This is a genomic window from Streptomyces sp. NPDC054047, from assembly GCF_055585065.1.
Map to the genome: position 1 here is coordinate 1 of NZ_JBVJKV010000016.1, position 56625 is coordinate 56625.

Sequence of the window (56625 nt, forward strand, 5' to 3'; positions counted from 1 at the left end):
TACGTGACGTCGTTCAACGTCCGCAACGGCCTGCTGCCCGCGCCCTCCTGGCTGCGTACGTTCTTCGGCGAGTTCACCTGGGTGCTTCCGGTGCTGCACGTCGGCATCATCGGCATGCTGATCCTCACGCGCTGGTGGGAGTTCTGGACCAGCTGACAGCGCCGAGGGCGTTGTCAGTGGGCTGACGTAGGGTTCCGAACGTGGAGCCCGACCTGTTTACCGCAGCTGCCGAGGACCGCCAGGAGAAGGACCCGTCGACGAGTCCCCTGGCCGTCCGGATGCGCCCGCGCACCCTCGAAGAAGTCGTCGGCCAGCAGCATCTGCTGAAGCAGGGCTCGCCCTTGCGCAGGCTGGTCGGCGAGGGCGGGGGAGGACCGGCGGGACCGTCGTCGGTGTTCCTCTGGGGGCCGCCGGGCATCGGCAAGACGACCCTTGCGTACGTGGTCTCGAAGGCCACGAACAAGCGCTTCGTGGAGCTCTCCGCGATCACCGCCGGTGTGAAGGAAGTCCGCGCCGTCATCGAGGGCGCCCGGCGCGCGATGGGCGGCCATGGCAAGGAGACCGTCCTCTTCCTGGACGAGATCCACCGCTTCAGCAAGGCCCAGCAGGACTCCCTGCTTCCGGCCGTCGAGAACCGCTGGGTGACGCTGATCGCGGCGACGACCGAGAACCCGTACTTCTCGATCATCTCCCCGCTCCTGTCCCGCTCCCTCCTCCTCACGCTCGAACCGCTCACGGACGACGACCTGCGCGGCCTGCTGCGCCGGGCGCTCACCGAGGAGCGGGGTCTTGGCGGCGCGGTGGAGCTGCCCGAGGACACCGAGGCGCATCTCCTGCGCATCTCGGGAGGCGACGCCCGGCGCGCGCTCACCGCCCTGGAGGCCGGCGCGGGCTCGGCCCTCGCCAAGGGGGAGAAGGAGATCACCCTCCAGAGCCTGGAGGAGTCGGTCGACCGCGCGGCCGTGAAGTACGACCGGGACGGCGACCAGCACTACGACGTCGCGAGCGCCCTGATCAAGTCCATCCGAGGCTCGGACGTGGACGCGGCCCTGCACTATCTGGCCCGCATGATCGAGGCGGGCGAGGACCCGCGCTTCATCGCGCGGCGCCTGATGATCTCCGCGAGCGAGGACATCGGCCTCGCCGACCCCACCGCGCTGCCCACGGCGGTCGCCGCCGCCCAGGCCGTCGCCATGATCGGCTTCCCGGAGGCCGCGCTCACCCTCAGCCACGCGACGATCGCCCTCGCCCTGGCCCCGAAGTCGAACGCCGCGACCATCGCCATCCAGTCCGCCCAGGCCGACGTCCGCGCGGGCCTCGCCGGCCCCGTCCCGCCCCACCTGCGCGACGGGCACTACAAGGGAGCGGCCAAGCTCGGCCACGCCCAGGGCTATGTGTATCCGCACGACGTGCCGGGCGCGATCGCGGCCCAGCAGTACGCACCGGACGCGGTGGCCGCCAAGCGGTACTACCAACCCACGCGCTATGGAGCCGAGGCGCGGTACGCGGACGTGGTCGAGCGCGTGCGCGAGCGCCTCAAGGGCGAGTAACCGCACGGCCCGGCGGGCGGGCCCCGGCGCTCGCGCCTACGCTCGGCGCCATGGGCACAGCAGCCGGGCCGCGCGCGGGGGCGACCCTGCTGGTCGTCGCCGCCCTCGCCACGGCCTGCGCGCCGCCGCAGCTGGAGCGTGCCGCGTCCCGCCACGCCACCGGCTCCGCGACACCCACCGCCAGGCCCTCTCCGGCGGTACCTCTCGCCAGCCCCGGCTTCCCGCCGACCGCGGGGCAGGCCCGCGACCAGCTCGCCGCCCTCACGGTCGCCCGGGGCAAGAACTGGCAGACGTACCAGCGCTCCGCGTTCGGCGTCGGCTGGTCCGACGACACCGACGCCCCCGGCGGCCGCAACGGCTGCGACACCCGCGACGACGTCCTGCGGCGCGACCTGAAGAACCTGCGCGAGGGCGACCGCAACCCCTGCGTCGTGCTCTCCGGCGTCCTGCACGACCCGTACACCGGCAAGGAACTGCCCTACTCCTACCGCCGCGCCTCGCGGATCCAGACCGACCACGTCGTCGCGCTCGGCGCGGCCTGGCGGGCCGGAGCCTGGGCCTGGACCGCCGAGCGGCGCCTGACGTACGCCAACGACCTGGACGTCCTGCTCGCCACCGACAAGGACACCAACTACACGAAGAGCAGCCAGACCCCCGACAAGTGGAAACCCCCGCGCGAGGAATACTGGTGCGAGTACGGCCGCCGCTGGACCGGGATCAAGGCCAAGTACGGGCTCACGGTCACCGCGCCCGAGAAACTGGCCCTCCAGGAGCTGCTCGCCGCCTGCGGCTGAGGCACCCCCTGTCACCCGGTACACTTGCCCGAAGTGCTGCGTCCCGTGTCCGGTTTCTTACCGGACGCCACCAGAACGGGACATCCAGCCGGAGCCCCGGACCTCACCGTCCAGGGACCTCCAGGAGCGTCGCGCACCGTCGAAGGTGTCGCGGGCAGCCCACCACCATCTCGTACTCCGGGAAGCGGTCGGTGGGCCACTCGCGTGCTGCACGTATGTGCCCAGACCAGGGAGCGGCTGCCCGCCGGATCCAGCACCACCGGATCCGATGGGTTTCCCAGGCTGCGGATTGCGACCTCCCCTAACCCTGGTGAAGCCGATTTCACATGGAACAGAGAGGTTGGTTCATGCCGAACCAGTCCCGCCCCAAGGTCAAGAAGTCGCGTGCCCTCGGCATCGCGCTGACCCCGAAGGCCGTCAAGTACTTCGAGGCCCGCCCCTACCCGCCGGGCGAGCACGGCCGTGGCCGTAAGCAGAACTCGGACTACAAGGTCCGTCTGCTCGAGAAGCAGCGTCTGCGCGCGCAGTACGACATCAGCGAGAAGCAGATGGCCCGTGCCTACGACCGCGCCAAGAAGGCCGAAGGCAAGACCGGCGAGGCCCTGGTCATCGAGCTCGAGCGCCGTCTCGACGCCCTGATCCTTCGTTCGGGCATCGCCCGCACGATCTACCAGGCCCGTCAGATGGTCAGCCACGGCCACATCGAGGTCAACGGCGGCAAGGTCGACAAGCCGTCGTTCCGCGTCCGTCCCGACGACGTCGTGATGGTCCGCGAGCGCAGCCGTGAGAAGCCGCTGTTCGTGGTCTCGCGTGAGGGCGGCTTCGCCCCCGACGGCGAGATCCCGCGTTACCTCCAGGTGAACCTGAAGGCCCTGGCCTTCCGTCTGGACCGTGACCCGAACCGCAAGGAGATCCCCGTGATCTGCGACGAGCAGCTCGTCGTCGAGTACTACGCCCGCTGACCCGGACGTAGCTCTCCCTGCTTCAGCCCGTCGCCCGCCCTGCCCTCGTGGTGGGGCGGGCGGCGGGTTTTCGCGTTGTTCTCGGGGTTCTCGGGGCCCGTGCCCAGGGCCCGGGAGACCGCGGCGTCCGGGGCGAGACGGGTCCCGGCGGCCACGCACTCCTCGTAGCGCGCGTCGCCCAGCTGCTCGCGGGCCCGCGCCTCGCACAATTCGTGCGGCCCGCCGAAGTTCCCGGAGCCGAACAGCGGAAGGCCCACCGACGGCCAGATGCGGGACGCGGCGCCCTGGAGGACCGCGGCCTCGGCCGGATCGCCCTCCACCGCGGTGAACAGGGCGAGCAGCTCGATCGCGAGCACCGTGCCGAGCAGATCGTTGAAGGCGTGGTCCAGGGCCAGGCACCGCATGACCAGCTCACGCGCCGTCGCCGTCTCCCCGCGCGTCCAGGCGGCGAAGCCCAGGACATAGAGGGCGTACGCGAGGGTCCAGCGCTCGCCGTGGTCCTCGCAGACCTGGCGTACGTCCTCGCAGAGCTCCACCGCGTCGGCGAGCTCGCCGCGGAAGGCGAGGGCCATCGCCAGCTCGACCTGGCCCATCAGGACGTTGCTGTTGAGCTCGCCGATCTCGCGGTACTGCTCGAGGGCCGAGCGCAGCAAGGTTTCGGCACGCTCCATGTCGTCGGCGAGGAGCGCGAGGCAGCCGATGCGGTGCACCGCGTACGCGGTCGCGATGGCGCTGCCGGTGCGTTCCGCCTCGTCCTTGCACTCCTGCAGCGCCGCGAGCGCGGCGACCGTGTCGCCCTGGAGGACCGCGACATAGCCGAGCACCCACAGCGCCTTGAGGCGTGAGTCGTCGTGGCCGCCGTCCAGTTCGAGCGCGCGGTCGAGCCAGTGCCGCCCCTCCGCGAGCCGCCCGCAGCCCACCCAGTAGAACCACAGGCTGCCCGCCAGATACTGGCCCAGATGCGTCTCGTCCGGCTCCGTCAGGCAGTACTCGAGGGCGCCGCGCAGATTGGGCAGTTCGCAGTCGACGAGCTCGGCGACCCGCTCCTGGCGCGGCGAGAACCAGTCCAGCTCGCACCAGGTGGCAAGGCCCATGTACCAGTCGCGGTGCCTGCGCCGCATCCGCGCGGCGTCGCCGGACGCCTCCAGCCAGTCGGCGCCGTACGCACGGACCGTGTCGAGCATGCGGTAGCGCACGCCCGTCGGTCCTTCCTCGCGGGTCACGACGGACTGCGCGAGCAGTTCGCCGAGCACGTCCAGGACGTCGTCGGCGTGCAGGCCGTCCCCGCTGCAGATGTACTCGGCCGCCTCCAGGTCGAAGGGCCCGCAGAACACCGAGAGCCGCGACCACAGCAGGCGCTCGCCCGCCGTGCACAGCTCATGGCTCCAGCCGATGGCCGTACGCAGGGTCTGATGCCGCGGCGGCGCGTCGCGCCGGACCCCGGTGAGCAGCGCGAACCGGTCGTCGAGCCGGCACAGCAACTGGGCGGGCGAGAGCGCCCGCAGCCGCCCCGCCGCCAGCTCCACGGCCAGCGGAATCCCGTCCAGGCGGCGGCACAGCTCCGCCACGTCGGCTTCGTTCTCCTCGTCCAGGACGAACCCGGGCAGACCCGCCGCCGCGCGGTCGGCGAAGAGCGCGGCCGCGTCCGGTGTGGGCAGCGGCGCGAGCGGGAAGATCCGCTCGCCCCCGGTCTCCAGCGGCCTGCGCCCCACCGCGAGCACCCGCAGGCCGGGGGAGCGGTGCAGCAGCTCCCCCACCAGCGAGGCACAGGCCTCCACCAGGTGCTCGAACCCGTCGACGACAAGGAGGACTTCCCGCTCCGCGAGGTGGTCGAGCAGCACCTTGCGCGGCGTGCGGTGCGTGTGGTCCGTCAGGCACAGCGCGTCCGCGACCGCGTGCTCCACCAGATCCGGGTCGCGCACCGCCGAGAGCTCCACCAGCCAGGCGCCGTCCCGCGGCCCGGCGCCGGCGGCGGCCCGCACGGCCAGGCGCGACTTCCCGACGCCGCCGACGCCGGTCACCGTGACCAGGCGTCCGGCCTCCAACGCGGCGGCGAGGCAGGCGAGTTCGTCCGTGCGTCCCACGAAGGCGTTGAGTTCCAGGGGGAGGTTGCCGGGCCTCGGCGGCTGTACGGAGGGGCCGTGCCGGTGGTCGCCCGTGCGCTGATCGCGTCGCATGAGATACGGAGCGTACTCATCCGTAAGCAGTCCGTACAATCAGTTCGCCGAACTCCCTTGCCGGTACACGGTAATGCGGTGCGGAGCCTCGGCCCCGGCGCGATAGGGTCGGGGGACGACTTTTCGATGTTCAGGACCGATGTTCAGGGTCGATATTCAAGGAGCGGTGCGCAGTGTCGGGTGGCGAGGTGGCCGGGATCCTGGTGGCCGTCTTCTGGGCGATCCTGGTCTCCTTCCTGGCCGTGGTCCTTGTGAGACTGGCGCAGACGCTCAGGGCGACCACCAAGCTCGTCGCGGAAGTGACCGAGCAGGCCGTCCCGCTCCTGGCGGACGCCTCCACCGCGGTGCGCTCCGCGCAGACCCAGATCGAGCGGGTCGACGCCATCGCCTCGGACGTCCAGGAGGTCACGTCGAACGCGTCGGCGCTGTCCACGACCGTGGCCTCCACCTTCGGCGGGCCCCTCGTCAAGGTCGCGGCGTTCGGCTACGGCGTACGCAGGGCCCTGGGCCGCAAGGCAGGACCCGAATCAACCAATGTGCCCCCGGCACCCGCCCGACGTACCGTGATCGTGGGGCGCACCGTCCCCTCCGCGCGGCGGCGGGGCAAGCGGAAGAAGGACTGACGCAGCGATGTTCCGCCGTACGTTCTGGTTCACCGCGGGCGCGGCTGCCGGTGTGTGGGCCACCACCAAGGTCAACCGCAAGATCAAACAACTGACCCCCGAGAGCCTCGCGGCGCAGGCCGCGAACAAGGCGGTCGAGGCGGGTCACAAGCTCAAGGACTTCGCTCTCGACGTCCGCGACGGCATGGCCCAGCGCGAGGCCGAACTGGGCGAGGCCCTGGGCCTCGAAGCCCCGGTCGACCCCGAACTTCCCGGGCAGCGCCGAGTGGTCGTGGCCATCGAGAACGGCAAGACCAGCAAGACCGACAAGAACAAGCAGGGCAAGTACCTCTCGAAGTCGAAGTACTCGTACAACCGGAATGAGGACCACTGATGGAGTCGGCCGAGATTCGCCGCCGCTGGCTGAGCTTCTTCGAGGAGCGCGGGCACACCGTCGTCCCTTCGGCGTCGCTCATCGCGGACGACCCGACTCTGCTCCTCGTCCCCGCGGGCATGGTGCCCTTCAAGCCCTACTTCCTGGGTGAGGTCAAGCCGCAGTTCTCGCGCGCCACGAGCGTGCAGAAGTGCGTGCGTACGCCCGACATCGAAGAGGTCGGCAAGACCACGCGCCACGGCACGTTCTTCCAGATGTGCGGCAACTTCTCCTTCGGTGACTACTTCAAGGAAGGCGCCATCACCTACGCCTGGGAGCTGCTCACCAGCTCCGTGGCGGACGGTGGCTACGGCCTCGACCCCGAGCGCCTGTGGGTGACGGTCTACCTCGACGACGACGAGGCCGAGACCATCTGGCGCGAGAAGGTGGGCGTCCCCGCCGAGCGCATCCAGCGCCTGGGCAAGAAGGACAACTACTGGTCCATGGGCGTCCCCGGACCCTGCGGCCCCTGCTCCGAGATCAACTACGACCGCGGCCCCGAGTTCGGCGTCGAGGGCGGCCCCGCCGTCAACGACGAGCGGTACGTGGAGATCTGGAACCTGGTCTTCATGCAGTACGAGCGCGGCGAGGGCACCTCGAAGGAGGACTTCGAGATCCTCGGCGAGCTGCCCAGCAAGAACATCGACACCGGCCTCGGTCTCGAGCGCCTCGCCATGATCCTGCAGGGCGTACAGAACATGTACGAGACCGACACCCTGCGCGTCATCATGGACACGGCCACCGAGCTGACCGGCGTGCGCTACGGCGCCGAGCAGGGCTCGGACGTCTCCCTGCGCGTGGTCGCCGACCACATGCGCACCTCCGTGATGCTCATCGGCGACGGCGTCACGCCCGGCAACGAAGGCCGTGGCTACGTATTGCGCCGCATCATGCGCCGCGCCATCCGCAACATGCGTCTGATGGGCGCCACGGGCCCGGTCGTGCACGAGCTCGTCGACACGGTCATCAAGTCGATGGGCGAGCAGTACCCCGAGCTCCAGACCGACCGCAAGCGCATCGAGACCGTCGCCCTCGCCGAAGAGGCCGCCTTCCTCAAGGCCCTCAAGGGCGGCACGAACATCCTCGACACCGCCGTCACCGAGACCAAGGCCGCCGGCGGCCAGGTCCTCTCCGGCGACAAGGCGTTCCTGCTGCACGACACGTGGGGCTTCCCGATCGACCTCACCCTGGAGATGGCCGCCGAACAGGGCCTGACCGTGGACGAGGACGGCTTCCGGCGCCTGATGAAGGAGCAGCGGGAGCGGGCCAAGGCCGACGCGCAGGCCAAGAAGACCGGCCACGCCGATCTGCACGCCTACCGTGAGATCGCCGACGCCTCCGGCGCCACGGACTTCACCGGCTACACCCTCACCGAGAACGAGGCCGTGATCGTCGGCCTCCTGGTCAACGGCGTCTCGTCCCCCGCCGCCCGCGAGGGCGACGAGGTCGAGGTCGTCCTCGACCGCACCCCTTTCTACGCCGAGGGCGGCGGCCAGATCGCCGACTCCGGCCGGATCCGCCTCGACAGCGGCGCCGTCGTCGAGATCCGTGACGTGCAGAAGCCGGTCCCCGGCGTGCACGTCCACAAGGGTGTCGTCCTGGTCGGCGAGATCACCGTCGGCGACCAGGTCTGGGCCTCGATCGACGTGCACCGCCGCCGTGCCATCGCCCGCGCACACTCCGCCACGCACCTCACGCACCAGGCGCTGCGCGACGCGCTGGGCCCGACGGCCGCCCAGGCCGGTTCCGAGAACCAGCCGGGCCGCTTCCGCTTCGACTTCGGCTCCCCGTCGGCCGTGCCCACGGCCGTCATGACGGACGTCGAGCAGAAGATCAACGAAGTCCTCGCCCATGAACTCGATGTGCAGGCCGAGGTCATGTCGATCGACGAGGCCAAGAAGCAGGGCGCCATCGCCGAGTTCGGCGAGAAGTACGGCGAGCGCGTGCGCGTGGTCACCATCGGCGACTTCTCCAAGGAGCTGTGCGGCGGCACGCACGTGCACAACACCGCCCAGCTTGGCCTGGTGAAGCTGCTCGGCGAGTCGTCCATCGGCTCCGGCGTACGCCGCATCGAGGCCCTCGTCGGCGTCGACGCGTACAACTTCCTCGCCAAGGAGCACACGGTCGTCGCCCAGCTCCAGGAGCTGGTCAAGGGCCGTTCCGAGGAGCTGCCCGAGAAGGTCTCCGCCATGCTCGGCAAGCTCAAGGACGCCGAGAAGGAGATCGAGAAGTTCCGCGCGGAGAAGGTCCTGCAGGCCGCCGCCGGTCTCGTCGACCAGGCCAAGGACGTACGTGGCGTCGCTCTGGTCACCGGACAGGTGCCGGACGGCACGGGCGCCGACGACCTGCGCAAGCTGGTCCTCGACGTGCGCCACCGCATCCCGGGCGACCGCCCGGCCGTGGTCGCCCTGTTCACGACGGCCAACGGCCGCCCGCTGACGGTCATCGCCACGAACGAGTCGGCGCGCGAGCGCGGCCTCAAGGCCGGCGACCTCGTCCGTACGGCCGCCAAGACCCTCGGCGGCGGTGGCGGCGGCAAGCCGGACGTCGCCCAGGGCGGCGGGCAGAACGCCGCGGCCATCGGTGACGCCATGGCCGCCGTCGAGCGCCTCGTGGCAGAGACGGTCTGATGGACGACTCCGCGGGGGGCATGCGCAGGGGCCGACGCCTTGCCATCGACGTCGGTGACGCCCGGATCGGGGTCGCCTCGTGCGACCCCGACGGGATCATCGCCACGCCGGTGGAGACGGTGCCGGGGCGCGATGTCCCGGCCGCCCAGCGCCGGTTGAAGCAGCTCGTCGACGAGTACGAACCGATCGAGATCGTCGTCGGTCTCCCTCGCTCCCTCAACGGGGGCGAGGGGCCCGCGGCGGCCAAGGTCCGCGCGTTCACCCAGGACCTCGCCCGCTTGGTCGCCCCCATTCCGGTGAGGCTCGTGGACGAGAGGATGACCACAGTGACGGCCAGTCAGGGGCTGCGCGCCTCGGGCGTGAAGTCCAAAAAGGGCAGGTCTGTCATCGATCAGGCGGCGGCCGTCGTCATCCTCCAGCAGGCACTGGAGTCCGAACGGGCGTCAGGTAAAGCTCCGGGCGAGGGCGTCGAAGTGGTCATCTGATCGCGATACGGTAACGTTCCGCGCGATGCGGCGGTGTTCGAACAGCTGCCGCACAGCATCAAGAGGCGGAACGGTTGCCCTCCCACTCAGACGGCGGCCCCGCCTCGCGGCATGTAGGGGATCGATGACTGAGTATGGCCGGGGCCCAGGCTCCGAACCGTGGCATCCCGAGGACCCGTTGTACGGGGACGGCGGATGGGGAGGACAGCAGGCCGCCGGCGGCCCGTCCCCCTACGGCGGCCAGGGGCAGTACCACCCTCAGCAGCCGCAGCAGGCGCAGTACGAGGACTGGAGCACGGGCCAGCAGCAGGCCTACGGCCAGCAGCAGTACGGCGGGCCCGCCGGTCAGCAGCAGTACGACGGCGGCCAGGGCCAGCAGCACAACGGCGGGCCCGCAGGCCAGCAGCAGTACAACAGCGGCCCGGAGCAGCAGTACAACGGCGGCTGGGACACCGGTCAGCACGGCCACGTGCCGTACGCCGCCGACCCGGCGGACCCCTACGGGAACCAGCCCGGCGGCTACGGCGCGGAGAGCCCGGACTATTACGGCACCCCCGACGCGTACCCCCCGCCGGAGCCGCCGTCCCGCCGCCGCACCCCCGAGCCGGAGCCCGAGCGGGACTGGGACCCGGGCCCCGACCAGGGTGAGCACGCCTTCTTCTCGGGCGCCGACGACGACGAGGACGACGACGAGCCGCCGGGGCGCCGCGGGGACCGCCGAGGCGGTCGTGGCGGCAAGAAACCGAAGAAGCGCAGGAGTGGCTGCGCCTGCCTGGTCGTGACGCTGGTCTTCGCCGGCGGTCTCGGCGGAGTGGGCTATTTCGGCTATCAGTTCTACCAGGACCGATTCGGTACGTCGCCGGACTACGCGGGCGAGGGAACGGGCCTGGCGACCGTCGACATCCCGAAGGGCGCCGGCGGCTATGTGATCGGCCAGAAGCTGAAGGACGCCGGGGTCGTCAAGAGCGTGGACGCTTTTGTCTCGGCGCAGGCGCAGCATCCCAAGGGAAGCACTATTCAGGACGGCGTCTATGTCCTGAAGAAGCAGATGTCGGCCAAGAGCGCGGTCGAACTGATGCTCAGCCCGAAGAGCCGGAACAACCTCATTATTCCTGAGGGCCGACGGAATTCGTGGGTCTACAGCCAGATCGACACCCGCCTGGAGCTCGACAAGGGCACCACCGAAGGTGTCGCCAAGAAGGAATGGAAGAGCCTCGGCCTTCCGGACTGGGCGAACACCAACAAGGACATCAAGGACCCGCTCGAGGGCTTCCTCTATCCCTCCAGCTACGCGGTCGCCAAGGGCCAGAAGCCGGAGGCCGTCCTCAAGAAGATGGTTGCCCACGCGACCGAGAAGTACGACGAGTTGGGCTTGAAGTCCAAGGCCGCCGAGCTGCAGTTGAAGGACCCGCTGCAGGTTCTCACCGTGGCCAGCCTGGTCCAGGCCGAAGGCATGACGCACGACGACTTCAAGAAGATGGCGGCCGTCATCTACAACCGCCTCAAGACGTCCAACACGGTGACCAACCAGAAGCTCGAGTTCGACTCGACGTACAACTACCTCAAGGGTCAGAGCGAAATCGATATCCCGATCTCAAAGATCCGGAACGACCCCGACCCGTACAACACGTACTTCCACAAGGGCCTTCCGCCGGGACCGATCGGAAACCCGGGTGACGAGGCGCTGAAGGCCACACTGGCTCCGGACGGTGGTGGCTGGATGTTCTTCATCTCCGTCGACCAGAAGAAGACCCAGTTCACGAAGACGCTGGCCGAGCACGAAAAGCTGGTCGCTGAATTCAATGATCGGCAGAAGAATGGCGACTGACCAGGGACGCCGAGCCGCAGTCCTCGGCTCACCCATCGCCCATTCCCTCTCCCCTGTGCTGCACCGCGCCGCATACGGGGAGCTGGGGCTGGCCGACTGGACGTATGACCTGTTCGACGTCGACGAGGCTGCTCTGCCCGGCTTCATCGAGGGGCTCGGCCCCGAGTGGGCCGGGCTGTCCCTGACGATGCCGCTCAAGCGCGCGGTGATCCCGCTGCTCGACGAGGTCAGCGAGACCGCCGCCTCCGTCGAGGCGGTCAACACCGTCGTCCTGAAGGACGACGGCCGCCGCGTCGGCGACAACACCGACATCCCCGGCATGGTCGCCGCCCTGCGGGAGCGGGGCATCGAGCAGGTCGAGTCCGCCGCGATCCTCGGCGCGGGCGCCACCGCGTCGTCCGCCCTCGCCGCGCTCGCGCGGATCTGCACGGGCGAGGTCGTCGCGTACGTACGCAGCGAGGCGCGCGCCGCCGAGATGCGGCAGTGGGGCGAGCGGCTCGACGTGGAGGTGCGGACGGCGGACTGGGCGGACGCCGAGCGCGCGCTGAGCGCGCCGCTGGTGATCGCCACGACTCCGGCGGGTACGACCGACGCGCTCTCGGCCGCCGTGCCCGAGCGGCCCGCGACCCTTTTCGATGTCCTGTACGACCCGTGGCCCACCGCGCTGGCGGCCCGCTGGTCGATGTACGGCGGGGCCGTCGTCAGCGGGCTCGACCTGCTCGTGCACCAGGCGGTGCTCCAGGTCGAGCAGATGACCGGGCGTACGCCGGCGCCGCTCGTCGCCATGCGCAAGGCGGGGGAGCACGCGCTGGCCGCGCGCTGAGGGCGTCCGCTCAGAAGTCCGCTTTCTGGACCGGAGGCCAGGTCCCGCCCCCCGGCGTGGGAGGATCAGGGGTGGCGGGCCAGGGCCGCGCACCCGGTCGCGCCATGTAGTTCCAGGCGCGAGCATGAGGAGCACCGTTGAGCAGGTTGCGTTGGCTGACCGCGGGCGAGTCCCACGGACCCGCACTTGTCGCGACGCTGGAGGGTCTTCCCGCCGGCGTGCCGATCACCACGGAGATGGTGGCGGACCACCTGGCCCGGCGGCGCCTCGGCTATGGGCGCGGTGCGCGCATGAAGTTCGAGCGCGACGAGGTCACCTTCCTGGGCGGCGTCCGGCACGGCCTGACCATGGGCTCGCCGATCGCGATCATGGTGGGCAACACCGAGTGGCCCAAGTGGGAACAGGTCATGGCGGCCGATCCGGTCGACCCGGAGATCCTCGCCGACCTGGCCCGCAACGCCCCGCTGACCCGGCCCCGGCCCGGCCACGCGGACCTCGCGGGCATGCAGAAGTACGGCTTCGACGAGGCCCGGCCGATCCTGGAGCGCGCCTCCGCCCGCGAGACCGCGGCCCGCGTCGCGCTCGGCGCGGTCGCCCGCTCGTACCTCAAGGAAACGGCCGGCATCGAGATCGTCAGCCACGTCACGGAGCTGGCGGCGGCCAAGGCGCCCTACGGCGTCTACCCGACCCCCGCCGACGTCGAGAAGCTCGACGCCGACCCGGTGCGCTGCCTCGACGCGGACGCGAGCAAGGCGATGGTCGCCGAGATCGACCAGGCCCACAAGGACGGCGACACCCTCGGGGGCGTCGTCGAGGTGCTCGCGTACGGCGTGCCCGTCGGGCTCGGCTCGCACGTGCACTGGGACCGCCGCCTCGACGCGCGGCTCGCCGCCGCGCTCATGGGCATCCAGGCCATCAAGGGCGTCGAGGTCGGCGACGGCTTCGACCTCGCGCGGGTGCCGGGCTCCAAGGCGCACGACGAGATCGTCTCCACCGACGACGGCATCCGGCGCACCTCCGGCCGCTCCGGCGGCACCGAGGGCGGCCTGACCACCGGTGAACTGCTGCGCGTGCGGGCCGCGATGAAGCCCATCGCGACCGTGCCGCGCGCGCTGGCCACCGTGGACGTCGCCACCGGCGAGGCCACCAAGGCGCACCACCAGCGCTCGGACGTGTGCGCGGTCCCGGCCGCGGGCATCGTCGCCGAGGCGATGGTCGCGCTGACCCTGGCCGACGCCGTCGCCGAGAAGTTCGGCGGCGACAGCGTGCCCGAGACCCGGCGCAACGTGACCTCGTACCTCGACAACCTGCAGATCCGGTGACCGGCCCGCAGATCGTTCTGGTCGGGCCGATGGGCGTGGGCAAGTCGACGGTGGGCGCGCTGCTCGCCGAGCGCCTGGGCACCGTCTACCGCGACACCGACGCCGACATCGTGGCCGCGCAGGGCCGGGAGATCGCGGACATCTTCGTGGACGAGGGTGAGTCGCACTTCCGCGACCTGGAGCGGGAGGCCGTGCGCACGGCGCTCGCCGAGCACGAGGGAATCCTCGCCCTCGGCGGCGGCGCGATCCTCGACGAGTCGACCCGCGCGCTCCTGGCCCCGCACCCCGTCGTCTATCTGTCGATGGATGTCGAGGAGGCGGTCAAGCGCACCGGCCTGAACGTCGCGCGCCCGCTGCTCGCGGTCAACCCGCGCAAGCAGTGGCGCGAACTGATGGACGCCCGCCGCCAGTTCTACGCCGAAGTCGCCCGCGCCGTCGTCGCCACCGACGACCGCACCCCCGAAGAGGTCGCCCAGGCGGTCCTCGACGCACTGGAGTTGAAGGAAGCATGACGGAGATGGCTGAGACGGCGGGGCAGACGCCCACCCGTATCCAGGTCGGCGGCACCGCGGGCACCGAGCCGTACGAGGTCCTCGTCGGCCGGCAGCTCCTCGGCGAGCTGCCCGGCCTGATCGGCGAACGCACCAAGCGCGTCGCGATCATCCACCCCGAGGCGCTCGCCGAGACGGGCGAGGCGCTGCGCGAGGACCTGGCGGGACAGGGCTTCGAGGTCGTCGCCATCCAGGTGCCGAATGCCGAGGAGGCCAAGACCGCCGAGGTCGCCGCGTACTGCTGGAAGGCCCTTGGCCAGTCCGGCTTCACCCGCAGCGACATCATCATCGGTGTCGGCGGCGGAGCCACCACCGACCTCGCCGGGTTCGTGGCCGCGACCTGGCTGCGCGGGGTCCGCTGGATCGCCGTTCCGACCACCGTCCTTGGCATGGTGGACGCCGCGGTCGGCGGCAAGACCGGCATCAACACCGCAGAGGGCAAGAACCTCGTGGGCTCCTTCCACCCGCCCACGGGTGTGCTGTGCGACCTGGCCGCGCTCGACTCGCTGCCGGTCAACGACTTCGTGTCGGGCCTCGCGGAGATCATCAAGGCCGGCTTCATCGCCGACCCGGTGATCCTCGAACTGATCGAGGAGGACCCCGAGGCCGCGCGCAGCCCGCAGGGTCCGCACACCGCCGAGCTGATCGAGCGCTCCATCAAGGTCAAGGCCGAGGTCGTCTCCGGCGACCTCAAGGAGGCGGGCCTGCGCGAGATCCTCAACTACGGCCACACCCTGGCGCACGCCATCGAGAAGAACGAGCGCTACAAGTGGCGGCACGGCGCCGCGGTCTCCGTGGGCATGGCCTTCGCAGCCGAACTCGGCCGCCTCGCAGGCCGCCTGGACGACGCGACCGCCGACCGGCACCGCACCGTCCTGGAGTCGGTCGGCCTGCCCCTGAGCTACCGCTACGACCAGTGGCCCAAGCTCCTGGAGACCATGAAGGTCGACAAGAAGTCCCGCGGTGACCTGCTGCGGTTCATCGTCCTCGACGGCCTGGGCAAGCCCACCGTCCTGGAGGGCCCCGACCCCGCGGTGCTGCTCGCCGCGTACGGCGAAGTGGCGAAGTAGCCCTCCGGCAGCGGAGAAACGGCCCGTCAGAACAAGCCACGGGCACCCTGCGGCCTCCCCGGCCGTTCACACAACGTCGGCCGGGGACGGTACCGTTCGGTAACGGGTGGCCCCGGCCGCCGCCCGACCAGCGTCAGTCGCACGAGACGGAGTGGCACCGGATGCAGCACGCAGTGGGGTCTCCGCTGCCGCCGCCCCATCAGCCGGGGCACGGACCGGCCACCGGCTGGTCCCCGGCCGCACATCACCCGAGCGGTCCGCCGCCGGGTGGAGCGCCGGGCGGCCCACCGCCTCCCGCGCCGGGTTTCGCCGGCGCCCCGCACCCCCCGGGCACGGCCCCCCATCCGCAGGGACCGGCCCCGCAGCCGCACGCCCCGACGCCGCAGCACGTGGCGCCGGGCGCCCCGCAGCACGGCGCGGCCCCCCAGCACAACCACGCCCCCGGCGCCCCCGTGCCCCCGACCCCGGACACCACGGGCCACATCCAGCTCCCGCCCGGCGGCCCCGTCGCCATGCCGAGCCCCCCGCCCGGCACGGCCCAGGCGGACACCGGCGGCACCACGCTTGCCGTCCTCCTGATCGGCCCCGCGGGCGCGGGCAAGACGAGCGTGGCCAAGTACTGGGCGGAGCACCGCCGGGTGCCCACCGCCCACATCAGCCTCGACGACGTCCGGGAATGGGTGCGCTCGGGCTTCGCCGACCCCCAGTCCGGCTGGAACGACCACTCCGAGGCGCAGTACCGCCTGGCCCGCCGCACCTGCGGCTTCGCCGCACGGAACTTCCTGGCCAACGGCATCTCCTGCATCCTGGACGACGCGGTCTTCCCCGACCGCCCCGTCGTCGGCCTCGGCGGCTGGAAGCGGCACGTGGGTCCCGGCCTGCTGCCGGTGGTCCTGCTGCCCGGCCTGGAGATCGTCCTGGAGCGCAACGCCGAGCGCAGCGGGAACCGCCGCCTCACGGACGAGGAAGTGGCCCGCATCCACGGCCGCATGGCGGGCTGGTACGGCTCGGGTCTGCCCATCATCGACAACTCCCAGCTGGACGTTCCCGCCACCGCCCGCGTCCTGGACGACGTCCTCGCCCGCTCCATCGCGAGCCCGCCGCAGTGGTAGGACCGCTCAGTCGGACGCGCTGAACCGGCCGCCCGGCGCCGCCGCTCATAAGCTCGTCCCATGTCAGAGGTGTACGCGGCTCGCCGTGAGCGGTTGAGGGAGCGTTGTGCCGCGGGCGGCAGCGCGTCGGCGCTGGTGTCCCGTCCGGCCAACGTGCGGTATCTCGCGGGAGCGGCGCCGCGTGGTGCCGTGCTCCTGCTGGGCAGGACCGAGGATCTGCTGCTGTGCGGCGGGCCGCTCGGTGACGAGCAGGGCGAGGGGAGGCCCGACGAGGGACTGCGGGTGCAGCTGCTCGACGCCTCCGGCGGTGATCCCGCCGTCGCGGGGGCCGATCTCGCCTCCGCGCAGGGCGCCGATTCGCTCGCCGTGGAGGAGCACGACCTCACGGTCGCCCGGCACCGGGCCCTGACGTCCGTCGCGCCGCGGCTGCGCCTCGCGGATCTCGGGGGAGCGGTCGAACAACTGCGCCTCGTCAAGGACGAGGAGGAGATCTCCTGTCTGCGGATCGGCTCCGAGATCGCCGACCAGGCCCTGGGCGAGCTGCTCGAATCGATTCTGGTGGGGCGTACGGAACGGCATCTGGCCCTTGAGCTGGAGCGCCGGCTCGTCGATCACGGCGCGGACGGGCCCGCGTTCCCGACCTCCGTGGCCACCGGGCCGAACTCCGGCCGGGGCGCTCACCGGCCGTCGGACCGGCGTGTGGAGGAGGGGGATTTCCTCTCCGTGTGCCTGGGCGCCAGCTATCGCGGCTATCGTTGTGAGATCGGGCGTACGTTCGTCATCGGTACGTCTCCCGCGGACTGGCAGATCGAGCTCTACGACCTCGTCTTCGCCGCTCAGCGGGCGGGCAGGGAGGCTCTCGCACCGGGCGCCGCCTACCGCGACATCGACCGTGCGGCACGCCATGTACTGGACTCCGCGGGGTACGCGGACGGACTTGCTCCGCTGATGGGACACGGGCTGGGGCTCGAAATCGACGAGGACCCGCAGTTGGCGCCCGCGGCCATGGGTAAACTGGACGCCTGCGTGCCGGTCACCGTCGAACCGGGGGTTCACATCCCGGGACGGGGTGGTGTCCGGATCGATGACACGCTCGTCGTGCGCCCCGAGGCGGACGGCGGACCCGAGCTACTCACCATTACGACCAAGGAGCTGCTCGCGCTCTAGCCTCGAGCTATGCGCGTGCGCCGGGGTCGTCCACGTCAGTCCAGGAGATTCCGCAACCGTGGCTTCCACGAACGACCTCAAGAACGGCCTGGTGCTCAAGCTCGACGGGGGCCAGCTCTGGTCCGTCGTCGAGTTCCAGCACGTCAAGCCCGGCAAGGGCCCTGCCTTTGTGCGCACCAAGCTCAAGAACGTGATGTCCGGCAAGGTGGTCGACAAGACCTTCAACGCCGGCGTCAAGGTCGACACGGCGACGATCGACAAGCGCGACATGCAGTTCTCCTACATGGACGGCGACTACTTCGTCTTCATGGACATGGAGACGTACGACCAGCTGCACGTCGACCGCAAGTCCGTCGGTGACGCCGCCAACTTCCTGATCGAGGGCTTCACGGCCTCCGTCGCGCAGCACGAGGGCGAAGTCCTCTTCGTCGAGCTGCCGGCCGCCGTCGAGCTGGTCATCCAGGAGACCGAGCCCGGTGTCCAGGGCGACCGCTCCACCGGTGGCACCAAGCCCGCGACGCTGGAGACCGGCCACCAGATCCAGGTGCCGCTCTTCATCACCACCGGCGAGAAGATCAAGGTCGACACCCGTGACAGCGGCTACCTCGGCCGGGTGAACAGCTAACCGTGGCTGCTCGTAATACGGCCCGCAAGCGCGCCTTCCAGATCCTTTTCGAGGCCGACCAGCGTGGCGCAGATGTAGTGACGGTCCTCGCGGACTGGGTGCGCCACTCGCGGACCGATACCCGGCAGCCGCCGGTGAGCGAGTTCACGATGGAACTGGTCGAGGGGTACGCGGAGCACGCGCGCCACATCGACGAGCTGATCTCGCAGTACGCCGTCGGGTGGACCCTGGACAGGATGCCGGTCGTCGACCGCAACATCCTGCGGCTCGGTGCCTACGAGCTGATCTGGGTCGACGCGACGCCGGACGCCGTGGTGATCGACGAGTCGGTGCAGCTCGCCAAGGAGTTCTCCACGGACGACTCGCCCTCCTTCGTGAACGGCATGCTCGGCCGCTTCAAGGACCTGAAGCCGAGCCTGCGCCGCGACGAGGCGTAAGCAAGCCTCCCAACGCCGCTCAGAGGGCCCGCAGCGACTCGCTGCGGGCCCTCTGGCATGCTCCGGGGCGCACGGGGCCTCTGTGGCCTCCGGGGCGCTCACGCGCGTACGCAGAACGCCGGGGTGGCCGGAACCGATTGGTTCCGGCCACCCCGGCGTTACGTTTCTGCTCAGTTGTCCCTTGGGGGATCAGACGTCGTCGTGGGCGACGGCGCGGCGCGCGTCCGCGTCCAGGACGCCCCAGCTGATCAGCTGCTCGGTGAGGACCGAGGGCGACTGGTCATAGATCACGGCGAGGGTGCGCAGGTCGTCCTGGCGGATCGAGAGCACCTTGCCGTTGTAGTCACCGCGCTGCGACTGGATCGTGGCGGCGTAGCGCTGCAGGGGGCCTGCCTTCTCGGCCGGGACGTGCGCGAGGCGCTCAAGATCGAGCACGAGCTTGGGCGGCGGCTCGGCCGCACCGCCGGGAGCGGTGCCGGGCAGCAGCTCCTGGACCGGGACGCCGTAGAAGTCCGCCAGCTCGGCGAGGCGCTGCACGGTCACGGCGCGGTCGCCGCGCTCGTACGAACCGACCACGACCGCCTTCCAGCGTCCCTGGGACTTCTCCTCGACGCCGTGGAGGGAAAGGCCCTGCTGGGTACGGATGGCGCGGAGCTTGGCCCCGAGCTGTTTGGCGTATTCGCTGGACATATAGCTCCCCGGACGAAGAACGGTAACTCACTGTGAGGTTACGCAGCGTTACTTGGGTGCGTCAAGCCGAATGGTCCGTACCGCCTCTTCCGAGGGGGGTCGTGACCGGCGGCGTTGTCGTTGCTGGTAGCGTGGATGGCGCAATTTCGACGTCCTTTAAGGTCCGTCCCGTGAGGCGGAGAAGGAGGTCCGTTTCATATGGACTCGCACGACACGAACGAACCCGATGTCGCCCGGCCCGTGCTCGAAGGCCCGGACATCGCACGGGTGTTGACCCGTATCGCCCACGAGATCGTCGAGCGCGCCAAAGGCGCCGACGACGTGGTGCTGCTCGGCATTCCCACCCGCGGCGTCTTCCTCGCCCGGCGCCTCGCCGAGAAGCTCGAAGAGATCACCGGACGCACGATCCCGGTTGGCTCACTCGACATCACGATGTACCGCGACGATCTGCGCATGCATCCGCCGCGCGCACTCGCCCGCACCGAGATCCCCGGTGACGGCATCGACGGCCGCCTCGTCGTCCTCGTCGACGACGTGCTCTTCTCCGGCCGCACCATCCGCGCCGCCCTCGACGGCCTGAACGACATCGGCCGCCCGCGCGCGGTGCAGCTCGCCGTCCTGGTCGACCGCGGCCACCGCGAACTCCCGATCCGCGCCGACTACGTCGGCAAGAACCTCCCCACGTCGTTGCGGGAGACGGTCAAGGTCCAGCTCGCCGAGGAGGACGGCCGCGACGCCGTGCTGCTCGGTGCCAAGCCCGCTTCCGCGTAGGACCGGCTTCCCTGCGGACCCGTGGCACACCCCTGCGCGCCCGCATGCCCGCAAACCTCCCCATGACGGAGTAATCCCAGATGATGCGACACCTCATCTCGGCCGCCGACCTCACCCGTGACGACGCCGTTCTCATCCTCGACACCGCCGAGGAGATGGCCCGGGTCGCCGACCGGCCGATCAAGAAGCTGCCCGCGCTGCGCGGCCGCACGATCTGCAATCTGTTCTTCGAGGACTCCACCCGCACCCGGATCTCCTTCGAGGCCGCCGAGAAGCGCCTCTCCGCCGACGTCATCAACTTCGCCGCCAAGGGCTCCAGCGTCTCCAAGGGCGAGTCCCTCAAGGACACCGCCCAGACCCTGGAGGCGATGGGCGTCGACGCCGTCGTCATCCGGCACGGCGCGTCCGGCGCCCCCTACCGCCTCGCCACCTCCGGCTGGATCGACGCCCCGGTGATCAACGCGGGCGACGGCACCCACCAGCACCCCACCCAGGCGCTGCTCGACGCCTTCACCATGCGCCGCCGTCTCGTCGGCAAGGACGAGGGCCTCGGCAAGGACCTGAGCGGCAAGCGCATCACGCTCGTCGGCGACGTCCTGCACAGCCGGGTCGCGCGCTCGAACGTCGACCTGCTGCACACCCTGGGCGCCCAGGTCACCCTGGTCGCCCCGCCCACGCTCGTGCCGGTCGGCGTCGACAGCTGGCCCTGCGACGTGTCGTACGACCTGGACCGCGTGCTCCCGAAGTCCGACGCCGTGATGATGCTGCGCGTGCAGCGCGAGCGGATGAACGCCGCGTTCTTCCCGACCGAGCGCGAGTACTCGCGCCGCTACGGCCTGGACGGCGAGCGCATGGCGAAGATGCCCGAGCACGCCATCGTGATGCACCCCGGGCCGATGGTCCGCGGCATGGAGATCACCGCCGAGGTCGCCGACTCCGAGCGCTGCACGGTCATCGAGCAGGTCGCCAACGGCGTGCACACCCGCATGGCGGTGCTCTACCTGCTCCTGGGCGGCAATGAACCTGCCGTCACCCACACCCGCCCCACCGGTTCCGAGGAGAAGTAAGACATGAGCAAGACCCTGATCCGTGGTGCGAAGGTCCTCGGTGGCGAGCCCCAGGACGTCCTGATCGACGGCGAGACGATCGTCGAGGTGGGGACCGGCATCGACGCGGGCGACGCGACCGTCGTCGAGGCCGACGGCAAGATCCTGCTGCCCGGCCTCGTCGACCTGCACACCCACCTGCGCGAGCCCGGCCGCGAGGACTCCGAGACCGTCCTGACCGGTACGCGCGCCGCCGCGTCCGGTGGCTACACCGCCGTGTTCGCCATGGCCAACACCTTCCCCGTCGCCGACACCGCCGGCGTCGTCGAGCAGGTCTACCGCCTCGGCCAGGAGGGCGGGTACGCGGACGTCCAGCCGATCGGCGCCGTCACCGTCGGCCTGGAGGGCAAGAAGCTCGCCGAGCTCGGCGCCATGCACGAGTCCGCCGCCGGTGTCACCGTCTTCTCCGACGACGGCAAGTGCGTCGACGACGCCGTGATCATGCGGCGCGCCCTGGAGTACGTGAAGGCCTTCGGCGGCGTCGTCGCCCAGCACGCCCAGGAGCCCCGCCTGACCGAGGGCGCCCAGATGAACGAGGGCGTCGTCTCCGCCGAGCTGGGCCTGGGCGGCTGGCCCGCCGTCGCCGAGGAGTCGATCATCGCGCGTGACGTGCTGCTCGCCGAGCACGTCGGCTCGCGCGTGCACATCTGCCACCTGTCGACCGCCGGTTCGGTCGAGATCGTGCGCTGGGCCAAGTCGCGCGGCATCGACGTGACCGCCGAGGTCACCCCGCACCACCTGCTCCTGACCGACGAGATGGTCCGCTCGTACAACCCGGTCTACAAGGTCAACCCGCCGCTGCGCACCGAGCGCGACGTCATGGCGCTGCGCGAGGCCCTGGCCGACGGCACCATCGACATCGTCGCCACCGACCACGCCCCGCACCCGCACGAGGACAAGGACTGCGAGTGGGCCGCGGCCGCCATGGGCATGGTGGGCCTGGAGACCGCGCTCTCCGTGGTCCAGCAGACGATGGTCGAGACCGGCCTTCTCACCTGGGCCGCGGTCGCCGACCGGATGTCCGTCAAGCCCGCGCAGATCGGCCGGGCCACCGGCCACGGCCGCCCCGTCTCGGCTGGTGAGCCCGCGAACCTCACGCTTCTCGATCCGGCTTACCGTGGTGTCGTGGACCCCGCGGGCTTCGCCTCGCGCAGCGGCAACACCCCCTACGAGGGCCGTGAGCTGCCGGGCCGCGTGACGCACACGTGGCTGCGGGGCCGCGCCACGCTCGTCGACGGGAAGCTCGCGTGACATCTCTGATCTCCACCGCCGCAGGAAGTGCCGTCGTGGTCGCCGCCGAGAAGAAGTCGGCGGACGTGACGGACTGGGCCGCCCGCGCGGGCTGGGTCGTCGGCCTTCTGCTCTTCATCGCGCTCGTCTACTGGCTGATGCGCGAGGGCTGGAAGTGGCGCGGCACGCTCCAGGGCGACCTGCCCGAGCTGCCCAGCGCGCCGACCGAGCCGGGCCCGGCGAAACTTGAGCTGAGCGGCCGCTACCACGGCTCCACGACGGCAGGGCAGTGGCTCGACCGCATCGTGGCGCACGGCCTCGGTACGCGCAGCCGCGTGGAGCTGACGCTCACGGACGCGGGCCTGGACGTCGTACGCCCCGGGGCGGCCGACTTCTTCGTCCCGGCCGCGCAGCTGCGCGAGGCGCGCCTGGACAAGGGCATCGCCGGAAAGGTCCTCGCGGAGGGCGGTCTGCTGATCGTCACCTGGGAGCACGGCGAGAAGCTGATCGATTCCGGCTTCCGCTCGGACCACGCGGCCGAGCAGGCCGACTGGGTCGAGGCCGTCAACAACATGATCAACGCGAACGCGAACACGAACGCGAAGACGATGGAAACGAAGGAAGGCACCGCACGATGACGACCTCCACCAGGGGAGCCACCAAAACTCCCGCCGTACTCGTCCTGGAGGACGGCCGCATCTTCCGCGGCCGCGCCTACGGGGCCGTGGGGGAGACCTTCGGCGAAGCGGTGTTCTCCACCGGCATGACCGGCTACCAGGAGACCCTCACCGACCCCTCGTACCACCGCCAGGTCGTCGTCATGACGTCCCCGCACGTCGGCAACACGGGCGTGAACGACGAGGACCCCGAGTCGAAGAAGATCTGGGTCGCCGGATACGTCGTGCGGGACCCCGCACGCGTGCCCTCGAACTGGCGCTCCCAGCGCACGCTCGACGAGGAACTCGTCAACCAGGGCGTCGTGGGCATCAGCGGCATCGACACCCGTGCGCTCACCCGCCACCTGCGCGAGCGCGGCGCGATGCGCGTCGGCATCTTCTCCGGCAGCGCGCTCCCGGACGAGGGCGCGATGCTCGCCGAGGTCCGCCGGCAGCCCGAGATGAAGGGCGCGAACCTCGCCGCCGAGGTCGCCACCAAGGAGACCTACGTCGTCCCCGCGATCGGCGAGAAGCGCTTCACCGTCGCCGCCGTCGACCTCGGCATCAAGGGCATGACCCCGCACCGCATGGCCGAGCGCGGCATCGAGGTGCACGTGCTGCCCGCGACCGCGACCGCCGAGGACATCTACGCGGTCGAGCCCGACGGCGTGTTCTTCTCCAACGGTCCCGGCGACCCGGCGACCGCGGACGGCCCCGTCGCCGTCATGCGCGCCGTCCTGGAGCGCAAGACCCCGCTGTTCGGCATCTGCTTCGGCAACCAGATCCTCGGCCGCGCCCTCGGCTTCGGCACCTTCAAGCTGAAGTACGGCCACCGCGGCATCAACCAGCCCGTGCAGGACCGCACGACCGGCAAGGTCGAGGTCACCGCGCACAACCACGGCTTCGCCGTCGACGCGCCGCTCGACAAGGTCTCCGACACCCCCTACGGGCGCGCCGAGGTCTCCCACGTGTGCCTCAACGACCAGGTGGTGGAGGGGCTCCAGCTCCTCGACCAGCCCGCGTTCAGCGTCCAGTACCACCCCGAGGCGGCCGCGGGCCCGCACGACGCCGCGTACCTCTTCGACCGCTTCGTATCCCTGATGACCACAGAAGGAGCCCAGCGTGCCTAAGCGCTCCGATATCCAGTCCGTCCTGGTCATCGGCTCCGGCCCGATCGTCATCGGCCAGGCCGCGGAGTTCGACTACTCCGGTACCCAGGCCTGCCGCGTGCTCAAGGCCGAGGGCCTGCGCGTCATCCTGGTCAACTCCAACCCGGCGACGATCATGACCGACCCGGAGATCGCCGACGCGACCTACGTCGAGCCGATCACCCCGGAGTTCGTCGAGAAGATCATCGCCAAGGAGCGCCCCGACGCGCTGCTGCCCACCCTCGGCGGCCAGACCGCGCTCAACACCGCGATCTCCATGCACGAGCAGGGTGTCCTGGAGAAGTACGGCGTCGAGCTCATCGGCGCCAACGTCGAGGCGATCAACAAGGGCGAGGACCGCGACCTCTTCAAGGGCGTCGTCGAAGAGGTCAACAAGAAGATCGGGCACGGCGAGTCCGCCCGCTCGTACATCTGCCACTCCATGGACGACGTCCTCAGGGGCGTCGACGAGCTGGGCGGCTACCCCGTGGTCGTCCGCCCCTCCTTCACCATGGGCGGCGCCGGTTCCGGCTTCGCGCACGACGAGGAGGAGCTGCGCCGCATCGCCGGGCAGGGCCTGACGCTCTCGCCGACCACCGAGGTGCTCCTGGAGGAGTCCATCCTCGGCTGGAAGGAGTACGAGCTGGAGCTGATGCGCGACAAGAACGACAACGTCGTGGTCGTCTGCTCCATCGAGAACTTCGACCCGATGGGCGTGCACACCGGCGACTCGATCACCGTCGCGCCCGCGATGACGCTGACCGACCGCGAGTACCAGACCCTTCGTGACGTCGGCATCGCGATCATCCGCGAGGTCGGCGTCGACACCGGCGGCTGCAACATCCAGTTCGCCATCGACCCGACGGACGGCCGGGTCATCGTCATCGAGATGAACCCGCGCGTCTCGCGGTCCTCCGCGCTGGCGTCGAAGGCCACCGGATTCCCGATCGCGAAGATCGCGGCGAAGCTGGCCGTCGGCTACACGCTGGACGAGATCCCGAACGACATCACCGAGAAGACCCCGGCCTCCTTCGAGCCGACCCTCGACTACGTGGTGGTCAAGGCCCCGCGTTTCGCCTTCGAGAAGTTCCCCTCGGCGGACTCGACCCTGACGACCACCATGAAGTCGGTCGGCGAGGCCATGGCGATCGGCCGCAACTTCACCGAGGCGCTGCAGAAGGCGCTGCGGTCCCTGGAGAAGAAGGGCTCGCAGTTCACCTTCGTCGGCGAGCCCGGCGACAAGGACGAGCTCCTGGCCGAGTCCGTGCGGCCGACCGACGGGCGCATCAACTCCGTCATGCAGGCCATCCGCGCCGGCGCCACCCAGGAAGAGGTCTTCGACTCCACGAAGATCGACCCGTGGTTCGTCGACCAGCTCTTCCTGATCAAGGAGATCGCGGACGAGCTGGCCGCCGCCGAGCGCCTGGACGCCGATCTCCTCGCCGAGGCCAAGCGGCACGGCTTCTCCGACGCCCAGATCGCCGAGATCCGCGGCCTGCGCGAGGACGTCGTCCGCGAGGTGCGCCACGCGCTCGGCGTCCGCCCGGTCTACAAGACGGTCGACACCTGCGCCGCCGAGTTCGCCGCGAAGACGCCGTACTTCTACTCCTCGTACGACGAGGAGAACGAGGTCGCCAAGCGCGAGAAGCCCGCGGTCATCATCCTGGGCTCGGGCCCCAACCGCATCGGCCAGGGCATCGAGTTCGACTACTCCTGCGTCCACGCCTCCTTCGCGCTGAGCGACGCGGGCTACGAGACCGTGATGGTCAACTGCAACCCCGAGACCGTCTCGACGGACTACGACACCTCCGACCGTCTGTACTTCGAGCCGCTGACGCTCGAAGACGTCCTGGAGATCGTCAACGCCGAGGCGCAGGCCGGTCCGATCGCGGGCGTCATCGTCCAGCTCGGCGGCCAGACCCCGCTCGGCCTCGCCCAGGCGCTCAAGGACAACGGCGTGCCGGTCGTGGGCACATCGCCCGAGGCCATCCACGCCGCCGAGGACCGCGGCGCCTTCGGCCGCGTGCTCGCGGAGGCCGGTCTGCCGGCGCCCAAGCACGGCACCGCCACCACCTTCGCCGAGGCCAAGGCGATCGCCGACGAGATCGGCTACCCCGTCCTCGTCCGCCCGTCGTACGTGCTCGGCGGTCGCGGCATGGAGATCGTGTACGACGAGACGCGCCTGTCCGCGTACATCGAGGAGTCGACCGAGATCAGCCCCTCGCGGCCGGTGCTCGTCGACCGCTTCCTGGACGACGCGATCGAGATCGACGTGGACGCGCTCTACGACGGCGAGGAGCTCTACCTCGGCGGCGTCATGGAGCACATCGAGGAGGCCGGCATCCACTCCGGCGACTCGGCGTGCGCGCTGCCCCCGATCACGCTCGGCGGCCACGACATCAAGCGGCTGCGCGCCTCCACGGAGGGCATCGCCAAGGGCGTCGGCGTCCGCGGCCTGATCAACATCCAGTTCGCGATGGCCGGGGACATCCTCTACGTCCTCGAGGCCAACCCGCGTGCCTCGCGCACCGTCCCCTTCACCTCGAAGGCGACCGCGGTGCCGCTGGCCAAGGCCGCCGCGCGCATCTCGCTCGGCGCGACCGTCGCCGAGCTGCGCGCCGAGGGCATGCTCCCGGCCACCGGCGACGGCGGCACGCTACCGATGGACGCGCCGATCTCGGTGAAGGAAGCCGTCATGCCGTGGTCGCGCTTCCGCGACATCCACGGCCGTGGCGTCGACACCGTCCTCGGCCCGGAGATGCGCTCCACCGGTGAAGTCATGGGCATCGACTCGGTGTTCGGCACGGCGTACGCCAAGTCGCAGGCGGGCGCCTACGGTCCGCTGCCGACCAAGGGCCGTGCCTTCATCTCCGTCGCCAACCGCGACAAGCGCACGATGATCTTCCCGGCGCGCGAACTGGTGGCGCACGGCTTCGAGTTGCTCGCCACGTCCGGCACCGCCGAGGTGCTCAAGCGCAACGGGATCAACGCCACGGTCGTGCGCAAGCAGAGCGAGGGCGAGGGCCCGAACGGCGAGAAGACGATCGTCCAGCTGATCCACGACGGCGCGGTCGACCTCATCGTCAACACCCCGTACGGCACGGGTGGCCGCCTCGACGGCTACGACATCCGTACGGCGGCCGTCTCCCGCTCCGTGCCCTGCCTGACCACGGTCCAGGCGCTCGCCGCCGCCGTCCAGGGCATCGACGCGCTCAACCACGGCGACGTGGGCGTCCGTTCACTCCAGGAACACGCGGAGCATCTGACCGCGGCCCGCGACTAGCAGCCCACCAGGGGGACACCGATCCGGTGTCCCCCTTCTGCTGAGGACACGTACATGTACAAATTCTTCTTCAACCTCGTCTTCAAGCGCATGGACCCGGAGCAGGCCCACTACACGGCCTTCCGCTGGATCCGGCTCGCGGCCCGCGTCCCCGTGCTGCGCACGTTCGTCGCGGCCGTGCTCGCGCCGCGCCACAAGGAGCTGCGCACCGAGGCCTTCGGGCTGCGGATGCACGGTCCCTTCGGGCTCGCGGCGGGCTTCGACAAGAACGCCGTCGCGATCGACGGCATGTCGATGCTGGGCTTCGACCACATCGAGATCGGCACGGTCACGGGGGAGCCGCAGCCCGGCAACCCCAAGAAGCGTCTCTTCCGCCTCGTGCAGGACCGCGCGCTGATCAACCGCATGGGATTCAACAACGAGGGCTCGGCGGCCGTGGCCGAGCGCCTGGGGGCCCGCAGGGCCGTCTTCAAGACGGTCGTGGGCGTGAACATCGGCAAGACCAAGGTCGTCCCCGAGGAGGAGGCCGCAGCCGACTACGTGAAGTCGACCGAGCGGCTCGCCGTCCACGCCGACTACCTCGTGGTGAACGTGTCGTCCCCCAACACCCCCGGCCTGCGCAACCTCCAGGCCACGGAGTCGCTGCGGCCGCTGCTCACCGCCGTACGCGAGGCGGCCGACCGGAGCGGGACCGCGCGGCGCGTGCCGCTGCTCGTGAAGATCGCCCCCGACCTGGCGGACGAGGACATCGACGCGGTCGCCGACCTGGCCGTCGAGCTGGGCCTCGACGGCATCATCGCCACGAACACGACCATCGCCCGCGATGGCCTGGGTTTGCAATCCGAACCTTCGCTCTACGGAGAGACCGGCGGCCTGTCCGGGGCTCCGCTCAAGGAGCGCTCCCTGGAGGTCCTGCGCCGCCTCTACGCGCGCGTGGGCGACCGCATCACGCTCGTGGGCGTCGGCGGCATCGAGAACGCCGAGGACGCCTGGCAGCGGATTCTCGCGGGCGCCACCCTGGTGCAGGGCTACAGCGCGTTCATCTACGAAGGTCCCTTCTGGGCCCGATCCGTCCACAAGGGCCTCGCCGCCCGCCTGAACACCTCCCCGTACGCCACGCTCGCCGAGGCCGTCGGCGCCGACGTCAGGAAGCCCGCATGAGTGCCCTTGAACCCTTCGGTACGCGCCTGCGCCGCGCGATGGACGAGCGCGGCCCGCTGTGCGTCGGCATCGACCCGCACGCGTCCCTGCTGTCCGCCTGGGGCCTGAACGACGACGTCGCGGGCCTGGAGCGGTTCACCGGGACCGTCGTGGACGCGCTCGCCGGGAGCGTCGCGGTCTTCAAGCCGCAGAGCGCGTTCTTCGAGCGCTTCGGCTCGCGCGGCATCGCCGTACTGGAGAAGGCCGTCCAGGAGCTGCGCGCGGCAGGGGCCCTGGTGGTCATGGACGCCAAGCGCGGCGACATCGGCTCGACGATGGCCGCCTACGCGGAGACCTTCCTGCACAAGGACGCGCCGCTGTTCTCCGACGCCCTCACGGTCTCGCCCTACCTCGGCTACGGCTCGCTGAAGCCGGCCGTCGACCTCGCGCGCGAGAACGGCACCGGGCTCTTCGTGCTCGCCCTCACCTCGAACCCCGAGGGCGCCGAGGTGCAGCACGCGGTGCGCGAGGACGGCCGCACGATCGGCGCGACGATGCTCGGTCACCTGGCGGCACAGAACGCGGGCGCGGAGCCCCTGGGGTCCTTCGGGGCCGTCGTCGGGGCCACGCTGGGGGACCTGTCCTCGTACGATCTCGCGATCAACGGTCCGCTGCTCGCCCCCGGCATCGGGGCGCAGGGCGCCACTCCGGCGGATCTGCCGGGTGTCTTCGGAAGCGCCGTACGCAACGTCGTGCCGAGCGTCAGCCGGGGTGTCCTGCGTCACGGTCCCGACGTGGCGGGGCTGCGCGTCGCGGCGAGCCGCTTCGCGGACGAGATCCGTGAGGCCGTCGCCTCGGCCTGAGGTCGTCCTGAGGGTGTTTTTCCGCCTTCGAACGACGTGTCCGGCCACGTCCTTACGTTTCGCTGATGGCTCACCAAGCCAAAACCGGGGTGAAATGCCCGGAATGTACACCTCGACAGAGGCTGACCAGGACTTTTCGTCTGTTCTCGCTGACTCCGGCGGCCATGCCCGCTAGTCTCCGACGAGAGCGAACGGGCAAGCGCGTTGCACGTTGCTCACCAGGTGTGGGGCGACTAGGTTCCTCACCGGTCCGTATCCGACAGTTCGACATCCGAGGTGACGTAGGCGTGGCTCTTCCGCCCCTTACCCCTGAACAGCGCGCAGCCGCGCTCGAAAAGGCCGCCGCGGCTCGCCGGGAGCGGGCCGAGGTCAAGAATCGACTCAAGCACTCCGGCGCCTCCCTTCATGAGGTCATCAAGCAGGGACAGGAGAACGATGTCATCGGCAAGATGAAGGTCTCCGCTCTCCTGGAGTCCCTGCCGGGCGTGGGCAAGGTCCGCGCCAAGCAGATCATGGAGCGTCTTGGCATCTCCGAGAGCCGCCGTGTGCGTGGTCTCGGCTCCAACCAGATCGCCTCCTTGGAGCGTGAGTTCGGCGGTGGCGCTGCCTGACGTTCTCAGGCACTCCTGAGAACCTGGATAATCGCTGCATGGCTGCAACATCCCGGGGGACGACCCCCGTGCCCCCGGACGTACGTCCGCGGCTGACCGTGCTCTCCGGCCCCTCAGGGGTCGGCAAGAGCACGGTCGTCGCTCATATGCGCAAGGAACACCCCGAGGTCTGGCTCTCGGTCTCCGCCACCACCCGCAAGCCGCGACCCGGCGAGAAGCACGGCGTCCACTACTTCTTCGTCTCCGACGAAGAGATGGACAAGCTGATCGCCAACAGCGAGCTGCTGGAATGGGCCGAGTTCGCGGGCAACCGCTACGGCACGCCGCGGGGTGCCGTCCTCGAGCGTCTGGAGGCGGGCGAGCCCGTCCTCCTGGAGATCGATCTGCAGGGCGCACGCCTGGTCCGCGAGTCGATGTCCGAGGCGCAGCTGGTCTTCCTCGCCCCGCCGAGCTGGGAGGAGCTGGTCCGCCGGCTCACCGGCCGGGGGACCGAGGCGCCGGAGGTCATCGAGCGCAGGCTCGGCGCGGCGAAGATCGAACTCGCCGCCGAGGCGGAGTTCGATACGACCCTGGTCAATACCTCCGTCGAGGATGTGGCGCGTGAGCTGCTAGCCTTGATGAAAGTTGTTTGATCTTCTTCATCCTCAGTAACCCGGCTTGATCTTCAATTTCCATTCGAAGGTCAATCCCCATCGGAAGGCAGAGAGTGTCCTCTTCCATCACTGCGCCCGAGGGCATCATCAACCCGCCGATTGATGAGCTCCTCGAAGCGACCGACTCGAAGTACAGCCTCGTGATCTACGCCGCCAAGCGCGCGCGTCAGATCAACGCGTACTACTCGCAGCTCGGTGAGGGCCTGTTGGAGTACGTCGGCCCGCTGGTGGACACGCACGTCCACGAGAAGCCGCTCTCGATCGCGCTCCGCGAGATCAACGCGGGTCTGCTGACGTCGGAGGCCATCGAGGGCCCGGCTCAGTAGTCGTAGTTCTTTTCTTCACGTTCTTCTCGCGAAGAACTTCACCGCAGGCCCGGCAGCGCGACTGCCGGGCCTGTGGTGTGTCATGGAGTCGTACGTTCCCCGGTGCGGGGATCGCGAGTGCGGGGAGGCACGGTGGGCAAGCCCAAGGTCGTTCTGGGGGTCAGCGGCGGAATCGCCGCGTACAAGGCCTGTGAGCTGCTGCGGCGGCTGACCGAGTCCGGCCATGACGTACGCGTCGTGCCGACCGAGTCGGCGCTGCACTTCGTGGGGGCCGCGACCTGGTCGGCGCTGTCCGGCAACCCGGTCTCGACCGAGGTGTGGGACTCCGTCCACGAGGTGCCCCACGTACGGATCGGGCAGGCGGCGGACGTCGTCATCGTCGCCCCGGCGACGGCCGACATGATGGCGAAGGCGGCCCACGGCCTCGCCGACGACCTCCTGACGAACACGCTCCTCACCGCCCGCTGTCCGGTGATCTTCGCGCCCGCGATGCACACGGAGATGTGGGAGCACCCGGCCACGCAGGAGAACGTCGCCACGCTGCGCCGCCGCGGGGCCCTCGTCGTCGAGCCCGCCGTCGGCCGCCTCACGGGCGTGGACACGGGCAAGGGGCGCTTCCCCGACCCGGTGGAGCTCTTCGAGGTCGTACGCCGTGTCCTGGCGCGCGGCGACCTGCCCCGCGACCTCGCGGGGCGGCACGTCGTCGTCAGCGCGGGCGGGACGCGCGAGCCGCTCGACCCGGTCCGCTTCCTGGGCAACCGTTCCTCCGGCAAGCAGGGGTACGCCCTGGCCCGCAGCGCGGCGGCGCGGGGCGCCCGCGTGACGCTCGTGTCGGCGAACGCGGCGCTGCCGGAGCCCGCCGGCGTCGACGTCGTGCCCGTCGGCACCGCCGTCCAGCTCCGCGAGGCGGTCCTGAAGGCGGCGGCGGACGCCGACGCCGTGGTGATGGCCGCGGCCGTGGCCGATTTCCGCCCCGAGACGTACGCGACCGGAAAGATCAAGAAGAAGGACGGCCAGGAGCAGCCCCCGATCGCCCTGGTCCGCAACCCCGACATCCTGGCCGAGATCGCGGGGGACCGGCCGCGCCCCGGTCAGATCGTCGTCGGCTTCGCCGCCGAGACGGACGACGTGCTCGCCAACGGCCGCGCCAAGCTGGAGCGCAAGGGCTGCGACCTGCTCGTCGTGAACGAAGTGGGCGAGCGCAAGACGTTCGGCTCCGAGGAGAACGAGGCGCTCGTGCTCGGCGCCGACGGCAGCGAGACCCCCGTGCCGTACGGCCCCAAGGAGGCCCTCGCGGACACGGTCTGGGATCTCGTGACGGAACGCCTGCCGAAGAATTCCTGAAAAGAGAGGGGCACGTCTCAGGAAATCCTCTGCCGAAACCCCACCGGAACTGGAGCGAAAACCGGGGCGCGGATGCCACAATCGCCCCACTGGACGCCTCAAACCCGGGAAATTCGGGCGTGAGGCCCTCTGGTGGAGACCGATCGTCGTACCGCACAATGCAGTGCCGCAGGTCACAGCGCTCCCAAGTGGCGAGACACGTGGTCCGGCGGCCGAGTGCGACCGATAAACTGGTCTCGGACGACGCCGGGCGCAGCTCCCGGCCGTCCACCAATGATCAGCCAGCAGCCGCTGCAACCACAGGGAGCGATGTGTCCCGCCGTCTCTTCACCTCGGAGTCTGTGACCGAGGGTCACCCCGACAAGATCGCTGACCAGATCAGCGACACCATTCTCGACGCCCTTCTGCGGGAGGACCCGAAATCCCGGGTCGCCGTGGAGACGTTGATCACCACCGGCCTGGTGCACGTGGCCGGCGAGGTGACGACCAAGGCGTACGCGCCGATCGCTCAGCTGGTCCGCGACAAGATCCTCGAGATCGGTTACGACTCCTCGAAGAAGGGCTTCGACGGCGCCTCCTGTGGCGTCTCGGTGTCCATCGGCTCGCAGTCCCCCGACATCGCGCAGGGCGTCGACACGGCGTACGAGAAGCGTGTCGAGGGCGACGAGGACGAGCTCGACAAGCAGGGCGCGGGCGACCAGGGCCTGATGTTCGGCTACGCCTGCGACGAGACGCCGGAGCTGATGCCGCTCCCGATCCACCTCGCGCACCGCCTGTCGCGCCGCCTCTCCGAGGTCCGCAAGAACGGGACCATCCCGTACCTGCGCCCCGACGGCAAGACCCAGGTCACCATCGAGTACGACGGCGACAAGGCCGTCCGTCTCGACACGGTCGTGGTCTCCTCGCAGCACGCCTCCGACATCGACCTGGACTCGCTCCTCGCTCCCGACATCCGGGAGTTCGTGGTCGAGCCCGAGCTGAAGGCGCTCCTCGAGGACGGCATCAAGCTGGAGACCGAGGGCTACCGCCTCCTGGTCAACCCGACGGGCCGCTTCGAGATCGGCGGCCCGATGGGTGACGCCGGCCTGACCGGCCGCAAGATCATCATCGACACGTACGGCGGCATGGCCCGCCACGGCGGCGGCGCCTTCTCCGGCAAGGACCCGTCCAAGGTCGACCGCTCGGCCGCGTACGCGATGCGCTGGGTCGCCAAGAACGTCGTCGCCGCAGGCCTCGCGGCCCGCTGCGAGGTGCAGGTCGCGTACGCGATCGGCAAGGCCGAGCCGGTGGGCCTGTTCGTGGAGACCTTCGGTACGGCCACGGTCGACACCGACAAGATCGAGGCTGCCATCGCCGAGGTCTTCGACCTGCGCCCGGCCGCGATCATCCGCGACCTGGACCTGCTCCGCCCCATCTACGCCCAGACCGCGGCGTACGGCCACTTCGGCCGTGCGATCCCCGACTTCACGTGGGAGCGGACGGATCGCGTGGATGCGCTGCGGAAGGCTGCGGGGCTGTAGGGCTCTTCCTCAGGCTCCTCAGGGCCCGGCTCTCCTACGGGAGGGCCGGGCCCTGTCTGTCGAGTCGGCGGGGCGGCGCGGTCAGGATTCGGGCGAGGGCGACGAGGACGACGAGGACGACGAGGACGACGCCGGGTCGGATCCGTTCGGGGACGCTGCCGCTGCGGTCGGCCGTGCGGCGAAGCGACGCCGTATTTCCTGGGCCGTCTCCTCGTCCCAGTCCTCGATGGCCATGGCCACCTGCTCGGAGAGCAGCATCAACTCTTCGTCTCCCGGAGTGCGTCCCAGCCGACGTACGAAGTCCGTGAACGTGTCCGCCGCGCCAGGCTCCGTGGGTTCCTCCGGGGTGAAGGGCCCTTCGAACGCATGGGGGGTCCCGAAAGCGGGGGACTCCGGCTCCGGGAGCGTGATCGGCGGGAATGCCTCGGGCACGAGATGGCGGAACGGCTCGGCGACCTCTTCGTTGTTGGCGGCGGACGTGAGGCGGGCCAGCAAGCCGATGTCGTTGACCGCCTTCTCCACGTGGTCGTCGTTCTTCGCGAGCCACCACACGACCGCGCTGCCGGTGTCCCGCAGGACGTCACCGCCGAGGTACTCGCGTTTGTTGCGCTCGTAGTTGCGCTCGTGTTCCCAGAGATCCTCGTTCTTGCGAATGGCCGCGAGACGGTCAAGGCGCTGCTGGTCCTCCTCCGGGAGCACGAGGACGACGTCCAGGGCCAGGGCACGGACGCGTCCCCCGGGGTCCGCTTCCATCACTCCCAGCGCACCGCTGAGCTCCTGCTGGACGAGGGAGCTTCTGAAGGGTTCGCGGCGCGACGTCACCGCGCGGGCCCGTTCGACGACGGCGTCCATCGCCAGGGCGCCCGCGTTGATGAGCGAGACATCGGCCGAGGGCTCCGCCGGGCACCAGCGGACCGTGGCCGAGAACAAGAAGTCGTAGTCGGGGAACTGACTGGGCAGGGAGATCCGGTCCACGTACACCTCGCGGCGCTCGACCGGGGGGATCGGCTGGTCGGGCACCGTGCCGGGCGGGAACGGGTCCCGCCTGCGTGCCCGTGCCGCGGTCGTCGCCGCCACCGCCAGGGCGGACAGCAGGATGACGACGGCTGTGGGCCACACCCAGAAGGGCCAGTCGAGGCAGAGACCGAGGATGAGGACGAGCAGGGCGCCGATGAGGGTGAGGAACGTCGAAACCGTCTTCTGTCCGGTGCTCATGAGGGGGCTGCCTCCCGTTGTCGCGGCGTGGTCGAGTCTCGTGACAGGCGTGTGGTCTGTGCCTCGTTGATCTTCCGCAGGAGGAGCGTCGAGAGTTCGGGCCGGGTGCGTTCCCGGGCGGACGCGTAGAGGCGGCTGAGGATCGCGTACCGCGTCTCCGCCGCGGCCACGAGCACGTCGAAGAGCCGGCCCGCGATCGCGGGGTCCTCCGTGGCGTCGGCCGCGGAGATCCACGTCTCGGCGCATGCGGCCCAGCGCTCCGGCCCGGCGTGGTCGAAGGCGGCGGCCCACCCCGTCGTGAGCCAGCCTCGGGTCGTCGAGGAGCGGAGGAAGGGCCTGGGGAGGCTCGTCGGAGCCGTGAGCTCCAGGAAGAGGTCGGTGTCCGGCCGCCGGTGGTCGTCGGACGACGAGACAGTGAGGCGGTACAGCAGACGCCGGTGGAGCCTGAGATCCTCCGGGTCGTTGGTGACGTAGCGCAGCAGGGTCTCGCGGGCGATCCCCGGGAACTGCTCGTGACGGGCCAGGTGGTGCAGGCGGACCAGCGCGGCCTCCGGGTGGCGCACCGCCATGACCTTCTCGCAGACTTCGGCGAGTACTCGGCGCAGGCCGTCGGAGAGTTGCCGTTGCTTGGACCATTCGTAGATCTGTTGCCTGAAGGCTCCGCCGCACGCTTCGCTGGGAATGCTCTGCGCCAGCAGTTGTGCCGCGGCTCGTAGCCGCTCGTTCTGCGTCGGGGCGCTGGTCCAGTCCTTGACGAGGCCGATCAGCTCCCCGGTGTCCTCGGTCGACAGACACAGCTCGGTAAAGCGATGGACCAGGCGCTCGCGGTCGGCGTCGGCGAGTTCCGACAGACCGAGGATCTCGGACACCCAGGCGCGCAACGGCTCTCTGAGGTCCGGCCTGGTGGTCCAGAAGTGCCGCCGCACGGCTCGGGCGAAGCCGCGCCTCTCGAAACGGACGCGGGAGGTACCGTCCCAGACAGCGTCGATCTTTTCCAGGCGCTCGTCGAGGCCGGGGTGCTCAAGGAGAGGACGGGCCTCCACGGGGGACTTGACCACCGAGAGCAGGGACGCCGTGGCCCGGTGCACCGCCTCGGCCCGCGCACCATGGAGCAGCGCCGAGGAGAGCAGCAGGGCGCGCTGCGGTCCCTTGCGTACATGGGGAACGAGTTCGGCGACCTCAGGGCCGCGGTCCGTCTGCTCCGCGACCGCCCGCTCGCACCAGGCGCCGAAGGTGTCCCCCTCGCGCCCGGCCGCACGCATCTCCAGGATCCGGACCGCCAGCCGCGCCAGCTCCCGCATCGGGGGCCTGGTCTCCACGAAGGTGAGTAGGGCCGGGGGAGACGGATCACAGATCCTGGTGTCCAGGCCGCCGCAGCGCAGATGACGGATGATCACGTCCAGCCGGTCGGGTGGTCCGATCTTCTTGCGCAACGCCAGGAATTCGGGAGCCAGTTGGTCCTGCCGCAGTCTTGGGAGCACCACAGCCAGATGGGCGTGCTTGCTCTGGAGCGCGTGGTGGAAGTCCCACAGTTGCGCCTGGACGGCGTTCCACAACCGCTCGTTCGCGGCGGAGAGGTCGAAGAGCATCTGATCCTGCTCGCCGATCATGTCCGCCGAGAGGCGCGGTGCCTTTCCGTCGTCCGACTCGGTGGTGAGTTCGTGGTACGTCCCTGTCCCACGGGGCAGTTCACGCAGCAGGACGCGGGCGGCGGAGCTCCTCCCGCTGCCCGGCTCCCCGTCCAGGAAGAGCATGTTCCTGGACTCCAGGACGTCGTAGGCGGCGCTGATGTGCACAGGCCGGGAGAACTGCTGCTGAAGATGGCGCAGTTGGCTCTCGGCCACGCGCCGGCGCGCGGCGGGCGGGGTCTTGAGCAGGTTCTCCGCCGTGAACGTGACGTACATGTCCCCGGGGCCGGTGTTGACGGCGCGCGTCGGACCGGAGAACTCCGTGTGCGAGCTGCCGCTCACCGTTCGTCGTCCTTGTCCCGTCGGCGCGCCGCGCCGAAGTCCTGCCGGATACCGCCGTGGTTGTCACCCGCGACAAACGTCGAGTTCGCGTTCTCGCCGGTCACGTGGGCCGAGTTGCTGTACAGATTGCCGGGCCCGGTGTGCACAGGACCCTGGGATCCCTTGATGACGGTGCCCGCGTCGCCGCTCACGGTGCCGGCCTGGACGACGGTGCCGCCTCGCACGGTGTCCACGTTGTTCTGCGTCGTGCCCGGCTCTGTGGCCTTGACGCCTGCCCGTTCGGCCTTCGCGAGCTCAGGGATCAGGTCGGTGAGCACGTCACCGATGCGCTGGATGTCGTACGCGTCGTTCTGGTTGTCGTACCGCAGCGTCTGGCAGTCGGCCAGGCGGGCCAGGGGCCTGGGCAGCCGGTTCCTCGCGGGACGCTCGGTGCGCCGCCCGGCCAGCACGGGTATGACGGGGATGCCGCAGCGGAACGCCTCCAGGAGCTCCTTGCGCACCCAGTCCTCCGGGCGGTGCAGAGCGGGGTGATCGATCCAGTCGGGGCCGATGACAGCCAGGAGGACACCACTGCGGCGCACCCCGCGCGTCAGTTCCTCGTCGAAGAACGCGCCGGGCGGGATCGACTTGCTGGCACGGAAGATGCGGCCCGCGCCGAACCGGGCGGTGAGCTGGTTGTGGAGGGTGGTGGCGGTCTGGTCGCCGTCCCCTGTGCGGTAGTTGACGAAGACATCGGGCATGGCGAAATGACCTTTCTGCCTGGATGGGTGAGCGGAGGCGCCGCTCAGCGCGCTACAGGTGTGAGCGACGCGTTGAGATGCGGGGCGATGGCCAGAAAGGCCGGACGGCGCGGATGACGTGCCAGAGTGCGTGCCAGTCGACGCAGATCGGTGGCGATGGTCGCCGAGCCCACGCAGTCCGTGGTCAGCAGAAGACGGCCGGTCAGCTCGCAGGAGTGGTCGAACTCGCCGGCGACGGCGTGTGCGAGGGCGCGTCGCACGCCGTACCGTGCCTGGGTGCGCAGGGCGTGCGCGGGGATGTCGGCACATTCGCGGTCCAGGTGCTCGGCCGCCTCCCGAGGCCTGCCCAGGTCCACGAGGCACCAGCCGGTGATCATGGCGGCGGGGTCCCCGAGATGAGTGGTCCCCAGGGCCGGGGCGGCGTCGCGGCTGTCCGAGGACAGGAGTGCGCGGGCCGCGTCCAGCGCGCGCATGCAGGCGTCGTAGTCACCGGCGAGGGCGTGGCCCTGTGCTTCACGCTGGGCCGCGAGTCCGCGGATGCGGGCCGGGAGGCGCTGCGAGCGTGCACGCGCGGCCAGGGCGATCGTGTCAGCGGCGTTTCCCTTGTAGTACGTGATCAGAGCACGACGTACGAGTGCGTAGGAGGCGAGGTCGTGATCGCCCGCGACTTCCGCGAGATCGACGGCACGGTCCGTCCAGCGCAGGGCGGCCTCGTCGTCTCCGGACTCTTCGGCCATCCACCCCGCGTACTCCGCGTACCGGGAGGCGAGCCCCCGTAGTTTCCGAGCCGTGCGCGGGCCGGTGCGGGTGGCGAGCGAGCACAGCGAACGCGTCTGCTCGGCGAGGGTGGGCAGGACGCTGCTTGCCGGGGACATCTGACCCAGCCGACGGTACTGGTCGAACAAGGCGTGGGAGATCTCCAGGAGGTTCGACCCCAGCGCCTCGGGCGGTTCTGAGAGGCCGGAGTTCTCCGCGACGCCCAGGAGGGACGCCGCACCGGTGGCCATGACGCGGCGCCTGCTCGGAAGCACGGCGCTCTCCGCCCCGCCTTCGGCCGATGCGTCCTCGTGGGGAAGCGGATGTGCCGGTACGAGTGAGGCGAGGGTTCCGTGGGCCCTCAGGGCCACGTCGCAGAGCCTGGCCAGTTCTGGGGTGGGCCGTTTGCAGCCGGTTTCGACCTTGCTGATGTGCCCCTTGCTGTAGTGGACTGCCGCAGCCAGTTCCGTGAGCGTGAGACCGGCCGCGATGCGGTTGCGGCGCAGTTCGGATCCGAACTGCGCTAAGCGTTCTTGCACATGACCCCCTTCTGACCCGTGCCTTCGCGATGCCATGGGCACCCGTCGGCGGATGCCAGCGTCGTGCCAGTCGGTGACACGAGCAAGGCTGTGGGCGGTGTTTCCCGTTTCCTCTTTGACCTGCGCTTCCGTTTCCGAGGTGGAAGGCAACCCGATGACTGGATCTCTGTCGAGAGTGCTCAATCGGCCACTGGGATGGCTGGTCCTCGCCGTCCGCATCGATGCTCGAGACCGGCCGGGTGTCAGTGCCGTCTGGTAGGAATGCAGCTGTGAGCAGGGAGAACGAGGCGGGTGGCGCCGAAGGTGCAGGGGGCAAAGCGCCTGCGCCCGAGCAGCTTGCGCTGATTCGGGACAGTGTGCGTAAGGCTGAGGTGCCGCGGGCCAAGCCGCGGACCTGGCGGGGGGCTCCGTTGGCCAAGAGCTTGCCTGTGGCTCGGGTGCTGGTCGACAAGGGAGTGCTGCATCTTGATCGGTATTTCGACTATGCGGTGCCCGAGGAGTTGGACGAGCAGGCGCAGCCTGGTGTGCGGGTTCGGGTGCGGTTCGGGGCCGGGGCCCGGAACGTGCGCAGTGGGCGGCGTGAGGGTGGGGGCCTGATCGACGGGTTTCTCGTCGAGCGCGTTGCCGAGACGGATTACTCCGGGCCCCTTGCTGCTTTGGCGCAGGTCGTGTCGCCCGAGCCCGTGCTGGATGCTGAGTTGCTCGGGCTCGCTCGGGCCGTGGCCGATCGGTACGCGGGCAGCCTTGCCGATGTGTTGCAGCTGGCCGTTCCGCCTCGGCATGCTCGGGCCGAGGCGCGGGCTGTCGGCGAGGTTCCCGCGCCTCCGGTCGCGCCTGAGCCGGGGTCCTGGCGGCGGTACGGCCATGGGGCCGAATTCTTGGGGGCGCTTGCCTCGGGGGGTGCGCCTCGGGCTGTGTGGACCGCCCTTCCCGGGCCGGAGTGGGCCGAGGAGATCGCCAGGGCAGTGCAGGCGACTCTCGCCTCCGGGCGGGGGGCTCTTGTGGTGGTGCCTGCTGGGCGGCCCGCCGCGCGGGTCGATGCGGCGCTGACCGAGCTCATGGGGGCGGGGCAGCATGCGCTGCTCACCGCTGATGTGGGGCAGGAGCGGCGCTATCGGGAGTGGCTCTCCGTGCGGCGCGGTGCCGTGCGCGCTGTGGTGGGCACGCGGGCCGCCATGTTCGCGCCCGTGAAGAATCTTGGGCTCGTCGTGATCTGGGACGACGGCGATGCCAGTCACAGCGATGACAACGCTCCCTTCCCGCATGTGCGCGAAGTGCTTGAGCTGCGGGCCTCGCGGGACAAGTGCGGCTTTTTGCTCGGGAGTTGGAGTTGCACGGTCGAGGCCGCGCAGCTGGTGGAGAGCGGGTGGGCGGCGCCGCTGGTCGCCGATCGCGAGCAGGTGCGGGGGAGCGCGCCGCTCGTACGGACCGTGGGGGACGGAGATCTTGCCCGGGACGAGGCGGCGCGGGCCGCGCGGCTTCCGTCGCTTGCCTGGAACGTGGTGCGTGAGGGGCTGAAGCACGGGCCGGTGCTGGTGCAGGTGCCTCGGCGGGGGTACGTGCCTCGGCTCGCGTGCGAGCGGTGCCGGGAGCCCGCGCGGTGCAGGCACTGTGCGGGGCCGTTGGAGGCGCGGGACGGTGGCGGCCTTTGGTGCGGCTGGTGCGGGGTGGAGGAGGGCGCCTGGCACTGCGGGGAGTGCGGGGGGTTCCGGCTGCGGGCGCAGGTGGTGGGGGCGCGGCGTACGGCCGAGGAGCTGGGGCGGGCGTTTCCTGCGGTGCCGGTGCGGACGTCGGGGCGGGAGCAGATTCTTGACACCGTGCCGGGGTCGCCTGCGTTGGTGGTGAGCACTCCGGGGGCGGAGCCTGTCGCCGAGGGCGGCTATGCCGCTGCCCTGTTGCTCGACGGGTGGGCCATGTTGGGACGGCCCGACCTGCGGGCCGGGGAGGAGGCGCTGCGGCGCTGGATCAGTGCGTCTTCGCTGGTGCGGCCGCAGGGGGAGGGCGGGACCGTGGTGGTCGTCGCCGAGCCGACGCTGCGGCCCGTGCAGGCGCTTGTGCGGTGGGATCCCGTGGGGCATGCGGTGCGGGAGCTTTCCGAGCGGGCCGAGTTGGGGTTTCCGCCCGTGTCGCGGATGGCCTCCGTGGCGGGGACCTCGGAGGCGCTCTCCGGGTTTCTCTCCGCGGCTGAACTTCCGGGGGACGCGGTGGTGTTGGGGCCCGTCCCCGTGCCGGAGGCGGGGCCTGGGCCCGCGCCTTCGCGCCGTGCCGGGACGGCGCCGGTGGGGGAGCGGTGGGAGCGGGTGCTGGTGCGGGTGCCGCCGGGGAGCGGGGCCGCGCTTGCCGCTTCGCTGAAGGTGGCGCAGGCTGCGCGGATGGCGCGGGGGGCCGCGGAGCCCGTGCGGATTCGGGTGGACCCGCCGGATATTGGCTAGGGGGCTCGTCTGGGGTCCCCCGGGCCGGGGGACCGGTTGTTGGTCTTCCTCGGGTGCTCGCTGCCTGCGGGGTGCTTGGCGCCTTGTCGCTCGGCGCCCGGCGGTGGGGCGTTGTGCCCACCCGTTCCGCCCTGCGGAACGCCTGCCCACAACGGGGCGGGGCGGCTTGGAGCTGTGGGGTCGCCGGTGGTGGGGCTGGGGTCGGCTGTGTGTGGGGGGGCCTGCCCATGACGGGGGCGTGTGCCCATGACGGGGGCGGCTTGGCAACGGGGTCGGCTGCCCGCAACGGGGGTCGCTTGTGACGGAGGCGGCTTGGCTGCGGGTTGGGTGGGGTTCTGGACGAGGCGAGCTTCCGCCCACGACGGGGGCCGGGTGCAGCGAGGCCTGGCTCGGCTGCCGGTTGTGTGGGGTCCTAGGTGTGTGGAGGCTGCCCGCAACGAGGGGCGGGCACAACGGCGGCGGCCGCCCGCCGGGGAAACCGGTTGGGCAGCCGCCGCCGTTGTAGAGGTCAGCCGTTGCGGGGGCCGGGGAAAGCGTTCGGGCGGGGGTCCTCGCGGAGGGCGGGGCTGCCTGCCGTGGGCTGGGTCGGCATCGCGCGGGCCGCGGGGACCGAGGGGACCGAGGGAAGGGGAGCGCCGACCGGGACCGGGGGGCGCGCGGCCGTGGCGGAGGGAACCGTCTCCGTGGCGCGCTCCGCCTCCGCCGCCGCCTGTGTCGTGGCCCGGCGGGCGCCGTAACGGCGGTGCACCGCCTGCTTGGTGACCCCGAGGGCCGAGCCCACCGCGTCCCACGAGAAGCCCAGTGAGCGGTCGAAGTCCACCGCGGCGGTCACGAGTGTCTCGACGCTGTCCCGCAGTTCCTGGGCGAGGCGGACGGTCGGGGCGGGGGCGCGCCCGTACACGACGAAGCCCGCGGAGGGGCTGGAGCGGCGCGGGCGGTAGACGTTGCCGAGCTGGGCGGTCAGCGTACGCAGGGCGTCCACCTGCCGGCGGACCCGCTCGATGTCCCGAACCAGGAGGTGCAGGCTGGCCCGTGCCTGGGCGTCGTGGGTTGCGTGGTCGGCCATGAACAAGCCTCTCGAACCGGCGTTGAAAAGGATCGGGCCGCGTCGGCGCGGCCCGTTGTGGTCAACTCTTTCTTGACCAACGCGCTAGTTCGTTTGGGGTCACGGTGCGGGGGCGTATGCGTATATGCACGGGGCGCGCGTCCACTCGTACGCCCCCGGACGAGCCGCACCCGGCAGGAGCGTTTCCGTGACGGTCGCTCAAGCGGCGGGCGGGGCCCGCGGGTGCGGTGCGGGGCGGACGGGCTCTGTGATGGGCGGCGTACAGGAGCACACCCCCGGGAGGTTCGCTCCGTGCAGGCACTCCGCAGTTAGCCGTGCCCCCGATATGCGTTCCGAAACAGACGGTTTCGCGGCGCGGAGGTGACGTCCGGCAGGTGGGGGCCCCGGGGAGGGCCGGCGGGTGCGCTCCAGGGAGGGGAGGCCCCGCGGAGAGCGGCTCGGCAAGGCGGCTCATAGACTGGTGCGCTCCCCGCACGTTCCCGTCCCGAGAGGCCGAAAGGCAACGATGAAGCTCGTCTTCGCAGGCACCCCCGAGGTCGCCGTCCCCGCCCTGGACGCCCTGATCGCCTCCGACCGGCACGAGGTGGCCGCCGTCGTCACCCGGCCCGACGCCCCCGCGGGCCGCGGCCGCAGGCTCGTCGCGAGCCCCGTCGCCCAGCGCGCGGAGGAGGCCGGGATCGAGGTCCTCAAGCCGGTGAAGCCGCGTGACGAGGAGTTCCTGGCCCGGCTGCGCGAGATCGCGCCCGACTGCTGCCCGGTCGTCGCCTATGGCGCGCTGCTCCCCAAGGTCGCCCTGGACGTCCCGGCCCACGGCTGGGTCAACCTGCACTTCTCGCTGCTGCCCGCCTGGCGCGGCGCCGCTCCCGTCCAGCACGCGGTGATGGCGGGGGACGAGATCACGGGTGCCTCCACCTTCCTCATCGAGCAGGGGCTCGACTCCGGTCCGGTGTACGGCACCGTGACCGAGGTCGTCCGCCCCACCGACACCAGCGGTGACCTGCTCACCCGCCTCGCCTTCGCAGGGTCCGGTCTGCTGGCCGCCACCATGGACGGCATCGAGGACGGCTCCCTGAAGGCCGTACCGCAGCCCGCCGACGGCATCACCCTCGCCCCGAAGATCACCGTCGAGGACGCCCAGGTGGACTGGTCCGCCCCGGCCCTGCGCGTCGACCGGGTCGTGCGCGGCTGCACCCCGGCGCCCGGCGCCTGGTCCGTGTTCCGCGGGGAGCGACTGAAGATCATCCAGGCCGCGCTCGTCGCGGACCGCACCGACCTCGCGCCCGGCGAGCTCGCCGCCGCGAAGAACAACGTGTACGTCGGCAGCGGCTCGCACGCCGTGGAGCTGCTCTGGGTCCAGCCGCAGGGCAAGAAGCCGATGCGCGGCGCCGACTGGGCGCGCGGGGTGCGGATCGCCCCGGGCGAGCGGCTCGACGCCACCGACGTACGCTGAATGAGTTCGGCCCCCATCCAATAGCGGAGCACCTTTGAACGACCAGCCCGACCGGCGGCCCCAGAAGCAGGGCAAGCCCGGCAAGCCCCACCGCCGCCCCAAGAAGGACCCCGTCCGTTTCCTCGCCTTCGAGGCGCTGCGGGCCGTGGACGAGCGCGACGCGTACGCGAACCTCGTCCTGCCGCCGCTCCTGCGCAAGGCCCGGGAGAAGGAAGGGCCCGAGAAGTTCGACGCACGGGACGCGGCGCTCGCCACCGAGCTCGTCTACGGGACGCTGCGCAGGCAGGGAACGTACGACGCGATCGTGGCCGCCTGCATCGACCGGCCGCTGCGCGAGGTCGACCCGCCGGTGCTCGACGTGCTGAACATGGGCGTGCACCAGCTGCTCGGCACGCGCATCCCGACGCACGCCGCCGTCTCCGCCTCCGTGGAACTCGCGCGCGTGGTGCTCGGTGACGGGCGGGCCAAGTTCGTCAACGCGGTCCTGCGCAAGGTCGCCGCCGACGATCTCGACGGCTGGGTGGCGCGGGTCGCGCCGCCCTACGACGAGGACGCCGAGGACCATCTCGCCGTCGTCCACTCGCACCCCCGCTGGGTCGTCTCCGCGCTCTGGGACGCGCTCGGCGGCGGCCGGGCCGGCATCGAGGACCTCCTGGAGGCCGACAACGAGCGGCCCGAGGTGACCCTCGTGGCCCGGCCGGGCCGCACCACCGCCGATGAACTCCTCGACGCGGTCGGCGAGGAGTCCGCGCTGCCGGGGCGCTGGTCGCCGTATGCCGTGCGGCTCAGCGAAGGCGGCGAGCCGGGGTCGATCGACGCCGTGCGCGAGGGCCGCGCCGGGGTCCAGGACGAGGGCAGCCAGCTGGTCGCGATCGCACTCGCGAACGCCCCCATCGAGGGGCGCGACGAGAAGTGGCTCGACGGATGCGCGGGCCCCGGCGGCAAGGCCGCCATGCTCGCCGGTCTCGCCGCCCAGCGCGGCGCGGCCCTGCTGGCCGCCGAGAAGCAGCCGCACCGGGCCCGCCTCGTGGCGCAGGCCCTGCGCGGCAACCCGGGCCCGTACCAGGTAGTCGCCGCCGACGGCACCCGGCCGCCGTGGCAGCCCGGCACCTTCGACCGTGTCCTGATGGACGTGCCCTGCACGGGACTCGGCGCCCTGCGCCGCCGTCCCGAGGCCCGCTGGCGCCGCCGTCCCGAGGACCTGGACGGCTTCGCGCCGCTCCAGCGGGGGCTGCTGCGCACCGCGCTGGAGTCCGTGCGCGTCGGCGGCATCGTCGGTTACGCCACCTGTTCACCGCACCTCGCGGAGACGCGTGCGGTCGTCGACGACGTCCTCAAGCAGCACGAGGGCGCCGAGCTGATCGACGCCCGCCCGCTGCTGCCCGGCGTCCCGGCCCTGGGCGACGGCCCCGACCTGCAGCTGTGGCCGCATCTGCACGGCACGGACGCGATGTATCTAGCGCTGATCCGGCGGACTGCCTGACCCTGCCTGGGGCGGCCCTGTCGCCGTCCCCGTCTCTTTCCTCGTCCCCGCCCCCGCCTGCACGGTCGGGGGCGGGGGTGTACGGAGCGCCGGGTCCTTGCTCAGGGCGTGCGGCCACCACACCTTCGGCCCCACGTCCAGGAACAACGCGGTGACCAGGACGGACCGCACGACGAACGTGTCGAGCAGGACGCCGAGCGCGACCGCGAAGCCGATCTCGGCGAACGCCACCATCGGGAGCGTGCCGAGCGCGGCGAAGGTGCCCGCAAGGACCAGGCCCGCCGACGTGATGACCGCGCCGGTCGCGGCGAGACCGGTCAGCACGCCCGCACGGGTGCCCTGGCGGCCCGCTTCCTCGCGGATGCGGGTCGACAGGAAGATGTTGTAGTCGATGCCCAGCGCCACCAGGAACACGAAGACGAAGAGCGGGAAGTCCGTGGACTCGCCCGCGTAGTCGAAGAGGTGGCGGAAGGCGAGCGCACTGATGCCCAGGGCGGCGGAGAAGGACAGGACGACCGTCGCGATCAGGAGCAGCGGCGCCACCAGGGCGCGCAGCAGCGCGGCGAGGATCAGCAGGACGACCAGGAGGACGAGCGGGATCACCAGCTTGTTGTCGTGGGTCGTCGCGCGGTCCATGTCCAAAAGGGCCGCCGTGCCGCCGCCCACCATGGCGTCCGCGTCGGGCACCGCGTGCACCGCGTCGCGCACCCGGTCCACCGTCTGCTTGGCCGCCTCGCTGTCGGCGGGGTCGGTCGGGGTCGCCTCGAACAGGACTTTGCCGTCGGCCTCCGCCTTGGTCCCCGGCGGTACGCCGATGCTCGCCGGGTCCACGCCCCGGGTCTGGGCGACGGTACTGCGGACCTCCTCGCCCTGATCGGCATGGGCCACGATCACCAGCGGGTCGCCGCTGCCCGCCGGGAAGTACTCGGCCTGCACCTCCTGGCCGACGATCGAGTCCGGCTTGTCCGTGAACGAGTCCGCGTTGCTGAGTCCTTCCGCGCGCAGCTGGGTCAGGCCGAGCGCCAGGCCCGCGAGCACCACCGCGGTGACGCCCCAGGTCAGGCGCGGACGGTGGGAGATACGGCGGCCCATGCGGGCCCAGATGCCGCGCTCGGTGGGCTCCTCGGAGCCGTTGTGCGGGATCAGCGGCCAGAAGAGCCACCGGCCGCAGACCACCAGGAGCGCGGGGAACAGCGACAGCATCGCGAGCAGGGCGACCGCGACACCGATGGCGGACACGGGGCCGAGGCCCCGCGTCGAGTTCATGTCCGCGGTGAGCAGCACCAGCATGCTGACGACGACCGTGGCGCCCGACGCGATGACCGCGGGGCCCGCCCGGTGCAGGGCCAGCTGCATCGCCTCGTGCCGGTCCTCGTGGCGGCGCAGCTCCTCGCGGTAGCGGGCGACCAGGAGCAGGGCATAGTCCGTCCCCGCCCCGAAGACGAGGACCGTGAGGATGCCCGCGCTCTGGCCGTTGACCGTCAGGCCCGCGTGCTCCGCCAGGAGATAGATCAGCGCCTGCGCCGTGAACAGGGAGACGACCGCCGCGATCAGCGGGACGAGCAGGAGGATCGGGCTGCGGTAGGTGATCAGGAGGATCACGATGACGACGCCGGCCGCCGCGAGCAGCAGCGTCGAGTCGATGCCCTCGAACGCCTCGGAGAAGTCCGCCGAAGTACCGCCCGGCCCGGTGACGTGCACCGCGAGCCCTCCCGAGCTCTCGCCCGAGCGCTCCCGGACGGAGTCGACGGCGGGACCGATCCGCTCCCAGCCCTTCTCGTCCATCGTGATGGGCACGAAGACCTGCGCCGCCTTGGCCTCGCCCGGGTCCTTCGTGTCGAAGACGGGTCCGCGGGTCTCCGCGCCGCGGATGCCGTGGGCGCTGAGCTCCTTGAGCTCGCCGACGTCCTCGGTGATCCGTGCCCGGTCGTCGGCGGTCAGCCCGCTCTCACGGGCGTACACGACGATCGCGGGAATCTGCTCGGGCCTGAACTCCTCGGAGATGTCCAGGACTTGGGTGGACTCCGCGGAACCGGGCAGCCAGGACGACGCCTGGTTGTCCTGGGCGTCCGTGAGCTTGCCCGCGAGCGGCGCGGCGACGACGATCACCACCAGCCAGAACAGCACCACCAGCCACTTGGTGCGCCGCCCGCACACCAGCCAGGCCACGCCACGGCCCGCCTGACGCTGTTCTTCCGACCGTTCGTCTGGCATGGCTACCCCCGCTGCCCCACGTGATGCCGGTGGACCGCCCAGCATGGCACGCGGTCCATGGTCAAGGGAGTCGGTCGGCCCACGCTACGGACCGCGGAAGGCAACGAGCGCCGGGCATGGCAGTCTTGGGGCATGGCCGTGCAGATCAACCCCAGCATCCTGTCCGCGGATTTCGCCCGTCTTGCCGAGGAGGCAACGGCGGTCGAAGGTGCCGACTGGCTCCATGTCGACGTCATGGACAACCACTTCGTCCCCAACCTCACCCTGGGGGTGCCGGTCGTAGAGTCACTGGCCCGAGCGACGGACACCCCGCTGGACTGCCATCTGATGATCGAGGACGTCGATCGCTGGGCTCCGCAGTACGTCGAAGCGGGCGCCGGATCGGTCACCTTCCACGTGGAGGCGGCCGCGGCTCCCGTCCGCCTGGCCCGTGAGATCCGCGCCCAGGGCGCCCGCGCCTCCATGGCGCTGAAGCCGGCGACGCCCATCGAGCCGTACGAGGATCTGCTCTCCGAGCTCGACATGCTGCTGATCATGACCGTCGAGCCGGGGTTCGGGGGCCAGTCATTCCTCGACATCATGCTCCCGAAGATCCGCCGCACCCGCGAGTTGATCAGCAAGCACGGCCTTGAGCTCTGGCTCCAGGTCGACGGCGGAGTCTCGGCCTCGACCATCGAGCGCTGCGCCGAGGCCGGCGCCGACGTCTTCGTGGCAGGCTCCGCGGTGTACGGGGCGAACGACCCGGCGGCGGCGGTACGTGCACTGCGCACCCAGGCGACCGGTGCGATGTCCACGGCGGCATGGGCATGCGGCCACTGAGCCACGGATACGTGAACGCAGTCCTTCAGGGCTGATCAAGTACGTCGGATCTGCAAGGATGAACGACGAACCCAGGTTGCGCTGCGGCAATGCGCGCGAAGCCGTGACAATGCGCGCCAAGCCGCACCAATGGGTGTGAATGCGTGAACGACAGTTGTTTGAAATGACAGTGAGGAGATCGTCGTGTCGACGGGCGGCCGGTCAGCCATGCGGATGGGACCCGCGGAGCTGGTGCAGGCGGCGGCCATGGCCCGCCGCTTCTATCTCGAGGGCAAATCCAAGATCCAGATCGCCGAGGAGTTCGGCGTCAGCCGCTTCAAGGTGGCCCGGGTCCTGGAGACGGCTCTCGAGCGTGATCTCGTACGGATCGAGATCCGTGTGCCCGCCGAGCTGGACGCGGAGCGCTCGGACGCGCTGCGTGCCCGCTACGGCCTGCGGCACGCGGTCGTCGTCGAGTCGCCGGCGTCGGCCGACGAGATCGAGGACTCTCCGGACCCCGAGAACCTCGGCGAGGTCGCTGCCGATCTGCTCGGCGAGCTGGTCACCGAGGGCGATGTCCTCGGCCTGGCGTGGGGGCGCTCGACCATCCACATGGCGGCTGCCCTCGACCAGCTTCCGCCGTGCACCGTCGTGCAGCTGACGGGTGTGTACGACGCCGGAACAGCCGAACGCGGTTCGGTCGAGGCCGTGCGGCGTGCCGCGCAGGTCTCCGGCGGCGAGGCCCACCCCATCTACGCGCCGATGCTGCTGCCGGACCCGGCCACCGCGGCCGCCCTGCGGAACCAGACCGGGATCGCGCGGGCGTTCGAGTACTTCGACAAGGTCACCGTCGCCGCCGTCTCCATCGGTTCCTGGGAGCCCGGCATCTCCACCGTCCACGACATGCTCAGCGACGAGGAACGTGCGCACTACGCCTCGCTGGGAGTGGCCGCCGAGATGTCCGCGCACCTCTTCGACGCCGAGGGGCGTCGGGTCGGGCGTGACCTGGGGGAGCGGTGCATCACCGTCGAAGCCGACCGGCTGCGACGGATTCCTGAGGTCGTCGCCATCGCGGGCGGGCAGCGCAAGGCCGCCGCGATCGACGCGGTGCTGCGTTCGGGGCTCGTGACCAGCCTGGTCACGGACACCGCCGCCGCGGATCAGTTGATGATCATGGGGCACACGCCGCATCCCGCGCTGGACCGGGCGGACCCGGACGGCAGCTGAGCGGCCGCGGGGGCGCCGTGGCAGCATCTGTTGCATGCTGACCCGGTTCGTCCCCCGCGTCCTGGCGGCGCTGCTGGTCTGCCTTGCCGTCCTCGTCACGGGGTGCTCCTCGGGGGACGGCGGGCAGGCGGAGAGCGGCAGTTCCGCCCCCGCCTGGGCGCACGGCATGCCCACCGTCCAGGCCGACCGGCTGCCCGTCGAGGCGCGGCGGACGTTGCGGCTCATCGATGACGGTGGGCCCTTCCCGTACGCCAAGGACGGCTCCGTCTTCGGCAACTTCGAGGGCGAGCTGCCGAAGCAGCGGCGCGGTCACTACCGCGAGTACACCGTGCCCACCCCCGGCGAGCGCGACCGGGGCGCACGCCGGATCGTCACCGGGAGCGGTGGCGAGACCTACTACACGGACGACCACTACACGTCCTTCAAGGCGGTACTGAGATGACGTCCGAACCGCAGACCCCCGAACCGCTCGCGCCCGTGCTGCGGGCCGTCCGGGACGCCGGGATGGCCACCGTCTCGCTCGACCTGACCGGCGTGGGCGACAAGGCGGCCTTCATGGACCGCTGCGCCCGCGCGCTCGAACTTCCCGACTGGTTCGGGCGCAACTGGGACGCGCTCGCCGACTGCCTCACCGACCTCGGATGGGCGCCTCCCGCGCCCGGCCGTCTCCTCGTCGTCTCCGGCTGGCAGGAGTACGCCGATGCGGCGCCCCAGGAGTGGATCGTCGCCCAAGAGGTGTTCACCGACGCGGTCGAGTACGCCCGGGAGCGCGGCACGGGTCTGGAGATCGTCCTCGCGCTCGGCACCCGCGCCTGAGCGGACGGTGACCGTCCGCACCGGTGCTTGGAGGTTCCGACCAGGGGTCCCGCCGCCCGGCTGGGTGATCGTCCCAGGCAGCGCATCACCCGGGACATGGGACACTGAAGTACGTGCTTTTCCCTCGGCCTAACTGTCCGGGGGCCACCTCTGATCGACTGGGATGAGCAGCACGTGCGTTTCCTCAATGACATCCAGCCTGCGTACGACCTGACGTACGACGACGTCTTCATGGTGCCGCGGCGCTCCGCCGTCGGATCGCGTCAGGGCGTGGACCTCTCCTCGCCGGACGGCACCGGCACCACGATCCCGCTGGTCGTCGCGAACATGACCGCGATCGCCGGACGCCGGATGGCCGAGACCGTCGCCCGCCGCGGCGGCCTCGTCGTGATCCCGCAGGACATTCCGATCGAGGTCGTCACCGAGGTCATCTCCTGGGTCAAGACGCGTCACCACGTCCTGGACACCCCGATCGTCCTGGCCCCCACGCAGACCGTCGCCGACGCGCTGGCCCTGCTGTCCAAGCGCGCGCACAACGCGGGCGTCGTCGTGGACGGCGACCAGAAGCCGATCGGCGTCGTCACCGACACGGACCTGAACGGCGTCGACCGCTTCACCCAGATCTCCGAGGTCATGTCCAAGGACCTCGTGCTCCTGGACGCGGACATCGACCCGCGCGACGCCTTCAACAAGCTGGACGCCGCCAACCGCCGTTACGCCCCGGCCGTGGGCAAGGACGGCCGCCTCGCCGGCATCCTGACCCGCACGGGCGCCCTGCGCGCGACGCTCTACTCGCCCGCCCTGGACGCCAACGGCAAGCTGCGCATCGCCGCCGCCGTCGGCATCAACGGCGACGTGGCGAGCAAGGCCAAGCAGCTGCTCGACGCCGGCGCCGACACGCTCGTCGTGGACACCGCGCACGGCCACCAGGAGTCGATGATCGCCGCGGTCAAGGCCGTGCGCGCGCTCGACCCGCAGGTGCCGATCGTGGCGGGCAACATCGTCGCCGCCGAGGGCGTACGGGACCTGATCGAGGCCGGTGCCGACATCATCAAGGTCGGCGTGGGCCCCGGCGCCATGTGCACCACGCGCATGATGACCGGCGTCGGTCGCCCGCAGTTCTCCGCAGTGCTCGAATGCGCCGCCGAGGCCGCGAAGTTCGGCAAGCACGTCTGGGCCGACGGCGGTGTCCGGCACCCCCGTGACGTCGCCATGGCGCTGGCCGCCGGTGCGTCGAACGTCATGATCGGTTCGTGGTTCGCCGGGACGTACGAGTCCCCGGGCGACCTCCAGCAGGACGCCAACGGCCGCCTGTACAAGGAGTCGTTCGGCATGGCGTCGGCCCGCGCGGTCAAGAACCGCACGAGCGAGGAGTCGGCCTACGACCGCGCCCGCAAGGCGCTGTTCGAGGAGGGCATCTCGACCTCGCGGATGTTCCTGGACCCGGAGCGGCCCGGCGTCGAGGACCTGATCGACTCGATCATCGCGGGCGTCCGTTCCTCCTGCACGTACGCGGGTGCGGGCTCCCTGGCGGAGTTCGCCGAGCGGGCGACCGTGGGTGTGCAGAGCGCCGCGGGCTATGCGGAGGGCAAGCCCCTGCACGCCAGCTGGAGCTAGCCGCCGCGCGGGGGCTGCCGTTTGCCGCTGCGGGTTCGTCGTGGCTCGTCGCGCAGTGCCCCGCGCCCCTGGCGGGGCCTCGTCAGGGGCGCACCGTGGCCGCGTACACCTCGATGGCCGGGCGGGGCTCCTTGCCGAGGAGAGTGCGCAGGGCGCTGCCGTCCACGCCCGTGCCGTCCAGGAAGCCGCCCGCGATCGCCGCGTACGTGCTCAGGAGCATCGGCACCTGGAACGGCAGCGCCCCTCCGGCCGCGGTGATCGCCTCGCGGGTCGCGGCGAGTGTGCCGGGTTCGTACGAGCCGCCGATCGCGGCGGCCAGGTCGGCGCCGCCCAGGGCGTGTTCGCCGACGAGTTCGTAGGTGCGGCCCGCGTGGGCGGCCGGATCCGTCGCCACCCGCACCGCGACGTCGGCCAGGTCCTCGCGCGCCACGGCGGCCATGCGGCCCGCCCCGAGCGGTGCGGCCACGGTCCCGTCGGGCCCCGGCGCGGCGACAGCCGCGAGGAACTCCGCGTACAGGCCGTTGCGAAGCACCGTCCAGTTCAGCGAGGAGCCGCGCAGCCTGCGCTCGGTCCAGCGGTGGGCCAGCGCGTAGGTGAGATGGTCCCCGTCGCCGCTCAGGCTGGTGTAGACGAGGTGGCCGACCCCCGCCTTCTCGGCGGCGGAGATCACGGCCTCGTGGCGGGCGATGACGACATCGTCCTCGGCGGCGCCCGCCGAGATGACCAGCAACGTGTCGACGCCGGTGAAGTCCAGCGATGCCGGGTCGTCGAAGTCGACGCGGCGCCCGCCGGGAGCGGGGCTGCGGGAGCCGACGACGACATCGGACCGGTCCGCGAGACGGGCGGTGACGAGCTTGCCGAGGGCGCCCGTGGCACCGGTGATCATGAGCATGGGAAGGTTCCCCCGTGGTGAGTGGTTGTGCCGCTGTCAGGACCGGCCCGCTGTCAGGACCGGCCCGCTGTTCGGGTGAGGCCCGGTGACCGGGCCCGTGGTGACCATGGTGATCGGCGCGGCGGCGCCGCATAAGGAGGCACTTTCATGTCAGCAGGGCACACCGCGGTAACCACCCCGCAGACCGCCACGGCTCCCGTCGAGCCGGTGATCAGCTGTGACACCCCGCAGGACGAGTGCGGGGTGCGGGACGTCCTGGACCGGCTCGGCGACAAGTGGTCCGTGTACGTGGTGGTCGAACTCGCCTCGGGCGTCCTGCGGTTCAAGGAGCTGCAGCGCCGGATCCACGGCGGCATCTCGCAGCGCATGCTCACCGTGACCGTGCGGCGCCTGGAGCGCGACGGCTTGGTCAAGCGCACGGTGTACCCGACGATTCCGCCGCAGGTCGAGTACGAGCTGACCGAGATGGGCCACAGCCTCACCCACCTCGTGAAGGCGCTGGCCGACTGGTCCATCGGCCACCGCCCCGCCATCGCCGCCGCCCGCGAGGCCTACGACGAAGCGGCCCAGGAGTGACCCTTCCGCAACGCTGACGCCACCGCGTCCGCGAGGACGCCGTGGCCCGCGTCGCCCGGATGCACCCCGTCCACCAGGTGCCCCGCCTCCAGCAGCCCGCCGCCCGGCAGCACATCGGCCCCGGCGTCCAGGGCCGCCCGCTCCACGGCGGTCCGCAGGTCCCGGAGCGTGGCGCCGAGCGCGTTCGGCACCGCCTCGGCGTCCGGCCGGAGCACGGGGGAGACGACCAGGAGGGGAGCGGCGGGGTGGCCCCGGCGCACCAGGTCCAGGAACGCCCGCGCCGTCTCGTACAGCAGCCTGGCCGAGTGCGGCACCCGCGACCAGCAGTTCGTGCCGAAGGCGACGGTGATCAAGTCGGCGTCCAGGGAGGCGAGTTGCTCGGCCGAAGCCAGCTCACCGCGCGCCGCGCCCGCGTACCCGAGGTTCACCGACTCCACCCCCAGGGCCCGTCCCGCCAGCGCGGGCCACGCCAGATGGGGGCGGCTCGTCGACCAGCCCTCGACGATCGAGTCGCCGTACACGAGCCAGCGCGGCTGCCTCTGCCGGGGTCGCAGCGTGCCGCCGCCCACGGGACGCAGGCCGGTGAGTGCGGGACGCAGTGTCTCCGGGAGGTGGAGGACGAAGTCCCCGTCCGGCTGGGGGAGTTGAATCCGCACCGCGTGGGAGCCGGGCGCCGCGGGGGTGTCGCGGACTGCTCGAACGCGGCCGTCGCACGGTGCGGACGGCCCGGCGACAGGCACGCGTGCGGGCCGCCGCGCGAGGCCTTCGTCGTCCGCTCCCGCGTCGTCCGCTCTCGCCTCGACCGTCCCCGTGCGGATGCCGCCGTTCTCCTCGCCGGAGTCCGTGAGCAGCGTGAAGACGGCAGGCGCGGTGTCGTACGCATCTGTCTGCGACGGCGGCGAGGCGGTGTACGCGATCTCCACGGCGCTCACCGCGCGCGCGGTGAACTCAAGGCGCACCCCGGCCGGGAGCCCCGCCCGCTCCCACGTGTCCCCGGGCAGCCGGTCCCGGTCGGCAGGGTCGGCGCGCACCGCACGCCCGTCCTCGGTCCACCACGCGGCGCCCCGCACGAACTCCCTCACCGTGCACCCCCGACGGTCGGATACGGGAACTTCACGCCGACCCCGCCGTCCACGACGAGCGTCTGGCCGGTGACGTACGAGGAGAGCGGCGAGGCGAAGAAGAGCAGGGCCGACGCGATGTCCGAGGTCTCGGCCACCCGGTCGAGCGGGGCGTTGCGGGCGTTGCGCGCGCGGCCCTCGTCGCCGATCAGGCCCGCCACGCGCGGGGTCCAGACGACGCCGGGCGCCACCGCGTTGACCCGTACACCGCGTGGGCCGTACTCCACCGCCGCCGAGCGGACCAGGGAGATCAGGCCCGCCTTGGCCGCGCCGTACGCGGCGTGCAGGGGCGCCGCCGTCAGGCCCGACACCGACGCCACGAAGACCAGCGGGCCGCCGCCCGCCTCGGCGAGCGCCCTGCCGCCGTACTGGACCGCGAGCCAGGCGTGCCGCAGGACCAGGGAGAAGTGCCAGTCCCAGGAGGCGTCGTCCAGCTCGTCCAGCGGGGCGTAGCGGGCCATGCCCACGATGTCGACGACGCCGCCGATCGGGCCCAGCTCCCGGCGCGCGTAAGCGAAGAGCTCCCGCACCTCTTCGCGGCGCGTCACGTCGGCGACGTACGCGGTGCCGCCCGTCTCGGCCGCCACCGCCTCGGCGCGGCCCTTGTCGAGATCCACGCACAGGACCCGGGCGCCCGCCGACGTGAGCGCGTGCGCGGTCTGGCGGCCGATGCCGTTGCCCGCGCCGAGCAGGACGAAGGCGCGGCCGTCCAGGCGGTGCAGGGTGGCGTAGTCGGGGACGGGCGACGTGTCGAGGGGCTCGCTCACGGTGCCGCCTGCCGGGGGTGGTAGGACGCAAGCTCCGGGATCACTTCCTTGCCCAGGATCTCGATCGTGCGCAGGATCTCCTGGTGCTCCAGATAGCCCCACTGGACGTAGCAGATGAGCTGGTCGATGCCGAGGTCGGCGTAGTGCTTGGCCTTGCGGACGACGGTCTCGGCGTCACCGATGAGGATCATGTCGCCGTCGTTGAACTCCTGGACGGGGACGCTGCCTTCGATGATCGGGGTGAGGAGGGGGAAGGTCCGCTCGCGCTCGTCGGGGGTCAGGTGCGGCAGCTCCCAGTCGAGCGTGAACTGGGCCAGGTTGCGGTACCACCAGGCCACCGAGTCCCAGACCCGCTTGGAGGGGCGGTCGGCCACGTGCACCAGCGTGTAGGCGCTGACGCGGTCCGTGGTGACGTCCGTGATCGGCGAGGGCGTGCGCGCCGCCGCGCGGTAGGCGGCGACCTGACGGGCCATCGCTTCGAGCGGCTGCATGATCGAGAAGGAGAGCAGGCCGAGGCCCGCCGCGCCCGCCACCTCCGCCGAGCCGGGGGACGTCGCCGCCATCCAGCACGGGGGGTGCGGGTCCTGGACGGGCTTCGGCGTGACCATCCGCCGGGGGAAGGTGAAGCGCTCGGACTCGTACGCGAAGTACTCCTCGCGCCACATGCCCGTCACGATCTCGATCGCCTCGCGCCAGTCGGACCGCGACTGCTCCCGGTCGACCCCGAATGCCGTCTGTTCCATGGGAGTTGAGCGGCCGGTGCCCCACTCCACGCGGCCCTCCGAGAGCACGTCCACCGCCGCCACCTTCTCCGCGACGCGCTGCGGGGGAGTGAAGCCGAAGGGGGTGAGCGTGACGCCGAAGCCGAGGCGTATCCGCTCGGTGAGCGCCGCGAGGTGGCCGAGGAGCACCTCGGGCGCCGGACAGTGCGAGCGGCCCTCGCGGAAGTGGTGCTCCACGGCCCACACGGTGCGAAAGCCGACCCGGTCCGCGAGCCGGATCTGCTCCACGGCCTCCCGGTAGGCGCGCTGCTCGGC

Annotated in this window: 50 protein-coding genes and 1 pseudogene (1 of these 51 only partly in view); 39 read left to right on the top strand and 12 right to left on the bottom strand. The window is 71.0% G+C overall.

What is annotated here, in order from left to right:
* The 4 genes and pseudogenes from ACZ6ZP_RS39290 to rpsD form a co-directional block, all read left to right on the top strand.
* Positions 1 to 156: pseudogene (locus ACZ6ZP_RS39290) on the top strand (vitamin K epoxide reductase family protein); the annotation flags it as partial.
* A 44-nt stretch (positions 157 to 200) separates the two neighbouring features.
* Entirely contained in the window at positions 201 to 1550 is a 1350-nt protein-coding gene (locus tag ACZ6ZP_RS39295) for a replication-associated recombination protein A (RefSeq protein ID WP_351168628.1), read from the top strand.
* A 50-nt stretch (positions 1551 to 1600) separates the two neighbouring features.
* Positions 1601 to 2344: an HNH endonuclease family protein gene (locus ACZ6ZP_RS39300; protein ID WP_469410321.1), complete on the top strand. Its 744-nt coding sequence runs from the start codon at positions 1601 to 1603 to the stop codon at positions 2342 to 2344.
* A gap of 347 nt (positions 2345 to 2691) precedes the next feature.
* Entirely contained in the window at positions 2692 to 3306 is a 615-nt protein-coding gene (gene rpsD, locus ACZ6ZP_RS39305; protein ID WP_249591119.1) for a 30S ribosomal protein S4, read from the top strand.
* Here rpsD and ACZ6ZP_RS39310 read toward each other — a convergent pair.
* The gene (locus tag ACZ6ZP_RS39310) at positions 3294 to 5483 is read right to left on the bottom strand and encodes an ATP-binding protein (RefSeq protein WP_361463279.1); all 2190 of its coding nucleotides are present in this window, start codon (positions 5481 to 5483) and stop codon (positions 3294 to 3296) included. The genes rpsD and ACZ6ZP_RS39310 overlap by 13 nt on opposite strands.
* Positions 5484 to 5656: 173 nt before the next feature.
* Between ACZ6ZP_RS39310 and ACZ6ZP_RS39315 the strand changes: the two genes are divergently transcribed.
* The 13 genes from ACZ6ZP_RS39315 to nusB all read left to right on the top strand — a co-directional run bounded on the left by ACZ6ZP_RS39315 (position 5657) and on the right by nusB (position 18568).
* Entirely contained in the window at positions 5657 to 6106 is a 450-nt protein-coding gene (locus ACZ6ZP_RS39315; RefSeq protein ID WP_351168634.1) for a DUF948 domain-containing protein, read from the top strand.
* Positions 6107 to 6113: 7 nt separating this feature from the next.
* Positions 6114 to 6479: a DUF6167 family protein gene (locus tag ACZ6ZP_RS39320; protein WP_351168636.1), complete on the top strand. Its 366-nt coding sequence runs from the start codon at positions 6114 to 6116 to the stop codon at positions 6477 to 6479.
* Positions 6479 to 9148, top strand: coding sequence for an alanine--tRNA ligase (alaS, locus tag ACZ6ZP_RS39325; RefSeq protein WP_469410322.1), 2670 nt, complete (start codon positions 6479 to 6481; stop codon positions 9146 to 9148). Before ACZ6ZP_RS39320 ends, alaS begins: the two co-directional genes overlap by 1 nt.
* Entirely contained in the window at positions 9148 to 9633 is a 486-nt protein-coding gene (gene ruvX / locus ACZ6ZP_RS39330) for a Holliday junction resolvase RuvX (protein WP_351168640.1), read from the top strand. The genes alaS and ruvX overlap by 1 nt, the downstream gene beginning before the upstream one ends.
* Before the next feature lie 124 nt (positions 9634 to 9757).
* Positions 9758 to 11461: an endolytic transglycosylase MltG gene (mltG, locus tag ACZ6ZP_RS39335; RefSeq protein ID WP_361463283.1), complete on the top strand. Its 1704-nt coding sequence runs from the start codon at positions 9758 to 9760 to the stop codon at positions 11459 to 11461.
* Entirely contained in the window at positions 11451 to 12284 is an 834-nt protein-coding gene (locus ACZ6ZP_RS39340) for a shikimate dehydrogenase (RefSeq protein WP_399982801.1), read from the top strand. Before mltG ends, ACZ6ZP_RS39340 begins: the two co-directional genes overlap by 11 nt.
* Positions 12285 to 12421: 137 nt before the next feature.
* The gene (gene aroC / locus ACZ6ZP_RS39345) at positions 12422 to 13606 is read left to right on the top strand and encodes a chorismate synthase (RefSeq protein ID WP_160503772.1); all 1185 of its coding nucleotides are present in this window, start codon (positions 12422 to 12424) and stop codon (positions 13604 to 13606) included.
* Positions 13603 to 14118: a shikimate kinase gene (locus ACZ6ZP_RS39350; protein ID WP_351168648.1), complete on the top strand. Its 516-nt coding sequence runs from the start codon at positions 13603 to 13605 to the stop codon at positions 14116 to 14118. The genes aroC and ACZ6ZP_RS39350 overlap by 4 nt, the downstream gene beginning before the upstream one ends.
* The gene (gene aroB / locus ACZ6ZP_RS39355) at positions 14115 to 15227 is read left to right on the top strand and encodes a 3-dehydroquinate synthase (protein WP_383818246.1); all 1113 of its coding nucleotides are present in this window, start codon (positions 14115 to 14117) and stop codon (positions 15225 to 15227) included. The genes ACZ6ZP_RS39350 and aroB overlap by 4 nt, the downstream gene beginning before the upstream one ends.
* A 161-nt stretch (positions 15228 to 15388) precedes the next feature.
* A complete protein-coding gene (locus ACZ6ZP_RS39360; protein WP_351168650.1) occupies positions 15389 to 16339 on the top strand; it encodes a Pro-rich N-terminal domain-containing protein in 951 nt (316 codons plus the stop codon).
* Between the two features lie 60 nt (positions 16340 to 16399).
* Complete coding sequence (locus ACZ6ZP_RS39365; RefSeq protein ID WP_351168652.1) at positions 16400 to 17506, top strand: aminopeptidase P family protein; 1107 nt, start codon at positions 16400 to 16402, stop codon at positions 17504 to 17506.
* Between the two features lie 58 nt (positions 17507 to 17564).
* On the top strand, positions 17565 to 18131 hold the full coding sequence (gene efp / locus ACZ6ZP_RS39370; RefSeq protein ID WP_344521662.1) for an elongation factor P: 567 nt from the start codon (positions 17565 to 17567) through the stop codon (positions 18129 to 18131).
* A 2-nt stretch (positions 18132 to 18133) separates the two neighbouring features.
* The gene (nusB, locus tag ACZ6ZP_RS39375) at positions 18134 to 18568 is read left to right on the top strand and encodes a transcription antitermination factor NusB (RefSeq protein ID WP_351168655.1); all 435 of its coding nucleotides are present in this window, start codon (positions 18134 to 18136) and stop codon (positions 18566 to 18568) included.
* 189 nt (positions 18569 to 18757) lie between these two features.
* On the opposite strand, the gene bldD is transcribed toward nusB, so the two are convergent.
* Positions 18758 to 19258, bottom strand: a complete 501-nt coding sequence (gene bldD / locus ACZ6ZP_RS39380) for a transcriptional regulator BldD (protein WP_135330908.1) — start codon at positions 19256 to 19258, stop codon at positions 18758 to 18760.
* Between the two features lie 198 nt (positions 19259 to 19456).
* Between bldD and pyrR the strand changes: the two genes are divergently transcribed.
* From pyrR to metK, 13 genes are all read left to right on the top strand, one after another.
* Complete coding sequence (gene pyrR / locus ACZ6ZP_RS39385) at positions 19457 to 20029, top strand: bifunctional pyr operon transcriptional regulator/uracil phosphoribosyltransferase PyrR (protein WP_344521664.1); 573 nt, start codon at positions 19457 to 19459, stop codon at positions 20027 to 20029.
* Between the two features lie 80 nt (positions 20030 to 20109).
* On the top strand, positions 20110 to 21096 hold the full coding sequence (locus ACZ6ZP_RS39390) for an aspartate carbamoyltransferase catalytic subunit (RefSeq protein ID WP_351168658.1): 987 nt from the start codon (positions 20110 to 20112) through the stop codon (positions 21094 to 21096).
* Between the two features lie 3 nt (positions 21097 to 21099).
* On the top strand, positions 21100 to 22386 hold the full coding sequence (locus ACZ6ZP_RS39395) for a dihydroorotase (RefSeq protein ID WP_351168660.1): 1287 nt from the start codon (positions 21100 to 21102) through the stop codon (positions 22384 to 22386).
* Complete coding sequence (locus tag ACZ6ZP_RS39400; RefSeq protein WP_383818251.1) at positions 22383 to 23003, top strand: PH-like domain-containing protein; 621 nt, start codon at positions 22383 to 22385, stop codon at positions 23001 to 23003. The genes ACZ6ZP_RS39395 and ACZ6ZP_RS39400 overlap by 4 nt, the downstream gene beginning before the upstream one ends.
* On the top strand, positions 23000 to 24151 hold the full coding sequence (gene carA, locus ACZ6ZP_RS39405) for a glutamine-hydrolyzing carbamoyl-phosphate synthase small subunit (protein WP_351168663.1): 1152 nt from the start codon (positions 23000 to 23002) through the stop codon (positions 24149 to 24151). The genes ACZ6ZP_RS39400 and carA overlap by 4 nt, the downstream gene beginning before the upstream one ends.
* A complete protein-coding gene (carB, locus tag ACZ6ZP_RS39410; RefSeq protein ID WP_351168665.1) occupies positions 24144 to 27452 on the top strand; it encodes a carbamoyl-phosphate synthase large subunit in 3309 nt (1102 codons plus the stop codon). The genes carA and carB overlap by 8 nt, the downstream gene beginning before the upstream one ends.
* 54 nt (positions 27453 to 27506) lie before the next feature.
* On the top strand, positions 27507 to 28613 hold the full coding sequence (locus tag ACZ6ZP_RS39415; protein ID WP_351168667.1) for a quinone-dependent dihydroorotate dehydrogenase: 1107 nt from the start codon (positions 27507 to 27509) through the stop codon (positions 28611 to 28613).
* A complete protein-coding gene (gene pyrF, locus ACZ6ZP_RS39420) occupies positions 28610 to 29455 on the top strand; it encodes an orotidine-5'-phosphate decarboxylase (RefSeq protein WP_351168669.1) in 846 nt (281 codons plus the stop codon). The genes ACZ6ZP_RS39415 and pyrF overlap by 4 nt, the downstream gene beginning before the upstream one ends.
* Positions 29456 to 29742: 287 nt before the next feature.
* Complete coding sequence (locus ACZ6ZP_RS39425) at positions 29743 to 30066, top strand: integration host factor (RefSeq protein ID WP_005319887.1); 324 nt, start codon at positions 29743 to 29745, stop codon at positions 30064 to 30066.
* A 38-nt stretch (positions 30067 to 30104) separates the two neighbouring features.
* Positions 30105 to 30698 (top strand): guanylate kinase, encoded by a 594-nt coding sequence (gene gmk, locus ACZ6ZP_RS39430; RefSeq protein WP_351168671.1) that lies wholly within the window; start codon positions 30105 to 30107, stop codon positions 30696 to 30698.
* A gap of 74 nt (positions 30699 to 30772) precedes the next feature.
* Positions 30773 to 31045 carry a DNA-directed RNA polymerase subunit omega gene (rpoZ, locus tag ACZ6ZP_RS39435; RefSeq protein WP_005319902.1) on the top strand — a complete coding sequence of 91 codons (273 nt, stop codon included), beginning with the start codon at positions 30773 to 30775 and terminating at the stop codon, positions 31043 to 31045.
* A 132-nt stretch (positions 31046 to 31177) separates the two neighbouring features.
* Positions 31178 to 32389, top strand: a complete 1212-nt coding sequence (coaBC, locus tag ACZ6ZP_RS39440; protein WP_351168673.1) for a bifunctional phosphopantothenoylcysteine decarboxylase/phosphopantothenate--cysteine ligase CoaBC — start codon at positions 31178 to 31180, stop codon at positions 32387 to 32389.
* 311 nt (positions 32390 to 32700) lie between these two features.
* A complete protein-coding gene (gene metK / locus ACZ6ZP_RS39445) occupies positions 32701 to 33909 on the top strand; it encodes a methionine adenosyltransferase (protein WP_351168675.1) in 1209 nt (402 codons plus the stop codon).
* Positions 33910 to 33990: 81 nt separating this feature from the next.
* Here the strand turns inward: metK and ACZ6ZP_RS39450 are convergent, their stop codons facing one another.
* Genes ACZ6ZP_RS39450 through ACZ6ZP_RS39465 form a run of 4 tightly spaced genes read right to left on the bottom strand, consistent with a single transcriptional unit; the run spans position 33991 to position 39129 of the window.
* Positions 33991 to 35124, bottom strand: coding sequence for a hypothetical protein (locus ACZ6ZP_RS39450; protein WP_469410323.1), 1134 nt, complete (start codon positions 35122 to 35124; stop codon positions 33991 to 33993).
* Positions 35121 to 37094: a hypothetical protein gene (locus ACZ6ZP_RS39455; protein ID WP_469410324.1), complete on the bottom strand. Its 1974-nt coding sequence runs from the start codon at positions 37092 to 37094 to the stop codon at positions 35121 to 35123. The genes ACZ6ZP_RS39450 and ACZ6ZP_RS39455 overlap by 4 nt, the downstream gene beginning before the upstream one ends.
* Positions 37091 to 37834, bottom strand: a complete 744-nt coding sequence (locus ACZ6ZP_RS39460) for a toll/interleukin-1 receptor domain-containing protein (RefSeq protein ID WP_361463306.1) — start codon at positions 37832 to 37834, stop codon at positions 37091 to 37093. Before ACZ6ZP_RS39460 ends, ACZ6ZP_RS39455 begins: the two co-directional genes overlap by 4 nt.
* Before the next feature lie 44 nt (positions 37835 to 37878).
* Complete coding sequence (locus tag ACZ6ZP_RS39465; RefSeq protein WP_351168683.1) at positions 37879 to 39129, bottom strand: helix-turn-helix transcriptional regulator; 1251 nt, start codon at positions 39127 to 39129, stop codon at positions 37879 to 37881.
* Positions 39130 to 39398: 269 nt separating this feature from the next.
* On the opposite strand from ACZ6ZP_RS39465, the gene ACZ6ZP_RS39470 reads away from it, so the two are divergent.
* Positions 39399 to 41561, top strand: a complete 2163-nt coding sequence (locus tag ACZ6ZP_RS39470) for a primosomal protein N' (protein ID WP_366463334.1) — start codon at positions 39399 to 39401, stop codon at positions 41559 to 41561.
* Between the two features lie 508 nt (positions 41562 to 42069).
* On the opposite strand, the gene ACZ6ZP_RS39475 is transcribed toward ACZ6ZP_RS39470, so the two are convergent.
* Entirely contained in the window at positions 42070 to 42627 is a 558-nt protein-coding gene (locus ACZ6ZP_RS39475) for a hypothetical protein (protein WP_399982837.1), read from the bottom strand.
* A 505-nt stretch (positions 42628 to 43132) separates the two neighbouring features.
* Between ACZ6ZP_RS39475 and fmt the strand changes: the two genes are divergently transcribed.
* Together fmt and ACZ6ZP_RS39485 are read left to right on the top strand one after the other, a co-directional pair.
* Entirely contained in the window at positions 43133 to 44077 is a 945-nt protein-coding gene (gene fmt / locus ACZ6ZP_RS39480; RefSeq protein ID WP_351168689.1) for a methionyl-tRNA formyltransferase, read from the top strand.
* A 34-nt stretch (positions 44078 to 44111) separates the two neighbouring features.
* The gene (locus tag ACZ6ZP_RS39485; RefSeq protein WP_361463311.1) at positions 44112 to 45560 is read left to right on the top strand and encodes an RsmB/NOP family class I SAM-dependent RNA methyltransferase; all 1449 of its coding nucleotides are present in this window, start codon (positions 44112 to 44114) and stop codon (positions 45558 to 45560) included.
* On the opposite strand, the gene ACZ6ZP_RS39490 is transcribed toward ACZ6ZP_RS39485, so the two are convergent.
* Positions 45534 to 47774 carry an MMPL family transporter gene (locus tag ACZ6ZP_RS39490; RefSeq protein ID WP_469410325.1) on the bottom strand — a complete coding sequence of 747 codons (2241 nt, stop codon included), beginning with the start codon at positions 47772 to 47774 and terminating at the stop codon, positions 45534 to 45536. The genes ACZ6ZP_RS39485 and ACZ6ZP_RS39490 overlap by 27 nt on opposite strands.
* Positions 47775 to 47906: 132 nt before the next feature.
* Between ACZ6ZP_RS39490 and rpe the strand changes: the two genes are divergently transcribed.
* From rpe to ACZ6ZP_RS39515, 5 genes are all read left to right on the top strand, one after another.
* A complete protein-coding gene (gene rpe, locus ACZ6ZP_RS39495) occupies positions 47907 to 48593 on the top strand; it encodes a ribulose-phosphate 3-epimerase (protein WP_351168695.1) in 687 nt (228 codons plus the stop codon).
* A gap of 207 nt (positions 48594 to 48800) precedes the next feature.
* A complete protein-coding gene (locus ACZ6ZP_RS39500; protein WP_351168878.1) occupies positions 48801 to 49799 on the top strand; it encodes a sugar-binding transcriptional regulator in 999 nt (332 codons plus the stop codon).
* 34 nt (positions 49800 to 49833) lie between these two features.
* Positions 49834 to 50241 carry a guanyl-specific ribonuclease gene (locus ACZ6ZP_RS39505; protein ID WP_351168697.1) on the top strand — a complete coding sequence of 136 codons (408 nt, stop codon included), beginning with the start codon at positions 49834 to 49836 and terminating at the stop codon, positions 50239 to 50241.
* On the top strand, positions 50238 to 50615 hold the full coding sequence (locus ACZ6ZP_RS39510; RefSeq protein WP_351168699.1) for a barstar family protein: 378 nt from the start codon (positions 50238 to 50240) through the stop codon (positions 50613 to 50615). Before ACZ6ZP_RS39505 ends, ACZ6ZP_RS39510 begins: the two co-directional genes overlap by 4 nt.
* Positions 50616 to 50789: 174 nt before the next feature.
* Entirely contained in the window at positions 50790 to 52232 is a 1443-nt protein-coding gene (locus ACZ6ZP_RS39515) for a GuaB1 family IMP dehydrogenase-related protein (RefSeq protein WP_351168701.1), read from the top strand.
* An 82-nt stretch (positions 52233 to 52314) separates the two neighbouring features.
* Here ACZ6ZP_RS39515 and ACZ6ZP_RS39520 read toward each other — a convergent pair whose 3' ends face one another.
* Entirely contained in the window at positions 52315 to 53124 is an 810-nt protein-coding gene (locus tag ACZ6ZP_RS39520) for an NAD(P)H-binding protein (RefSeq protein WP_469410326.1), read from the bottom strand.
* Between the two features lie 147 nt (positions 53125 to 53271).
* Here ACZ6ZP_RS39520 and ACZ6ZP_RS39525 point away from each other — a divergent pair, with 147 nt between their 5' ends.
* The gene (locus ACZ6ZP_RS39525) at positions 53272 to 53700 is read left to right on the top strand and encodes a winged helix-turn-helix transcriptional regulator (RefSeq protein WP_469410327.1); all 429 of its coding nucleotides are present in this window, start codon (positions 53272 to 53274) and stop codon (positions 53698 to 53700) included.
* On the opposite strand, the gene ACZ6ZP_RS39530 is transcribed toward ACZ6ZP_RS39525, so the two are convergent.
* The 3 genes in view from ACZ6ZP_RS39530 to ACZ6ZP_RS39540 are tightly spaced (each overlapping or abutting the next) and all read right to left on the bottom strand, a layout consistent with a single transcriptional unit that may run on beyond the window.
* Positions 53676 to 54782: a GDSL-type esterase/lipase family protein gene (locus tag ACZ6ZP_RS39530; RefSeq protein WP_469410328.1), complete on the bottom strand. Its 1107-nt coding sequence runs from the start codon at positions 54780 to 54782 to the stop codon at positions 53676 to 53678. The two genes, ACZ6ZP_RS39525 and ACZ6ZP_RS39530, sit on opposite strands and share 25 nt — an antisense overlap.
* Positions 54779 to 55588, bottom strand: coding sequence for an SDR family NAD(P)-dependent oxidoreductase (locus tag ACZ6ZP_RS39535; RefSeq protein WP_469410329.1), 810 nt, complete (start codon positions 55586 to 55588; stop codon positions 54779 to 54781). Before ACZ6ZP_RS39535 ends, ACZ6ZP_RS39530 begins: the two co-directional genes overlap by 4 nt.
* Positions 55585 to 56625, bottom strand: partial view of an LLM class flavin-dependent oxidoreductase gene (locus tag ACZ6ZP_RS39540; protein WP_351168710.1) — the 3' portion only. 75 nt of this gene lie beyond the right edge of the window; 1041 of the gene's 1116 nt are visible here — the last part of the coding sequence; its start codon lies off the right edge, out of view; the stop codon is at positions 55585 to 55587. The genes ACZ6ZP_RS39535 and ACZ6ZP_RS39540 overlap by 4 nt, the downstream gene beginning before the upstream one ends.

Bases quoted from the DNA above. Each gene is read 5' to 3' on its own strand.
- ACZ6ZP_RS39300 (WP_469410321.1), top strand. From the start codon at position 1,601: ATGGGCACAGCAGCCGGGCCGCGCGCGGGGGCGACCCTGCTGGTCGTC.
- rpsD (WP_249591119.1), top strand. From the start codon at position 2,692: ATGCCGAACCAGTCCCGCCCCAAGGTCAAGAAGTCGCGTGCCCTCGGC.
- ACZ6ZP_RS39310 (WP_361463279.1), bottom strand. From the start codon at position 5,483: ATGCGACGCGATCAGCGCACGGGCGACCACCGGCACGGCCCCTCCGTA.
- ACZ6ZP_RS39320 (WP_351168636.1), top strand. From the start codon at position 6,114: ATGTTCCGCCGTACGTTCTGGTTCACCGCGGGCGCGGCTGCCGGTGTG.
- alaS (WP_469410322.1), top strand. From the start codon at position 6,479: ATGGAGTCGGCCGAGATTCGCCGCCGCTGGCTGAGCTTCTTCGAGGAG.
- ruvX (WP_351168640.1), top strand. From the start codon at position 9,148: ATGGACGACTCCGCGGGGGGCATGCGCAGGGGCCGACGCCTTGCCATC.
- mltG (WP_361463283.1), top strand. From the start codon at position 9,758: ATGACTGAGTATGGCCGGGGCCCAGGCTCCGAACCGTGGCATCCCGAG.
- ACZ6ZP_RS39340 (WP_399982801.1), top strand. From the start codon at position 11,451: ATGGCGACTGACCAGGGACGCCGAGCCGCAGTCCTCGGCTCACCCATC.
- aroB (WP_383818246.1), top strand. From the start codon at position 14,115: ATGACGGAGATGGCTGAGACGGCGGGGCAGACGCCCACCCGTATCCAG.
- ACZ6ZP_RS39360 (WP_351168650.1), top strand. From the start codon at position 15,389: ATGCAGCACGCAGTGGGGTCTCCGCTGCCGCCGCCCCATCAGCCGGGG.
- ACZ6ZP_RS39365 (WP_351168652.1), top strand. From the start codon at position 16,400: ATGTCAGAGGTGTACGCGGCTCGCCGTGAGCGGTTGAGGGAGCGTTGT.
- bldD (WP_135330908.1), bottom strand. From the start codon at position 19,258: ATGTCCAGCGAATACGCCAAACAGCTCGGGGCCAAGCTCCGCGCCATC.
- pyrR (WP_344521664.1), top strand. From the start codon at position 19,457: ATGGACTCGCACGACACGAACGAACCCGATGTCGCCCGGCCCGTGCTC.
- ACZ6ZP_RS39390 (WP_351168658.1), top strand. From the start codon at position 20,110: ATGATGCGACACCTCATCTCGGCCGCCGACCTCACCCGTGACGACGCC.
- ACZ6ZP_RS39395 (WP_351168660.1), top strand. From the start codon at position 21,100: ATGAGCAAGACCCTGATCCGTGGTGCGAAGGTCCTCGGTGGCGAGCCC.
- carA (WP_351168663.1), top strand. From the start codon at position 23,000: ATGACGACCTCCACCAGGGGAGCCACCAAAACTCCCGCCGTACTCGTC.
- ACZ6ZP_RS39415 (WP_351168667.1), top strand. From the start codon at position 27,507: ATGTACAAATTCTTCTTCAACCTCGTCTTCAAGCGCATGGACCCGGAG.
- pyrF (WP_351168669.1), top strand. From the start codon at position 28,610: ATGAGTGCCCTTGAACCCTTCGGTACGCGCCTGCGCCGCGCGATGGAC.
- gmk (WP_351168671.1), top strand. From the start codon at position 30,105: ATGGCTGCAACATCCCGGGGGACGACCCCCGTGCCCCCGGACGTACGT.
- ACZ6ZP_RS39450 (WP_469410323.1), bottom strand. From the start codon at position 35,124: ATGAGCACCGGACAGAAGACGGTTTCGACGTTCCTCACCCTCATCGGC.
- ACZ6ZP_RS39460 (WP_361463306.1), bottom strand. From the start codon at position 37,834: ATGCCCGATGTCTTCGTCAACTACCGCACAGGGGACGGCGACCAGACC.
- ACZ6ZP_RS39475 (WP_399982837.1), bottom strand. From the start codon at position 42,627: ATGGCCGACCACGCAACCCACGACGCCCAGGCACGGGCCAGCCTGCAC.
- fmt (WP_351168689.1), top strand. From the start codon at position 43,133: ATGAAGCTCGTCTTCGCAGGCACCCCCGAGGTCGCCGTCCCCGCCCTG.
- ACZ6ZP_RS39490 (WP_469410325.1), bottom strand. From the start codon at position 47,774: ATGCCAGACGAACGGTCGGAAGAACAGCGTCAGGCGGGCCGTGGCGTG.
- rpe (WP_351168695.1), top strand. From the start codon at position 47,907: ATGGCCGTGCAGATCAACCCCAGCATCCTGTCCGCGGATTTCGCCCGT.
- ACZ6ZP_RS39500 (WP_351168878.1), top strand. From the start codon at position 48,801: ATGCGGATGGGACCCGCGGAGCTGGTGCAGGCGGCGGCCATGGCCCGC.
- ACZ6ZP_RS39505 (WP_351168697.1), top strand. From the start codon at position 49,834: ATGCTGACCCGGTTCGTCCCCCGCGTCCTGGCGGCGCTGCTGGTCTGC.
- ACZ6ZP_RS39510 (WP_351168699.1), top strand. From the start codon at position 50,238: ATGACGTCCGAACCGCAGACCCCCGAACCGCTCGCGCCCGTGCTGCGG.
- ACZ6ZP_RS39520 (WP_469410326.1), bottom strand. From the start codon at position 53,124: ATGCTCATGATCACCGGTGCCACGGGCGCCCTCGGCAAGCTCGTCACC.
- ACZ6ZP_RS39525 (WP_469410327.1), top strand. From the start codon at position 53,272: ATGTCAGCAGGGCACACCGCGGTAACCACCCCGCAGACCGCCACGGCT.